Consider the following 57,671-nt stretch of genomic DNA (forward strand, 5'->3'; position numbering starts at 1 on the left):
AAACAAATAGAGCCAAAGGTTATGATAACTGTTGATGGCTATCAATATGGTGGAAAGGTGTTTGATCGTTTTAACGTAGTAAAGGAAATTCAATCTGAGTTAGATACCCTAGAAGCAACAATAGTCATTCCGTATATAAATGGAGCACACCCATTTACTGGCTTAAAAAATGTTATCCAGTGGAAAAACGCTACATCCTATACGAATCAAGAATTGTGTTTTGAGCTTGTTGAATTTAATGACCCATTATGGATCCTATTCTCTTCTGGAACGACCGGAAAACCTAAACCTATTGTACATAGTCAAGGTGGCATATTGTTGGAGCATTTAAAAGCTCTAACCTTTCACACCGATTTACATGAGGATGATCGCTTCTTCTGGTTTACAACAACAGGCTGGATGATGTGGAATTATCTAGTAGGCGGCTTACTTACTGGTAGTTCAATTATTTTATATGATGGAAATCCAGCTTATCCAGATCTAACTATGCTTTGGAGGTTGGCAGAGAAATCAAAAATGACTGTCTTTGGTACATCTGCTAGCTATATCACATCTTGTATGAAAGAAGGACTTGATCCTAGTTCAAGGTTTGATTTAACCCAGCTCAAAAGCATTAGTTCAACCGGGTCGCCACTTCCACCAGAAGGATTTAAGTGGTGCTATGACCATGTAAAAAAGGATCTATCCATAGCATCTATTAGTGGTGGAACAGACGTCTGTACTGCTTTTATCTTAGGAGTTCCTACCTTACCGGTTTATGCTGGAGAGTTACAATGCCGTGGACTAGGTGCTAAAGTGGAGAGCTTTGATGAAAGTGGGCATTCCATCATAAATGAAGTTGGAGAGTTAGTTTTAACAGAACCATTCCCATCCATGCCGATTTATTTTTGGAATGATGACGACGGAACCCGTATGCAGGATAGTTACTTTGATATGTACAAGGGAATATGGCGTCATGGCGATTATATCAAAATTACAGAGCGCGGATCCTGTGTCATCTACGGACGATCGGATGCAACAATTAATCGAGGTGGCATCCGAATTGGTACTAGTGAAATCTATCGAGCAGTTGATCATGTTAAAGAAATAGCGGACAGTCTAATAGTGGATATTCCATTAGAAAACGGGGAATCTTATGTACCGCTATTTGTTGTCATGAATGATGGAAAAGAGCTGACAGAGGAAATTATAGACATTGTTAAAAATCAAATTCGAACACAATGTTCACCACGACATGTACCGACTGAAATAATTTCCGTAGAAGATTTACCTAAAACATTAAATGGAAAAAAGATAGAGATACCTGTTAAGAAAATTTTAATGGGTAAGCCAATCGAACAGGTTGCCAATAAGGGTTCATTAAGTAATCCCAAATCACTTCATTATTTTGAACAATTTGCCAAAGAAAAGTTGAGAAAATAAAAAGTATAAAATCCCAATCCTGACACTTTCTAGTATATAAATTCAAGGATTAAACAAAAGGAAGAGGTCCTTCGCCCCTTCCTTTTTGTTCTCAGTTAGTCTTAATTATTATTTGTTAATCGAAACATTTCCAGAACCGGTGCGGAGACGAACGACGTTTTTACCATTTCCTACTTTTCCATATAAATGGTTTCTATCCTTCTGCTCCGTATTCATAGCAATATTTGTTTGTATACCACCTGACCCTGTACGAATATCAAAAAGAATATCTAACTCAAAGTCTTGATAATCTAAGTGAATATTTCCGCTTCCAGTCCTTAAATCCAACGCTGAATTATCTGACATCACTAGATTAATATTACCAGAGTTTGCATCCCCTTTTACAGCCCCTCTGATATCACGTAATTCTATTCTTCCCGAGCCTACATTAGCCTCCGTGGTTTCTGACCAGAAATGCTCAGCAGTAATTGTCCCAGAGTTTGCACGGATAGTTGCATTTTTCATATATATCTCATTCAAAATAACTCTACCTGATCCATCCCTTATATCCAATTCCTCTCCCTTTACTTCAGCCATACGAACACTCCCAGAGCCGACTTTTCCAGTAATGTCCCCATAGGAGGAATTGATTTCTACCTTTCCAGAATTAGCTAAAAATTGTAGCTTATCCGCTCGGAGCTTATCAATTATTATTTTCCCTGACGTAGTATCTGTAAACATCTTTCCAGCTGTAATGTCGGTAGCCTGAATGACCCCAGATGTAGCAGATATTCGAAATGTCTCGGCAATTAATTGTTTCATAGCTATCTTTCCTGATGTTACTCGGATATCCCAATTGTCAGCTATATCCCTTGGCACATATAGTTGAAGAATACTTTTTGGTAATGTACCAAAAAAGAATGTAGATCCTTTTCTTTCTTTCTCCGCTATTATCATTAATGCTTCTTCTGTCTTCTCTGTTTTTAACACAGGACCACCTTCATAAGACTCGAATTGGATGTCAACTCGAGGAAGCTCATGTGTTAATACCTTCACCGTTGCAATATCAGAAGAAACCGTTATGCTTTTTAACCTGTCAACCTCTATGGACTCTTCCTGTCTTATTGTATTTATTGGCGTACCAATTAGCTTATTTAATAGACCACCTACCATAATTACATCTCCTATCATTTGTATTCTTTATCTTATTTTACAAGATTACTTCTGATAAACAACGTACTCTTGAAGTAGATGAACTCCGTCCAAAGGCTGATATTATTCTAGAAATCGCTGCCTGTCTAATTGAGAAGGTATCATACACGACTCCCGTTTACCAAACCAGCTATAACGGTTCTTAGCAAAGAGATTATAAAAGATATTACGGATAGGTTTAGGCACAACAATAAACACATAGCAAAGCTTCCACAGTCCCTTTAGCTCTTTGGAAACCTTTAGGGCAGCAGTTGATTTAACATAAACCTCTTCCCCTTCCAAATAAATAAAGCTATCTATATCTTTAGGAATTTGGTAGTCATTAAGTAATTGTTGCCCAATTTCACTTTGAAGAGAGGCAAAGTGAAATTTTGCCGTTGGATCTCGTTTAATAATAAATTGAACAGATGAATTACAAAAATTACAAACGCCATCAAACAAAATAACACGCCTCATAGTAAGCCCCCTTATCCATTTGGTACCTCTATTATTATTTTACCTTATTTCCGAGCTAGAGTAATACTTATTACTCAGTTAACCTGTACAAAAAACTATTCTACTTTATAGTAGAAAATAGAACGAAATCTGTCATAAGAAAAGCAAAAATGATTATTTTCAATAATTTTTTGGTAAAATGCAATTTAATTTTTATAAATACGTCTAATTAAGTGAATACCAGGGGGTGATGGTCGTGTCACATAATAAAGTAATAGCAGATTGGTTTGAACGCTTTGGGAATGATATTTATCATTTTTTAATATATCGAGTTGGACCAACTGATGCAGAAGACTTACTGCAGGAAGTCTTCATTAAGGCGTTAAAAGGATTTAATAGTTTTAAAGAAAATGCATCACCAAAAACATGGCTGTTTAGTATCGCGCGAAACTTAGCCATTGATGAGTCACGAAAGAAAAAAACGAAAAAGTGGGCGGAAACAGTTCCACTAGATGTCATGAATGAACCTAAAACGAATAGTTCTCCTGAAACAATATTAGATTTTAATGAGGACACAAAGGCTATCTATGAATGTATTCATCAGCTAAAGCCTACGTATCAGGATGTCATCATATTAAGAGGAATCAAAGAGCTTTCAGTGGAAGAAACCGCCAATATACTGAAATGGAGTGAAAGTAAAGTAAAATCGACACATCATCGTGCAAAACTAGCACTGCAAGAAGAACTAAGGAGGTGTATCTCTTATGAAGAGGTTAAATCACCTAGAGCCGCTAGATGAAAGTCTACGTCTAATGCCAAAGCCAACTTTAAGTAAAGATAAACATATACAAATTAAAAATGCCATTTTAAACACAAGAGCAGCTCCATTCAAACAAAAGAAAAAACGTAATTACAAGGGGATTATGACAACAGTTGGCGCCCTTGCTGCTGCCCTTATGTTCGCAGTTTTAATTTATAGTTATCTTGACCAAGATTCAGAACCAACCACAATGGTATTAGCAAGCTTGATCGATGAGGATATTCACAAGATAAGCGGTTCTGCTAATGGCAAGTCCTATCAAACTGAGGATGAAGAATTGATAAAGCAATTCTATCAGGATATTGGGAATATGGAATTTGCTGAAACAGAGGAGAAAAACACCGATCAGAAAGATATTATCATGCTATACAATGCAAATGGGGAAATACTCACAACCTTTCATTTTGGAGCAAAGGACATCGTTACCATTGATGACCATCAGTATAAGTTTGATACGACAAAATGGCAGGACTTTAAAGAGCTTTTCTTTACAGAGGAAAATCTTGTAACAGAGAACGATGTGGACTCCCCTAATGAACAACCAGAAAACAATGAGGATGTATCCCTATTAATGCAGCAGGAGCTAGCCAAATCACCAAGTCAACGGGATTGGAGCAAAGTACTTGAATATGTAAAGCAAGGTGCCGATCCGAATAATGCATTACTACTTGCAGCAAAGGAAAACAATGTAGCAATTGTTCCTGAACTCTTGGACCTAAAGGCGGACGCCAACACAACAGATGGAAATAGTAATACGCCGATAATGCTTACAACTAGTGTTGACGTCGCATCTTCATTAATTCAACATGGTGCAGACTTAGTGGTTAGAAATAAACGGGGACACAATGCCCTCGTTATTGCAGTCTATGGGCATCAAACAGAAATGGTAAAGCTATTATTAGAGGCTGGAGCAGAACCAAATACAATTGTTCATCCTGATAGTACTGTGCCAGTTTTATGGATGTCTGAAAAATTTAATGATCAGGAAATTAGCGAATTACTCCTTCAACATGGTGCGACTAAGTTAGAGGAATATGATCAGGAACCGTGGTGGGTTAATGACAAGGAATCATGGTGGATTTCTCAAATACCATCCTTATCGGAAATGCTAAAACGGAAGGAAGAGTTATTATCCGCTGCTTCAATTGGAAGACTACCAGGTGTACCTGATATACAAGTACCGGCTGATATTAATCATTTCGGTTACCCATTTGAAAACCTTCCAGCCAATGGAGGAATGATAGATGTTTATGGTGATCATATTTTCTATATTCCAAAGGAACAAAGATTTTATAGAGCTTACCGATATGAATTAAACCCAGGGGACCATGTTACAGTTGCTGATATTGAGGATGAACTAGGTGTGCCTAGTTCAACTACAACAGGTGATAATGGTAGTATTGCAATGGTATACAGCTTAGATCATTACGATCTAAAGTTTTACTATGATGGAACGTTGAGCTACCCTAAAAATGAGTTGGATATTTTATCACTGGAATTAGCATATAAAGAACCAGGTATTATTGAACATGCAGATTCTACATTTAAATTACTAGTTGATCAACGTTTGAATGACCTCGCAAATCAGGTTCATCCAGAAAAAGGAGTACTATTTGCGCCATACCTACAATTAACATCGACACCGATGACAAATAAACATAGCCCTGTAACGTTTTCTGCTGAGGAAATACCTAATATTTTAGAGGATAAGAATCAGTATCTTTGGGGGTATGGTAGTGGAAGCGGATTACCAATCAATATCACACCAGCAGAGTATTTGGAAGACTATGTATATACAAAGGATATTCCTAATGTAATCTATGTTAATGAACAGCACCTTACAGCACCAGAATTTTTTACAGAAACAATTAGAAGCATCTTCCCTAACGCCCATATGGTGCAATATTCCTTCAATGAGACAGTGGAAGGCGATGACCTAAGCTGGGTAGACTTATCATTAGTCTTTGAAGAATACAAAGGGGAATGGAAACTAGTTGGCATACTCCATAATGCCTGGACACCGTAAGTTAATAATTTAGGAAAGTCGTAGGGCTTTCCTGTCAATACATTGATAGTGGAAATTTACGCACCAACGTATAAAATTACATGAAAGCCAAATAAAAACATTCCTACTGTTGGAATGTTTTTATTTATAACTACGAGAGGTTTCTATAGAATTTAAAATAGTAAAAGGCAACGCGACTAATAAAAAGTCTGCGTTGCTTTTTAAACTAGTGAAACCCTTAGGTTCGAATGACATCACATAAAAACTCAAATGTCTAACTAGAATCTTATAAACTAGCTGTTTTGAGCTTGCATTAGCTCATATATCTTGCGAGTGGTATTGACATTTCTTACTGTAGCTTGTTTGTATACCTTTGTTCCAATCAATTTTGACTTCCCACTTTTGGTTATATTTTTCTTTTCAACCGACCAAATGATTGCGGCAGGAATATATTTAACCTTGTCAATATTCGGTTTTATAACCAGGTTTTCAAGTACAGATTCATCATCAATTTCATCCCATAAAAAAATAACATCACATGACATTTCTTTGTCATTCTTCCATGTGTTCGGAATAGCGTTAATGACTCCACTAACATCATCGATACTTCGTACTAATACTTTAATTTGTAATCCAAAATCATTAGATATCGCTTCTTCCAAAATGCTTGAGAGCTCTACCTTTGATACATCCTTGTTTGAAAAAATAATATTACCTGTATTGATGTATGTTACCACATCATTCATACCGACTCGTTCAAACGTCTTTTTTAGCAACTTCATATCAATTTTATTTTTTCCACCTACATTAATCCCCCGAAGAAGAGCAACATAAATCATAAGCATTCTCCTTTCAACCTTTTATCTTACCTTAGCAATATTGTGATACTAGTCATTACCTTGGTATAGCAGGTGCTCTTCTTCAACACTCGCACCCTTTGTAACACCAAATGATAAGTTATATGTTTGCTTTATCTATAGAATGAGCTAGTTTTGTGCTTAACAATCGATACATCTTCTTTCTAGCATAAAATAGAAAAGCAAATTGTAAGACGAAATAACTCCCCCCTACAATTAAGAAATGCAATATGATTTCAGGATTTGCAATAACTCCCCCTATATCTGTAGCCATAGCTAAAATGTACAACAAGGCCAAAGTTGTACCAAGTAGGGTAGGTATCATAAATATCGTCGTAATCTCCTGTGAAATCATTCTCTTTATCTCCTTACTTGTTATCCCGATACGGTACAGTTTACGAATTCTTTCTAATTCCTTATCCACTTCAGAAAATAATTGAATATACAAAAGGAAAAATGACCCTATGAAGAATAATACGCTTAAAAATATAGTTACGAAAAAAAGTATTCCATTTGAATTTTTATTCTTTTCATATCCCTCAATACGAGAACTGATTTGAAATAATTCATCCTCAGGGACGATATGTTCAACATTTATTGCAGGCGTACTAGCATGAAGGCTTTCAAACGTTTGTTTTAACTTTTTCACTTCTGTTTTTGAATTCTGCCAATCCTCAAGATTAATTAAATGAACTACTGCAGCTAATCCGTCTACACTTCTTTTTAGTCTCGACAATTCTGTATCGTTAATCACAAATATTTCACTAAGATTGCTTAATGTATTCATCCTCTTCTCAGCAATTACTTCCTTTACATCATATATGATCTCATCACTGCCACTTGGTATACGAAGTCCTTGGTCATAGGGTATGCTCTCGGGAGTTTCCGTATTTTCATTTAAAAAATAAATAAACTCATTGTTTTTTAGTTCAAATTGGCTGGAAGTTAACTCATTAAATGCATCTAATGACATAAACGTATATGCATGAACAACTTCATAATAGTCCTTTTGAAAATAGGAGTATATTGGAACTGAAACGTGTCTTTGTACACGATTTCCATTCTGTTCAAAAATAGCTTTTACCGCATCTATTCCCACATTATTCGTACTATCTGTTTGAATAAACGCTACATCGAACGGGGTTTCTTCTATCGCTTCTCTCTCCGTTGTTATATATGTAAATAAGATAATTGTACTATACAAAAGTGTAACCATAATCATTACTGTAACGAGCATCATAACCGACGTAAGCCGCTTATACTTATAATTAATATTCGTTAAATAGAGTAAACGCCGATAATAATATCCTTTATTCTTTTTAATCAGCTCTATCAAAAGGCTCGTAAAATGATACAATACGATATACAATCCAATGAATGTAGCTAGTGACCAAAGTAGTAGAAAATCGCCACCCCGGTGTCCTGTATACGTAAAATAAAGTCCGATAATCGAGCCAATCACAATTAAAAGTCCAATTCCACCTAACCTTGCATGTTTATCAGAGACATTTTCTGTTATTTTTTCGTTTTTTAAATTTGTGATGATATTTTTTTTAAATGTTAAATAAAGGGATTGTCCTACTGCTACAAAAAACATTACCAAAAATACAATAACCGTATAGAGAAACATTTTTGCATGAAGTTGAAAGAGGATCTCCTGTATACCTACAAATTTTAACAATAGCCAAAAGAAGAACTTAGAAAGGGTTGCTCCAATTAAAACACCAATTATTAGAGAGATAAGGGCAATAATACTATTTTCTAAGACTATTAATTTACTAATCTCACGCCTCGTCATACCTAATGTCATGAATAACCCAAATTCACTACGCCTTTTCTTCATAAAAATATGATGTGCATAACTCATGAAAAATATAGTAAAAGTAAAAAGTGCAACCCCAGGAATCGACAAAACATATTGAATCCCTTCTGACTGCTCCATTTCAACAAGTTGTTTATTCAAATAGACGGTTGTAAACATAAAGAAAAACGTCACTGCCAAGCTATTGCAAACAAGATAAAAAATATACTTTTTATAATGATGCTTAGCCATCTTCCATACAATTTTATTAAAGGTCATGTTACCTTCCTCCTAAGAGGGTAAGGTTATCCATAATTTCAGTTAAAAATGCATTTCTATTGGTCGTTTTTGAAATACTAGAATGAACTGCTCCATCCCTTATAAAGATTACCTTTTGGCAATAACTTGCAGCAAAGACATCATGCGTTACAAGTAATACAGTAGTTGACATTTTATCTACAATTCTTTCGAAACACTCCATTATCGCAGTCGATGATTTAGAATCCAAATTTCCTGTAGGCTCATCAGCAAAAATAATCTGAGGCTCATTTACTAATGCACGACTCACCGCTGTTCTTTGCTGTTGTCCACCTGATATATGATAAGGATACTTATTTAAAATTGATTTTATTTCAAAGAGACTAGCAAGCTCATGTATTTTTTCTTCCATCTCTGTTAGGTTTTTCTTTTCCAGTATCATAGGTAACATGATATTTTCCTTCACGGTTAAGCTATCTAGTAGATTAAAATCCTGAAATACAAAGCCGAGTTGTTTACGACGAAAATGTGCTAGAGCATCACTCTTCATTTCATTTAAATTTTCTCCGCCAATTGTAACTTCACCGGAAGTTGGCTGATCGATTCCACTTAATATATTTAATAGGGTCGTTTTTCCACTACCAGAGGGACCCATAATGGCAACAAAATCTCCTCTATTTATCAATAGATTAATGTTATTTAATGCCACTGTTTCCCTTTCTCCATTAAATTCTCCATAAACCTTAAAGATGTTATTCGCCTCTAAAATTGTCATCCCTTTTCCCCTTGCTCTATTGTTACTTATTCTATTGATTTATTATGCAGTATTAAAATTCGCTTTCCACCCTTCCAAAGTCATATGCTGTTAATAATCTACATCGCCCTAACTAGTTTCCCACTTGATTAATTATCCTAAACTACTATTTTAAGTAAATGATTTCATAATCTCTCTGTTATTTCAATATAAATATGCAAATAAACTGATAATTTATTTTTATAAAGTAAATGAAAGGGATAGAGTAACTCTACTCCATCCCTTGAAACACTTACTATCCATTTATTGTACTTCTTCACTATTTGTAGCTACTAGCCATATTGTCGTTTTATTCTTCAAGATCAACCTTTAAAATTCTTTCTCTTACTTTTGTCATTTCAAATGTTTTGCTTGTTGTTCCGTTAGTAACGGTTAAGGTTATTTCTTTTGCTTTCAAAATTTCAACCTGTTTTTTATTCAGTAAAAGTGATCGTGGTTTGCTTCGATTATAAATATTGATGACAACATGAACTCCATGTTCAAGGGCTTCTAAGTCTTCTGTATGAACTGTTGCGGTACCGTTATTTTTCTTCACTGGTACCTCAACCGTGACAGGCTCTTCTGGTTCTTCTCCTGGAACTTCGTCTGTTGTTGCAATTCTTCCATCAGCGATATAATCGATAGGGTTACCTTCCGAACTATTTAGGCTACGAATGAAATCTACTGCAGCATCGACATCAACAGGTCCCATGATTGGATTTTTCCCTAAATCTTTAATTGGGCCTTCAGAAGTTCCCATATAATTATTTACAGCTAATGTGTACACCGCATTCCTATCGATTGGCGTACCATCTGGTAGTGTAATAGCCACTACCTGCTGTAACTCGGGGTTAAAGGTATATCTGAATCCAGAAATGCTATAGTCCGCTCCATATTGTGAGAGCTGTTCATTTAAAATTGGATACAGATCCTCACCCTTAATTTCAACCGTCATTAACGTATTGCCAAATGGTAAAATATTATAGACCTCACCCCAAGTGATTGGGCCAGCAAGTAAGTCATCACGAATTCCCCCACCATTTTGCATTGCAAAATCACTGTCCATCGCCCATTTCATACCATCTGCAATCAGATTTCCAAGGGCATGATCTTTATCATTTGAATAGCTTCCCGTTAGATCATTTGCGTTATAACCAACTACTTCATTTATAATTGGTGCAATTGCATCCACATAGTATGCTAATGTATCAGCAACGATTGCATCTGGTGTGTAATCACTTTGTTTCACAAATACAATCTCCGCTTCCTTCGAGACAATATCACCAGTTGTGCGATCGATTTGTACATCGACATCTGCAAATGCCTTTCCATATTCATTTGCTTGGACAATCAACTTATTATCCACAACAGCATTGTTCACAACATGATTATGGGCAGCAAAGATAATATCTACTTCATCATCTACTGAATTTGCTAAGTCAGCCGCTGCACCAGTTGCACTTTCTCCCGATTGATAGGCTGGCATATGTGCAAGCACTACAATTGCTTTAACTCCTTGTGCTTTTAATTCTGCTGCTGCATTATTGACAGCATCAGCCTCATCGGTAAAGGCTATTCCCTCTAACGAAGATGGCATAACCATATTCACAGTTTCCACCGTGTTAACGCCTATAAAACCAATAGGTACCCCATCAACTTCTTTAATATAATATGGATCTAAAAATGTCTCGCCAGTATCTTCGTAAACACAATTCGCACAGAGCACTGGAAAATTCATACCATCATAGCCCGCCGTTCCCTTACCTTCAGGGTGTTCTCCTCCATTTACCATGCGGAGAAGTTCATCAACCCCTTCATCGAACTCATGGTTACCAACTGTTCCTACATCAAAGCCAATTTCCTCCATAATCTCGACTGTTGGCTCATCCTGTAAAAGACCGGAAACCGGTGAGCTACCACCAATCATATCACCAGCATGGACGATTAACGTATTTGGATTTTCAGCCTCACGTTCTTTAATCGCAGCAGCTGTATAATCCATTCGACCGTACATTTCTTTTGTACCATCACCATCTGGATCTATCATGTATTCTTGATCGATTTTCCCATGAAGGTCATTCATGCTTAAAAATTGTACCTCTACTATATTCGGGTCAACACTTCCAACAGGAATGTAGCCATAGGACTCTGCTTCCGCTGGACTACTAAAGAAAATACGTTTATCAACTGGCACATCTGCCCAATCCTCCGGTACTACATATTTCTTCGTATCGGAATTTCCCACATAACGAAGTAGCCCTTTCTTATCATCAAAAGCACGGAATACGAATGGTAATTCCAGTAGTGGATTTTCCGGATTCCAGATACCGAGCCCTGCATCTTTCGCCTCTTTTACTGCCGCTTGATAAATTGGATATGCCTCTTCATCGATTGGTGCAATAAAGTAGGTGGAAGCATAGCCCTGTGCTACCATTTCAAGGTTAATATTCAAATTATCCTCTTTACGAATAACCTCTGCTAAAATTCGGCCATAATCATCTGTTGGTTCATCACCAATCTTTAAATAAATCTCATCACCTGGATGTAAAAGCTCACTGATATAGGACTTAGCAAGTTCGCCATAATACTTTTGATTTTGATTAATCTCTGATCGAGCTGGATCATTATTATGGGCATCATATGTTTCCGCCGTATCCATATTCAGGAAACGCACCCTCGTTTGACCAAACACAGGTGTTTCAATTCGGATTGTGTCCCCATCAGTAATGCTAGCAACAGTAGTTTTATAGAGCCCTGCTGCAGATGGTGGACCTGGCTGTTCAGCTGCTAATTGAATATCCATCTGCTCCGTTGGAATTAATTGATAATCGTTGTACTGACTAACAATCGCGGTAATGTCGTACCACTTTTCCGGTTCAACTAATGAGATATCTAGTGCATTTTCCATCACTCGTAAAATCGTTCCATTAAAGTCATTATCTAATAGGGATACATTATATCCCCCACCAGCTGGACTACTAGGAATATTGCTAATAAATGCATGTACTTCTACCAATTCGCCCTCATAGGACTCAGCAATAGCAGGGTTTTGTAAATCCTCTAAAGTAATTGTTTGTATATCTGGTAAAGGCTGGCCTTGAGCTAAAACCTCAATGGAAGTAGGGATAATCTCCTTCAAGCCATTATAGGAATCTAGCTTTCCAACTACCTTTACGCGATCTCCTTTAACTAAATTAGGTAAACTCCCCTTTTGGTAAGCGTATAGATTAATACCAGCAGAATCATCCTGAATATAGGTTGTAAACTGCCCTGGAATACTAATTGCTTCACTATTTGCTGTTACAATACCTTCCACCGTAACTGTCGTACCATCTGCTAGGCTACGAGCCTTACTGATAGAAGATACTCCAGTACCTGGGTCATCTGGATCTTTAGGGTCTACACCATCCATTTCGTGATAACCAAGAAAAGTAAAATTATCTTTTCCTTGATTTGTCCATTCCGTGGAATCATAAATAGAATTCGGAGCTGTAACAGACGAATTCCTTACTAACGTTTTGTCTACACCATAATTTGGTCTTTCTCCAATGATACCAAGTAAATCTATTATTCTATCCTGGGATTTTAATGCTACCGCATCATCACCATTAAAATTAATGACTGCATTATTCGTCATATCGGCAACTTGAAGTATCTGTTCACTCGCACTAGAATGAGCGATAACCAACACATCACCATGTTCTAAGATACCTGACAATGGTAAGACCTGTGTTGGAGATGATGCACCGTTACTGTATAACTCTAGCTTATAGTTTTCTAGATTAACGGCATCTCCTGTACCATTAAAAATCTCAATTGCCTTATTGAATGAACTACCTTCTACATACTCAGAGATAAAGAGATCTTCCGCTAAATTTTCTTCATCACTAGTCGTTGATGCTGCAAAAACAGATGGCATATTCATAAAAACTAGTAAGAAAATAAGAAATACACTAACTACCTTTCTAAGCGATGCCTTTTTCATTTTAACCCTCCATTTTCATAGAATAATAGGACATAATTACAACCCTTACACTTCATTCATACCATAATTAAATTCCGGTTTCTATTTACTTTTTGTAAAGATTGCAATAATCAATACTATTAGACTACTGATTTTAGTAAAACAGTTATTTTTGCCCAAAATTATGGATAGTTAATTTTGCTTAAGAAACTAGTTAATAAAGTGCATAAAAAATAGGACTGTTATTTGACAGTCCTACTTTACAACATCCTTAATTTGATCATTAATTTTTTGAATATCCTGGTATTCAATTTGATGATGATTTATGTCATATTTATCCTTTAAGCTTAGGATTCTTTTTACACTATCATCAATACGTTCATTACTTATTTCCCCATTTTCAACCGCTGACTTTAAGGCCTTAATGGTACTAACAATATCCTCGTATTCTCCGCTAATCAAAATAATATCACTACCAGCTTTAACCGACTGAACAGCCGCTTCTCCAATCCCATAGTTCCCTGCTATAGCCTTCATCATCATATCATCAGTTATGACTACTCCATCAAAATTTAATTCCTTTCGAAGCAAATCAGTAATAATTGGTTTTGACATGGAGGACGGATATTTCGAATCAAGCTTATCGAATAGAATATGGGCGACCATAACCACATCAGCACCTTCCTCTATCGCGTCTATAAACGGGACAAGCTCTATTTCATGTAACTCCTTTAAGCTTTTATCAATACGTGGCAATTCTAGATGGGAATCCGCCTCCGTATCTCCATGACCAGGAAAATGTTTGATGACAGGGATAATATGTTCATCCTGCATTGCTTTCATCGTCTGAATTCCCAGCTTGCTAACAAGGGCTGGATTATCGCCAAAGGACCGGTCCCCAATGACAGGATTCTTTGGATTACTATTCACATCTACTACTGGAGCGTAGTTCATATTCAACCCATAGGCTTCCAGTTCTTGTGCTAGGATAGTACCTATTTGAGATGACAGCTCCACATTATTTTGGAGTCCGATATCTTTATTTGTAGGTAATTTTTCTAATCCTGGAAGCCTCGTGACACGTCCACCTTCCTGATCTACGGATAAAAGTAATGGAATTTTATTAATAGAATTGATTCGTTTTATACCATTTACTAAATCTATTGATTGCCGATAGCTAGTAAAATTCTTACTAAAAAATATAACCCCGCCTACCTTGTAGTCTTCAATCAAATTGGTCGTTTGCTTCGTAGGAATAGTGCCTTCCACGCCAGCCATTATCATCTGACCGATTTTTTCATCCAAGCTCATAGTAGCTAGAAAGCTTTCATAGTCAACCTTCAGTTTACTTGGATCTGTATAGACAGAGATATGATGAACTACTGGATTCGGGTTCTTTTTTGTAGGTCGTGGAAGAATCCACTTTAGCTGATAAGCATCATTTAGCTCGTAAACTAAAATAATTTGATCAATTTGGCTATCCTTGTAATAGCGCTGTTCACTAGGTTTTCCCAATGATTGTGTGATATCTTCAAAATGTATCAAATGCAAATCCTTACTGAAGGAACGAACATCGAAAATGGTATGATTGGTATGACCAAATGTTACTAGTTTCGTTGGATAATCGATGTATTTTCCGTCACCAGAAGGAGTTTCCTTTTCAGGCTCTCCCCATTCGGTCAATACGTCATCAAGCCTTGCTTCACCTGCAGTAAACGGCACCTTTGGGATTCGTCCTTCCGTGGCTTCGCGAAAAATATTTTGAATCAAGATATTCGGATCAAATAATTGTTTTTCCGTGGGGAATCGTTCTATTACTTTAGCTTTTTCAAAGGTAGTCTGAGATTCTATTAGATTTTTGCCGAAAATTACAGCGACCGATATCAGGAGGATGGTAATAATAGAAAGTGTTAGATATAGCTTTTTCACTGAACTCCCCTTCTCTCTTTTCATTGCTTAGATGAAAGTACTTTAATCTATGTTTCTTTCATTGAAATTATTATAAGAAATCACTATAATATTATTGTAACATATCGGGGCATTAGCTCAGCTGGGAGAGCGTTGCACTGGCAGTGCAGAGGTCAGGGGTTCGAGCCCCCTATGCTCCACTACCCGGAAACCCTTAATTATAAGGGTTTCTTTTATTTTCTGAAGGTTGATTATTGAGGGGAATTGAGGTAATTCCTATCTTGGTCATGGTTTGGTCATGACCTGTTTTTCTAAGTCTACATACCCATTACTTGCCTTAACTTATCAGCTACTTCAGTTTGCATCGTTGGTAATACATGGGAATATGTGTCCAAGGTGATTCTAATATTCGCATGTCCTAACCGTTCAGATACTACCTTTGGATTTATGTTCATTTGTAGCAACAGGGTTGTATGACTGTGCCGTAATCATGGAAGCGGATCTTCTTCAGATTGGCTTTTTTTATTTGCCTGTTAAAAGACCTACGTAAATTACTCGGGTTTACAGGGGTTCCGAGACTTGTACAAACTACCAAGTCCAAATCATTGTACAATTCCTTTCCTTCCTTTTTGTCACTTTGAATTTTTTTGATGTTTTAATAATTCATTTACCGTTTTAAGCATCAATTGAATTGGGAGGCTGCTCTTTCAGATATTTGGCAATATAATCCAATAGATGTAGGTTGCACCATGAAGGTAGTTAATGATTGTATTGTCGAAGTTTGACGAACGAAATCCTAAAATTGAATTTTGAAACAAAAGAGCCTCCTAAAATTGAATTTTTCACTCACAAAATTCAATTTTGACCCCTAAAAAACAAAAAAGGGGCAATACTTAAAGAAGGTGATCCAAGAAGGTCGCCTTTTCTTATGGTGAATTTTTTATTTTCGGAATATTATGTTAGTGTTTAGATAAAAGTTATTATGCTAACGGGGCAGGTTAGAAGAAGAGGAATTATTAGAAGTATATTTAAATAAACAAGTATTATTACCCAATTCAATTTTAGAGGGGGGATAATTTGAAGAAAGTAATTACTTTATTATTTACAATTGTACTTTTAACAGCTTGTTCAGAAACTACGACCTATAATTATAAATTTAGTGGAGAAAGTGAGTATTGGGAAGCTGAGTACTCAAATAAAGGAACAGAAAAATGGGGAGAAAAAGACGGACAAAGAACCTATTCGAACGAAAATAGCTATAAGTTCGTATTAAAATATAAAGGTTCATTAGAAGAGTTGTCTTCATTACAAAAACTTGAATACTCATTTGAGTTTAATGGGTTTAGTAGCAAAAGCATTGTAGAGTTTACGGATCCCCCATCATCAGCAACGTTTCCGGTCACAGGTAAAGATGAAGCAAAAGTAGGTAAAGATGAAGTTATAAAAGTATATGTAAAATGGGATGAGTTTGAAGAGTCATTTGAACTTCATAATAATAGTAAATAACCTTGTTGAACTAAAGGGTGCGTTAGATAAAGAAGGTGATCCAAGAAGGTCGCCTTTTCTTATGGTAAAATTTTTAATATCATTTTCAGAATATTGTGTTACTATTTAGATAATAGTTACTATGCTAACGGGGCAGAAGAGTTGAATAAGCTCTTTGCTTATGTTCACCAATCGGGCCAAATTGTTTAAGAAGTTGACCTTCTTTGTGGGTTCATATTTTTAAAATAGGGGGAATGAGAAATGAGTTCTATACAAGATTGAGCGAAAAAGATTGATTGGGAAAAGAGGATTAAAGCCGTTTGTAAACCATGTTGGGAACTTAAATATTGTCCATATGGACCGTTGGTTGAAGATTTTCCAATTAAGGAAGAAGCCGATGACCATAGATGTAGAATATTCGGTCATGAATGTCCGGTATTCTATGTAGCTGAACCTTTTACAGAAGCCAAAGAACTTAGAAATGTTAGCAGAAACATTTCTCGCCCTGTTCAATTTAGAGTAATGAAAAGGGATAATCAAATATGTAGAGTATGTGGACAAGCTGTCAAAGACGAAGATATAGAATTTGACCATGTTATTCCTTTTTCTAAAGGTGGCAGTTCAGATGAAAATAATGTAAGACTTCTCTGTAAAACGTGCAATAGAAAAAGAGGTAATAATTTTGAAGACGAATATCTTGTAAGGGATTCAAGGGACCATCTCATGAATCCAAGTAGTATAGAAATTGTAGAATTTTTATTGGAGGTTATAGATTTTCATCATGAATTTGTTCGTGATAATCATAGGGAACCAAGTTTTTTAGATTACAATGAATTTACAGAAGAGGATACAGAATTAACAAAGCAGAGTCTTGTACTCTCGGATTTTGGTTTCTGGCAGGGGTGGATATTATGAAAGACAAAATTCTATATAGTATTATCGCATTTCTTATGTTTTTTATTGTAGTTACGAATGTACTGGATAGAACTACTGCAGATGAAGTGAAGGCTGTTAAGGATAAAAATGCAGAACTTTTAGCTACAATCGTTAAAGAATGAAAGTGAAAAATAAAGAATGCACTAGCAAATGCCCAAGGGGAAAGTAAAAATTTATCACAAGACCTTACCAAGTTTGCAAATAGTGTTGCAGATTCCACTATTGGGCTTGTCGTATTAAACGATGTAACAATTGATGGGGTTCTTCTCAGACTAGATATCACCTATATCTATTTCGAAGATTGTACCGATTGTGAGTATGGCTATAGGATAGTGAAAGAAGGAGGAAATCACAATACTAGAACGATAACACCTTACAGTTACATCCCAATCTACATGTTGAATGATGCAAACATTCTAGAACAGGTAGATTGGGAATACATAGTTAACTTAGACTACGCCCCTATTCTAGAGATATTTGAGGACAGAGAAGGAGTGATATTAATGAGAGAACGTCACCGACCTCCTTCATTTGAACATGTCTTCATTGAAAATTAATTTTTGTTCTATTACACTCTGACTTTAGTTTTCTCTGTTACCCAGTCTATATTTTATTTCTTTTTCTAATACTTGCTTTTATCCTCACCAATACCGTCAAAGGATAATTTTTTTTGCCGTTATCGGAATAACCCAGTACATCATGGACATATTCGAATCTGAATGAAAAATGGTAGAATAATAGAAGAAGGATTGCTGGAGAAATCATATGCAAATCCTGAATATAAACTATTAAGGAATTTTGAGGCCGTGTTAAATAGGAGGTTCATCATGACAGAATTGACATCACAGGAATTAAATCAACAAATCGACAACCTAGTAGAGAAAATTTTTCCAAAGCTATTAAAGATTAGACGACATCTTCATATGTATCCTGAGCTTAGTCATCAAGAAGTAGAGACTACTAAACGGATAAATGAATGGTTAAAGGAAAACGGAATTACTCCACTTACCCATTCATTGAAAACTGGAACTGCGGCTGAAGTGTTTGGTAAGGAAACAGGGCCAATTGTGGCTATTCGTGCAGATATCGATGCTCTACCAATCCAAGAGGAATCGAATTTGCCATTTCGTTCAACCATCGATGGAATCAGTCATATGTGTGGACATGATGTTCATACTACCATTGCATTAGGAGCGGGTATCATTCTCCAAGAACTGAAAAACAATCTACCTGGTAGAGTTAGACTGCTTTTTCAACCTGCAGAAGAAACAGAAGGTGGAGCTATTTCTGTAATTGAAGCAGGATTACTAGATGGGGTTAGCTCCATTATAGGGCTTCATAATTTTCCCGATCTTCCCGTTGGCACTATCGGTATTAAAGAAGGATTCCTCATGGCTAGTGTGGATGATTTTACGATTACAATTAAGGGTAAAGGCGGACATGCAGCAATGCCAGAGAGGACGATTGATCCAATCGTAATCGGAAGTGCTGTTATTTCCCAGTTACAGACATTGGTCAGTCGTACCATTTCCGCTAAAGAAAGTGCTGTACTTAGTATCGGATCATTCCAAGGTGGCGCAACAAACAACGTAATCCCAGATACTGCCGTACTAAAAGGTACTGTAAGAACTTCTAATGATTCTGTTCGAAACAGCATCTATGAGCAGTTTAAAAAGCTCGTATCGAATACAGTTGAAGCAATGGGCGGTGAAGTTGACATAGATTATAAATTCCTTTTTCCAGCCGTATTTAATGATCAACAAGTAACCAATGTTGTTCGTTCAACAGCGATTCGTATTGTAGGTGAGGAAAACACTGTTGTTGCAGAGCCTACCATGGGTGGAGAGGATTTCTCCTACTATCAGCAGAAGGTTCCTGGCTGCTATGTATGGCTCGGTTCAGGAAATAAAGAAAAAAGAATTGTACATCCATGGCACCATCCGGAATTTATGGTTGATGAGGAAGCAATCAAAATTGGGGTAAAATGGATGGTTCAATCTGCGGTCAGGTTATTAGAAAACTAACAAAATAAAGAGAAAAGGCGTTCAAGTAATGATACCTGAACGTCTTCTTTCGCTTACTGTTTAATAAACTGGATTGCTAAAGGTATTTGCCATCTGTCTCCTTGATAAGCTTTCACAGCTGCAATAATCGTTAGAACGAAAACGGTAATACCAACCAGAGGTACTAATACGAAGCCAATTAGCACAATAACTAAAATCCAGCTGCCAACCAGATAAATAGTAAACGATATTAGGAAATTAAAATATTGTTTTCCATGGTAATCTACAAACGCTGATGAATCTCGCTTAATAAGCCAGATAAGTAACGGCCCTAGAATTGGGAATGGTATGCTTAATAAATATAATAGCATTGCAAACAAACGATCATCCTCTGTTGTTGCCATCATATCCCCTCCTCATACTTTTTCATTATTATTGTATTCTTATTTATTTATTACGTCTATAGGCCATTAAAAGTTTCTATTAATATTTCCCATTTTCCCAAGATATTATCAAGATAAAAATTCCCACAGTTTTATTTATATAATACTATTATTTTTAAAATTCAAAAGGGATTTAGAGGATGTATCTCGAATACTATTTATAAGACTTTTCAAAGGGGGATGCATCATTGATTACCATTAAGAAAGATAATATCATTGACGATTATCACGGAACAAAGGTAAGTGACCCATATCGTTGGCTTGAGGATCCCGATTCAGAGCACTCGATTAACTGGAGTAACTGGATGGGGGAAAGATGTGAGGCTTACTTTTCCAAAGCTTCCACACGGGATGCTGACCGTAAAAGACTAGAAGAGCTTTGGAATTATCCGAAAAACTTTGTCCCAAAAAAGGTAAACGATACGCTTTATTACCAAAAGAATGATGGGCTACAAAATCAAGCAATTCTTTACCGTAAAGATGGTGATAAGGACGTCGTTGTAATTGATCCAAATACCTTAAGTGAAGATGGTACAGTTGCAATGACAAATTATTCCTTTAGTAAGGATGGAAAATATCTAGCATTTGCAACTTCTACACATGGAAGTGATTGGCAGGAAGTTCGAGTTCGAGATTTGACTACGGGAGTAGATTTAGAGGATCATATCCAGCACGTTAAATTCACCAGTCTTACTTGGGCCCCAGATAATTCTGGATTTTTCTACAGCAGATTCCCAGAACCAGGTAGTGTGGCACCTGAGGATGAAAGCAATTTCAATAAAGTATTCTTCCATAAGCTAGGTGATCTTCAAGTAAATGATCAATTAGTTCATGAACAGCCAGAAGATAAAGAGTTAATGTTTTCATCTTTTTTAAGTGATGATGACCGCTATCTTTGTCTCTATGTTTATTTAGGAACGGCAACGGAGAACCGCTTTTACCTTAAGACTATAGATAAGGATGAGAAGTTCACTAGGGTTTTAGATCAAGCAGATGCCGAGTATATGTATGTAACCAATAGAGAAAATATTTTTTATTTCAAAACAGACTTACATACACCAAACGGCAAAATCATAGCTGTAGATATAGATAATCCTGAGTCATCCAACTGGAAGGAGATAATTCCGGAGCAAGAAGATGTGATGGATTTTGTCATTGCTATACAGGATAAATTTGTTGTTGGATTGTTACATGATGCGCACCATCAATTGAAGGTATTTAACCTAGATGGAACCTTTTCTCACGATATTGAACTACCTATCCTTGGTTCACTAACTGATATCACTCGCAGTAAGGAAGATAATGAAATTTATTTCGGGATAACTTCTTTCTTAAGTCCAACTGTTGTTTACAATTACAGCATGGACAAAAGGGAACTTAACGTATTTTTCGAAGCTGAACTGCCAATTGATATCTCAATTTTTGAAACTGAGCAGGTCTTCTATACTTCTAAGGATGGTACTCGAGTACCGATGTTCCTGACCCACCGAAAGGGTCTTAAATTAAACGGTGATAATCCTGTTATTCTGTATGGTTATGGTGGCTTTAATATCAACATGACGCCAACCTTTAGCCCTTCTATTCTTCGTTGGCTTGAAAAAGGCGGCATTTATGCTGTAGCAAACCTTCGTGGTGGGACAGAGTATGGAGAAGAATGGCACCGTGAAGGGATGCTTGAGAATAAACAAAATGTGTTTGACGACTTCATTTCTGCAGGTGAATGGCTTATTGAGAAAAACTATACGAAGAAGGAAAAGCTGTCCATAATGGGTGGATCTAATGGTGGTTTACTAGTTGCTGCTTGCATGGTGCAACGACCAGATTTATTTGGAGCGGTCATCTGTCGGGTACCTGTAATCGATATGCTTCGATATCATAAGTTTACAATTGGTCGTTATTGGATTCCTGAATATGGAAGTGCCGATAATCCGGAGCAGTTCCCATTCCTCTATGCATATTCACCGCTTCATAATATTAAAGAAGGGGTGAAGTATCCACCAGTTCTTATTGCAACTGCGGAGAGTGACGACCGAGTAGTACCAGCACATGCCAAGAAGTTCGCAGCAACCTTAATGGAAAAAGCGGATAAAGCGTCTACCATCGTGTTAAGACTGGAAGCAAAAGCAGGTCACGGCCTCGGTAAACCAACTTCCAAAATAATAGATGAATGGGTAGATTTCTATGCGTTTTTAGATAAGGAATTAGCACTATAATAGAAAAGAGTGTCCTCGGACACTCTTTTGACTTTTTATTTATCTATCTCTCGCTTCTTATACACTACAGCTGCTAGAATAATTGTTACTACTCCCCAAGCAAGTAGAATAGCTAAGTGACTCCATAATTCTCCAAACCCTGCGCCCTCTTCCACCTTATAAGCGAAATCAACTAATTGTATATTTGGCAAATACTCAATAAAAGAAAGTACAGGATACTTATCCACTAACATCATTAGCATCGATCCAAAACCAAATAAAAAGATAACTGGTAAAAAGATAACAGATGCTTCGACAACGGTACGAGTTAACAGTCCAAAAACAGTACCAAGCGCTAAATAAAATAGCATTGAAATAAAAATGGCAATCGAAACATACACAATATTAGCTGGTTCATACCCCGTAATCATAGCACATAATACAATAGTGACGACTGACAAAATGAAACTAACTAAACTCTTTCCAGTTAAAATATCCGCAACCGAAGCTGGTGAAAGCATTAACCCTCTTAATGTATGCTTTTCCTTCTCTTCCGCAATAACCGCACATTGGATAAATGCAGTTACAGAAGCTAAGGTTAGATTAATGATGATATAATGGATTTCTAAGTTAGCATCATACATTTTTCCATATAGGAAAGCCATTAAAAATGGCAATATAAAAATTGAAGTAACATACAAGTTTTTGGATAAGTCCTTTAAATCCTTCTGAAAAATAGCGTAAATCCGCTTCCATGATAGTGTCATACTAATTCCCTCCCTGTAATCTCAACGAAAATATCCCCTAAAGTAGGTTCATTCGAATGAATAGAAACTACTTGATTACTAGACATATAGTTATAGACCTCTTCTGCCCCTTCTTTTCCACCAGGAAGGTTAACCACTTTTCCATCCCTTAGCTCAACAGTTACACTTCCGTCTGAGAATTGTCGGCGTAATGCCATTGGTTCATCAAGCAACTGGATTTTCCCTTTATGAAGAAAGGCAACCCGATTACATAAGGTTTCTGCTTCACTCATATCATGCGTAGTTAAGAAAATCGTCGTTCCTTTTTCATTTAATCGACGTAACCCTTCATGAATTTGCTTCGAGTTAGCCGGGTCAAGCGCTGATGTTGGCTCATCCAAAAATAATAGCTCTGGTTCATGAAGCAAAGTTCTAGCGAGCAATACCCGCTGAAGCATACCCTTTGAGAGCTTCGATACAATTTTCTTCTTTTCGTCAGCAAGGTTCACTAATTCCAGAACCTCATCCATCCGCTTTCTCGGCACATCATATAGATCACAATACAGCTTTAAATTGTCTTCAATAGAAAGACGCTGATAAAGACCACTATTATCGGAAAGCACTCCAATTCTCCGACGATAGGAACCAGAATTTAAGGAAGAATTTTTAACACCAAATACTTCAGCCTCTCCTGCGGTTTGCATTAATTGACCAGTTAAAATTTTGATGGTCGTCGTTTTCCCCGATCCACTTGGTCCTAAAAATCCAAAAGTTTCCCCTTTTTTTACACTAAAGTTTACATCTTCTAGTGCTGTTTGATTTCCAAAAACCTTTGCAAGATTTTTCACTTCAATAATATTTTCCATTTTACTCCCCCGTGATGGTTGTTTTTTGTTTACATCCTTAGATTAATAGATATCAAGGGTTTTGACAGCATTTTATCCGTGAAAAGAGTAATATTTGGGTTGAATGGAGCTTATTTTAGTCCCAATAACTCCTTTAATTGGGTCATTTTTGTCTTTGATAGTGGTATCGTCGATTTCGGTTTATCATCTAATACCAAACTGAAACTGTTTCTTGTCCAAGTAATCACTTCTCGAACCTTTTGCAGATTTACAATATAAGACCGATGACAACGGAAAAATCCAAATGGCTTTAATCGTTCTTCTAATTCATTCATCGTAAAGACACTTGGAAAGGATTCCCCTTTTGTGAAAACAGATGATACACCATCATTACTTTCAATATAATCAATTTCTGTTGGATCAAATAAGATAATCTTGTCGTTTACCTTTGTCGGAACCTTATTTAAGTTAAATGTAATTGGCGAATCTTCTTTTTTCTCTTCTTCCCCTACTTCTTCTACATCACTTTCAACTTCTACAGCTTCTTCAACCTGATGGAGACCGTTTTCATCTAACCGAAAGATATGACCTGCTAGGGTAATTGCACTTTCCATGATTCCAGTTAATATTAGTACTGCTTTTCCTTCTTTTTTTAAGGCTTGCAATATATTTAATAAGACACGCTTAGACTCCATATCAATGTTTAAATCTGGTTCTTCAAATATGTATAAGGCAGGGTCTTGTAATAACAGAAGTGCAATTTGTAATCTTTTCTTTTCAGAGAAGCTTAGTTTACTAACTTTTTTATTTTTAATTGACCCTAATTGGGTGATATTTATAATGTCATCGATAATTTGCTTAGAATCATATAATCGTTTAACAAATCTTATATTGTCTAATATGGTTAATCGTTCATAGAAGTGCTGTTCAAAGAAACAAAAGCCCACCCTATGTCGGTATAATGGTTTATCTTTCATTTTTTCTCCTAGTATTTCTATATCACCATTATAGATTTCTTCTTTTCCAAGGAACATGTTGAGTAAGGCCCTCCGAATATTGATATTCGAATATATTGCAGACACTTCCCCTTTTCCGACATGCAGGCTAAATGAAGGAAACAATAAAACATCCTTCTCTTGCTTTTCTAAATTTTGTATGGATAAGACGTTCATGAAATCACAATCCCCTGTTTTTTAAGATCTAAAATTTTTTTAACACTCACTTATATAAGTTATCCTATAAATAGTAACCTTCTTATCCAATTTTTTCTAGAATAAATTTAAAGATTAATACTTTATGAACTAGTTTTTTACCATATTAAAAGGCTCGAGCTCAGTAAACTACTGAATTCAAGCCAGGTAATTGGAATAGCTAACAAATCCTTTGTGTTCCGAATTATATAATTCATTCTTATGGCTATTAAGCCAATTGTACATATTATTACTTTTTATTATAGAAAAATAAATCGATAAATTTTCTTATTAAAAACCGTTAAAAACCATTTAGTCACTATTTTTCACAGCAATCCCATCCGATAATATCTGAATCATTCTTTCGATTTCCGCTTCCTCATCCCAATCCACTTCAGGAAATACTACGTATTTGGCTAGTATATAGGATAAGGTGGATGCAGCAGCAACCCGAATAATTGTGTCAGGATGCATCTCAATAATTTGACCCTTCCCTTGATAATGCCGAATTACCTCACGAAGTCTTTCCAATACATCTTTTCCAATTTGTTCAATTACTTGCTTCTTTAGCTCCTCATGAAAAGGTAGTTCTTGAATAAAAATGCGTAACAATGAAGTATTCTTTTTCACGAACGTTATTCGATTTGCTATCATAGCTCGTAAAAAGTCCTGAAAGGTATCATATTCCTTATCCAATACTTTGTTAATATCCTTCTTAACCATTGGACTAATGACCTTAATCATCGTTGGTGAAACAATTGTCAAAAGCAAATCCTTCTTCGATTTATAATGACGGAATATCGTACCCTCAGCCACCCCTGCCTTCTTAGCAATTTCACTGGTAGAAGTTGCAGCATAACCCTTTTCAGCAAATAATTCGGTGGCTGCTGCCAGGATTCCCTTTTGTTTTTCTGTTAAATGTTGATCATCTTTAAACACGTTCTATCTCCTCTAATCTTCCGTTGTACATACACTATACCTTCATGATACGATATTACAGACCTTAGATACAACTTGATACGTTGTTTATATTTTTCTGTACTTTCTTAATGCTAGTATGTTTAACACAATGAAAAGTATGGAGAATCCGAACAAAACGATTAGATCCATATAAATATCCGGGAATCCATAACCACGAACCATGACATCGCGTAGTGCTGCTGCTGCATAATAAAGTGGCGTAATTGGACCAATCCAGCTCAACCAATTTGAAATTGTCTCCAAGTTAAATAATCCTGAAAAAAATATTTGTGGTACAACAATAATTGGAATAAATTGAATCATTTGCAATTCATTATTAGCAAATGATGAGACAAGAATCCCCAAGGTTAATGCCGTGAAGGATAGCGCTAAAATAATGAGAAGTAAATAGATGAAAGATCCTTCCATCATCATTCCCAGAACATATATTGCATAGGACGCAATAAGGGCTGATTGAACCATGGTTATAATACCAAATCCAAGGACATACCCAACTACAATCTCCCATTTACGAATTGGTGTTGAGAGAAGACGCTCTAACGTCCCGGTGGTACGCTCTCGAATAAAGGAAACTCCTGCAATAATAAAAACAAAAAAGAATACAAAGAAACCTAATAATACAGGTCCAAAATAATCGAACTGCCCCATGTCACTTGAGCCGTGAAGATAATGAACATCTAAGGGTGATTGTGCCCCATCAGTCAAATTGCTAAAGGTCGACTGTATCCATTTTATGGTTGCCCCGTTTACTGTGGGATCACTCCCTTCCAAATGAACGGATAACTCTTGATTCGAAAAATTAATATACCCGTCAAGCTGTCCCTCTGTTAAATCACGCTTGGCGGCCAAAAGATCATCATATTCCGTTATACTAGCATCAGATAAATCTAACGTATCTATCATTACATCTGGAATTCCAACAAAGCCAATTTTAGGTTCATAATTGTCCCCATTAAAAACAAGATACAGCATAGACAAGACGAGGATGGGAGCTAATAATAGCATTCCGATGGTTCGTTTATCGCGAATAATTTGGCGTAGTATCCTTATCGTTAATGCTTTCACTCTCATATTCCTTCACCCCCGTATGCTAAAAAGGCTTCTTCTATTGAAGCAGTTCTCGTTCGTTGCTTCAACTCCTGAGGTGTACCTACAGCAATGATAGAACCATCACGCATTAAACCAAGTCGATCACATTTTTCTGCCTCATCCATCACATGTGTAGTTACAATAATAGTTGTTCCTTTTTTATTCAAATGAAAAAACGCATCCCAAATTCGCTTGCGTAGGACGGGGTCAATACCAACAGTCGGCTCATCCAGTATCAGTAGCTCAGGCTCATGCAAAAGCGCAATAGCTAATGACAATCTTCGCATCATTCCACCCGAGTAATCAGAAACTAGTTTATATAAGTGATCCGTTAAATCTACTAGTTGCATTACTTCTTGGATTCTTTCTTGCTGTCTTTTTCCTTTTATTCCATACAAATTAGAAAAGAATTGGAGATTTTCTTTAGCTGACAAATCCTCATAAAGTGCATCGGACTGTGCCATATAGCCAATACGATTAATAATTTTTAGATCTGGCATTCTTTGATTTAAAACGATGTTAGTACCTGAGGTTGGAATATCTAAGCCCGATAGCTCCTTAACTAATGTGGTCTTTCCAGCTCCCGATGGACCTAATAGACCAAAAACCTCTCCCTCTTTAATATTCAAATCAAGATTTCTCAGCACAATATGTTTTCCAAATTGCTTTGTTACATGTTGAACAGAAACACAAATTTTCTCCATCATATCATCCCCTCGGTAGTGAGTGATTACTCACATTAAATATACCTCCATTTCCTCAGTTTGTAAAGTGAGTAATCACTCATAAAAATTTTAGAGCCCATTCTTGCCTAATAAACTCCCAATCTAGTCATATTTCCCATATATTAAATCGAATACGTTTTGAGGAGGAGTACGAGTGAATTATTTTGAATCACAATATGAGGATGAGAGGCAATTTAATATGCCTGGGCAATTCCCAGGCGGTGGTCAAACTGGAGGATTTTTCCCAGGAGGACAATTTCCAGGATTTCCTGGCGGGGGGCAAACAGGAGGAACTTTCCCAGGAGGACAATTCCCGGGATTTCCTGGGGGAGGTGGGCAGACACAAGTTCCTACTTCACCACCACCTTCCTTTACACCACAGCAGCCACAATTCCAGACATTTGCTGTTGACCCAGGAGCTATTAGAGGATGCCTATTTCGGTATACATTCATATGGTTGGAGAATGGAACAGGATTCTGGTTCTTCCCAACCTTTGTAGGAAGAACCTCTGTAGCTGGATTTAGATGGCGGTTCAATCATTGGTCTTACTTTGGCATTGATTTGAATCGTATTGCTTCGTTCCAATGCTTCTAAGCTAGGAGCCTATTTCACTAGTTTTATAATGGTATAAAAAACAGATACCCCTTCTTCTGCATAAGCTATAGTGGAAGGAGGGATATCTGTGTTGGATAGAATAGTTAGCTTATATATCGCAGCTATTTTGGCTGGATTTGCATTAGCTTTTGTACCAGTATCGGCACTTATAACCGCTCAATTTAAAAGCATCCTAATACTTGTTGGTGGCATTATCATTGTTATATTTGCAATTGCAATTATACTTCTAGCATTAAAAGCACTCTTAGAAAAGCTTTTTAAATAACTGAATTACTTATTATCTCCATAGAGACCCGATGTGGTCTCTCTTTTTATGATAAATTGGTTATAGACTGTTCCCTAAGCTGGAGGGCTCCCTGTAAATCTTTTATTTCTTTGACAACATGTGGAAACCCATCAATCTGTGGTATTTCTCTAATGGTTATCTCCTGATTAAACTCTGCCGACTTTGCCATCATTTCAAATACTAATAATAGCTGGGCTAAATCTGCATCGGTAAGGCATACTCTTTGGTCGACCTTCATAGCGGATACTAACAGATTACCCAATTGCTCAACAGAGAATATTACTGGCCATATATATTCCAGTGACCGTTTATCAGCGGACACCTCTCCTAAGGCCGTTGTAAATAAGATAAGTAAATTATTTAGGTTTGTTTGCATCTTCCTTAATTCACTACTGTCCTTCAGTGCTAATCCTTTTGGTTTCTCAGAAAAAAGTAATACCATAAATTGTATTTGACTGCGAATTGTCTTCGCCATTGTATGTGCTAGCCTACTGGATGCAGATTGTCTCCCAATAATATACATACCAATTAATCCAATCATACAGCCTATGAGAATATCTGTAATCCGTATCATAGCAAAATGTCCCACATCGAATATTTGCGTGGAGTTCTCTGTCATAAATATAGCTGTCGAGGTTACGAATAATACAGCAAGTGCATAATTTATCGGTATTAACAGCTCTGTTAAGAAGGTTAGCATTAAAATATATAATGCAATTAATAACCCATCCGGTTGAAAATGCAAAAGAGCAGTGGCAAGAAAGACTCCGATAATTGTTCCAGTTGCACGTTGAATAGAACGGTGAAACGTGGAAATGACCGTTGAACCGAGCATAACAGCTGCACAGGATAAAGGAATCCAATAGGAACGTTCAAACCCTAATGTAAAGGCAATTAATAGCGCTATGAAAAGAATAACACCGTATCGTATAGAAGACAGAAAAATGATAGAATTTTGATGGACTGATCCTTTGAATAGCCTTCTAATGGGAGGTATCATTATTTTGTTTTTTTCTGGTATCTTTTTGGAGGTGCCATTTATAATTTTTTTTACTTCTTTTACGTTATTGGCAACCTCTGAATCTCCCACATCGTCTAAACTATCTTCCAGATCATTATACTTATCTAGCTTATCAATTCGAGTCGCACACGTTCTTAAGGTATGAGCTATTTGTGGCGAAAATCTCTTTTCACCAGCAGCACAGGTTTTTAAGACATTCACGTACATAATATTTGCTTCCTCATAAAGTAAGTACAGCTTCTTATACAATGCCGATTTGTCCCAAGAGATGTACCCTGCATGAATGATTGACCCTGCTTCTTTAATTCGCATTAATGTTAGATGTCTTGCCTTTGAAAAGTCATTGGTATCAACAGCTTCTATAAAATCAGCCAGTTGCATATACAACCGCTTTAAAGCAAGCGTTTCAGGACCTCTAGGCTTAAAAAACCACCCAACCATTGCAACGGCCAACGATAATAATCCTCCCAGTAGCACAAACCAAGACCGTAATAATGCCTGTGATGGATCAATTGGCATCGAGGTCGTAATCGTAAAGGCTAGAACAAAGAAAATTGCCGCTGGCCCCGGTAGCCTTAACACTCCAAATACAAACGTTACGAAAGCCCCGGCTAGTGCTACAACGATGGCTAAAATATATGGATAGGGTGCTAGCAGTGTTCCTATCCCAACCGTAAAGGATAGACCTAATAAGACAAAGAAAAGCTTCTTTGCACGTAATGCATATGGCTCATTAAACATATAAAGATATGTAAAGCTTCCTAGACTTGCTAATAACCCATAAGAGAACTCCCCAGCTAAAACTGCAATAAATATTGGGATAGAAGCACATAAACCTGCACTAAAGGCCTTCACCCATGGTATAGGATTTTTCTTAAGTTCAAATGCTTGTTTAATGGAATGTAATAAACCCGTCGAAGGCTTCGAGAATCCATTGTGCCTTTTTGTACTCAACTATATTTCCCCTCTTTCAGGCAGTGTATCGTATTTAGACTTCCCCTCTGTATACGAAGACATGTATAGTAAACGAATGGTTAAGTTACATTTTTGTAGAAAGAAAGTTTTCATATTCGCCTTTTTCCCCAAAAGAAATAACACAGCAATAGGCCGTGTTATCTATTCATCATTATTTAAGATTTCATTAACGGTCATTTCTACTTCTTGGCGAGACATTTTTTCGTTGCCACTTTTTAGCGCATGGAGTGTACGGTAGGCTAGTGCCAGAGGAATCCTACAAAAGAGAATAATATTCTTCGTCTTAATCGATTTCATGTATTCATCTGCTTTAGCTAGATTCGCTTCTGCATATTGGAACATATCCTCCCGGCTCCAATTATTGGGAAAGAACCTTACCCCTCGGTCTAAGTCCTCTTCCTGATTTCTGAGGACATTAACAGCTTGTAAACCTCGTCCGTATCCAATTGCCAATTCGGGCACAGTTTCGGTATTATCATACCATTTCCAGATGTCCGATAACATAACTCCTACAAGACCAGCAACATAATACGTATAATCATCTAGATCTTCTTTCGTTCTAATCTGCCAATTCTTTTCTACCCAATCTGCCATCCCATTTGCCATAATACTTGTAGATTCCAGAACCTTATCAACAATACCTTCTGGGCAAAAGGCAATCCAATCACCTAAGCGCTTTGTTACCTCTGGTAATTCATTTTCATATGGTTTAATAATTTCCCCATAGGCCACCGAACTAAATTTACCTTTCAGTAATTCGCCTGTGGATCGTAATAGATATTGTTTTGCTTCTGGATCCAGCTGCTCATGATCTTCTATTTCATCTATTGCTCGCATACAAAGATAAGCAGAACCAACTGTTTTTCGTAATTTGGGTTTAAGAATTTTAATTGGGATATAAAATGTTCTGCTAGTCTCTTTTAGCATCTGCATTGCTTCTTTTTCTAACCTCGTAACGTCATTCAAGCTGGTATATCCTCCTTAAAACTAATACATAGGGAAAATAACGTGTATGAAAGGGATTCCTAGAAAGATAGCTCTCCTTAGAATCCCTTGATATTATCAAAACCTGCTTCATTATTTATATATTATTCGTTAACATACATTAAGTATAACAAACTTTTTTGAGGATTGCTTGAAATAACTCACTTATCCGTTTTCTAATCAATGCTTATGGTTACTTTTTGACTAATTGCTTTACCATCATCTTTCTTATAAACAAGGTCCCCTGACAACCTTTCTCCATTTTCACCATAGGCTTCGATTACATGTTTACCATTATTTCCGTCTGCAGGATCAACCTCAATCTTAATATCATACTTAGAAACACCCTTTATTCTACTATCCTTTTCTGGATCCTTGATGTAAATTGTTGCAGTTCCATCAGGGTTGATGTATGTAGAACCACTAAATCCAGAAGTAATATAATTTGGAATATCTGCAGTTCCGCGAATAAAGGTATCCTCTATTAAATTACTTTCAATTTTAACTACCACATAATCTTCAAACTTTTCCACAGTTGGTTTCATCCAAACAGTTGGATTTCCTAAATCATCCGGTTTATTCCATTCTGGTTCTATAATTGAAAAGGATTGTGATTGACCATCAAATACAATGGTGTTACGAAAGGCTGCTTTGCTATACATTTCATCCTCATAGGAGTCATAATAAATCCTAGCAAATCCCCCTTTAATACCTTCTGAATAATGCTCCTTTATTTTGTCATCAGATTGATCACCCGTTTTGAAAGAGAGTTCCACATGTAATAATCCCTCAAACCCATCAGGAACACCCGCTTCTATTTCAAAGGTCCCATTACTATCAACATTTCCGGATCCATCGCCCCCGATAAAGGTCCCTTCTTCAGGACTAATATCTAGTGTTAGCCGCGATTCCGGTAATAAATTAGTTACTCCTTTAGCAATAACTTTATTTCCCTCTAATTCAATATTGCCCTCAAACCAAACCTGTAAATCTCCTTGGTCCTTTGGGGCATTTGTTCCCTCTACTTCAAAGGAAACTTCTTCCGATTCCTCTTTCTCTTCACTTTTATTTTGATTGTTCGATTTTTGTTCCGTATTGTTTTCCTTTTTATCTGGTGAATCTACCTCATTTTTTCCACAGGCTGTCATTAAGAACAATACGCATAATAATATGATTAATTTTTTACTTTTCATTTTTTAAAATAACCTCCGCCATAGTTATGATTATTCCAACTATTATCATAGGCATAGGTCCAATCTATCAGCAACAGGTCTTTTTTCTCAATTTTCCAACCAATCATCCTACATTTTGACTAAATATCAGTTATAATACTCCTATGGAGATGGAATAAATCTACTTCTTCTACTATAATGAAAAATAAAAAGGAGTCCCAACTTGATGAATTCTGAAAATCGATTTATTAAATTCCTTGGGGGGAAAAGTGTCGTTTTTGCATTGTTGTTACTAATTTTAATAGGATTTACGATTTTCCTTTATGAAAAGATATCCTATATTTTTAACCCATTACTTGTTATTCTATCAACGATTACTCCCCCAATTATTCTAGCGTTTATTGCTTATTATCTATTGAATCCTATCGTGGACTTACTAGAGCGTGTTAAGATTAAACGAATCTGGGGAATTGTAATTATTATTATCGGGATAAGTGGTCTGCTAACAGGTTTAATTCTACTTATTGCACCTGCTATTGAAGCCCAAGTCACCGATCTAGTAAAGACTTTACCAAAATATGTACAGCGCCTGTGGCTTGATATAAATGACTGGCTAGAAAGTTCCTTTGTTGCCGCATATTACGATGAGGCCTATAATTGGGTCGTTTCAAATTTCAGCAATATTCCTGGCATCATTGGTTCTTATTTAGGAAATGCGTTTGCCGGAGTAAAAAGCTTCGCCAGTACCGTAACGAACTTTGTCGTGGCAATTGTAACCTTTCCAATTATTCTTTTCTTCTTACTTAAGGATGGAGATCGATTTAAAGCATATTCTTTACGTTTATTGCCACCAAGGTTTCGTGATGATGTAAATCAGATCTTGAAAAATATGGACGCACAGGTGGGTTCCTATATTCAAGGTCAGATTATTGTTGCTTCTTGTATTGGTATTCTGTTGTATATTGGGTATTTAATTATTGGATTAGATTATGCCATTACACTCGCAATTGTTGCAGCATTACTTAGTGTCGTTCCATATCTTGGACCGACCATGTCAATAATTCCTGCTGTTATTATTGCTATTGTGGATTCCCCATTAATGCTACTAAAGCTTGCAGTCGTATGGGTAGTAGTACAATTTTTAGAGGGTAACTTCATATCACCAAATATTATGGGGAAAACAATGAAAATTCATCCATTAACCATTATTATCGTTCTTCTTGTTGCAGGGAATTTGTTCGGATTAATTGGGGTAATCCTTGGTATTCCAGGATATGCCATTCTTAAGGTGCTAGTAACCTATGTGTTTCAGAAATTTAAAGAACGCTATAATCGATTTTATGGCAAGGATTACGGTGCCTATCAGGAACAAGAAAAATAAATTAAAAGGTTGTTTCTACGGGAAATCCCAAACGAAACAGCCTTTTGTTTTCCTACGTCAATGCATTAATAAATACTTGGGGTTCACTATTTTTCACTTCTTATATTGCTCCGATTCTACCATGCTAAACTGGTTCCGTTTTAATTTAATCATCCTTTCGCAATACCAATATCGACAAAATCCCAAGGCCAAAACCTACTGCACCACCTGCTTCAGTATTATGAAAAAACATCCCGATACCTGTACCTGCAATTAAAAATCCCAAAAATGCTAAACCACTTCTTACATAGTTCATATTTAGAACCCCCAATATATAATGTCATAATTACTATATTCAAAGGATTCTATTTTGGTTAATCATTCATAAATTAAATTTTTATTGATACATTGACCTTTCAATAGCCTTGTTAGCTGAATAAGGCTAGTAACAGAGATATTTTCGTCTAATCGACACCTACTATACTACTTCTCCGTTCTAGTAACACAACATCACGCCACTTATTATTTAGCTTTCCCACTCTTTTTCTCGTTCCTACAATTTCAAAGCCATTTCGGATATGCAGGCTCATACTAGCAGTATTCTCTGGAAAAATTAATGCCTGCAGCGTCCATAGCCCTTCTTCTTCACTTGCTATTATTAATTCTTTAAGCAATAAAGAGCCTACTCCCTTACCGGAACTATTGGCCGAAACATAGATACTCACTTCTGCAACCCCACGGTAAGCTTCCTTATGAGCTGATTGACTTAGAGCCGCCCAGCCTATGACCTGTTCACCATAGCAAGCTACTAAACGACAGCCTTCGAGATGACCATTGTCCCACTCTTCCCATGAGGGTGGTTCCGTATCAAATGTTGCGTTACCAGTCTCGATTCCCTGTCTATAAATTTCTTTGACACAAGACCAATCCTTCTTCTTCATCTGCTGTACAAATACTGGTTGATTTTCCATAATAATCTCACCTTAGCTGTTGGTAATTTTTATCCAAAATCTTCTTTTAACTATTCCATCTATGTCTGTTTCCGATTGATCCTCTATACCACCATTATTTAAAATAACCTTTGCAGAACCAATATTATCCTCATCACAGGTGACTAAACAATCATTGATCCCTATATCCTTACATTTAGCTAATGCTAATTTTAAAATTAATGTGGCATAGCCCTTTCTTCTTTCTGATGGTCGAACACTATAGCCGATATGGCCACCAAAACGAAATAAAAAATCATTTAATTCATGGCGAATATCTACCATCCCAAGTATTCTATGATTCTCATTTACAAGAAAATAGTTCGTACATGGAAGCCATTTACCATGACCATTTTCTCTCTTAGTTAATGCTTATAAATACATTTCATAGCTTTCAAATCCAGCTAAATCAAAGCTACTCGGTACCATTCTAGCTGGTCCCCACTCTTCCACATATTCACGATGCTCTTTCTCCCACTCTATAGAAGGTCTAACGAATTCCATTATCTTCCCTCCCAATAAAAACAACGAATTGATTATTTTCTATCATAATCAATTCGTTGTTTATTGGAAAGAAAAAATTTAATCTTTTCGTGCTTTTATGAACCCATCTACGATATCCCATACAAGCCCTATTAAAAATAAAGCTACAATGATTTTAGTGCTGTTTACCCAAATAGATTCTACTACTCTAAAGCCCTCCGAACCTTCCGTAACGAGTCCAGCCTGGACTAATTCCATCATAAAATTAGGATTCCAAAACGCCGGACCAGTAATTATAAAGAAGACAACGACTAATGAGAAAATGTTAATTACTGCCGTATAGGCGACTAATTTCATCGTCCATTTACCCGAAATTAGCTTTAAACACTCTTTCACTATAAAAATAGCCAATAACAGTATTACAAATGGCATGTATTGCGAAAAGCTTTCCTCATTTAAAAACGGCATCACTTGTTGGAACCCTGCATCACTAAATCGATATATTCCAAAAAAGTTACTAGAGAAAGCAAATAAAACGATAATTATTACATAGAATACAATACCTGTTATTGGCTCATATCTCTTAATCTGTTTTTTAGGATGTGGAATAGGCTGTAATTTAGTAGGATCCCACTTCTCAAGCTTTAATTCATCTGCCTTCAATCCCCCACCAAAATGGATAAGCATAAATGTAAATGTCACCCAACCAAGCGCTTGTGGAAAACCTGTTACAATGGTAACGATAAAGCTTACAAAATGATCTAAAATATTTGCCGGGTCTAAAACTGACTCAATGACAAATACAATTCCTAATCCAACTGACATTGATATTAATACGATCTTTAAGACAATTAAAAAGGGATCGTATAACTCAGGACCAATTATATACTTCTTTGTTCCACGATATTTTTGTGCCATTTCTCTTGGACTACCTAGTTCCAGTAGAACCTCATTAACCATTTCATCAGAAATATCACCTGCTCCTGCCCGTTCCTCCAACATATCCTCAATTAAACTCCTTAGTTCAGCTGCAATATCCTCTCGTTGTGATTGCGGCAATTTCTGAGTTACCGCATAAATATACCGATTAACCATCTCCATTTTTATCTACTCCTTTATTCGTTATTAATCCTTCCAAACTCTGGACAATACTCTCCCACTCCACACATAATTTTTCAAATACCTTTTGCCCTACTTCACTAAGCACGTAATATTTTCTTGGTCGAGCCTCATTCGTATCCCATTTGCTTTCCAGTAAGCCTTGTTTTTCTAACCTTCTTAATAATGGATACAATGTACCTGGCTCCACATGAACCCCCTTTTCCTCCAGCAATGATACTAGTGAGTAACCGTACTTCGGACTTGATAGCTGGCTTAAAACCCCGATTGTAATGGTCCCACGTCGTAATTCAAGCATTAATTTATCAATATGCTCTTTCTCGTTCATCCTCATCAACTCCTATTGTCATTATAGTGTATGACGTACACTATTGTAAAGTGAATAATATTAATAAAAAAATCATAATTGGTTTAACATACCTATTATGACCTTAATGTGTTCTGGCAATGGCGTTTTTGATTACCGATTTTGGATCCTCCTACCATTATTCGGGTCGCAATGGTGCTTTTGATTACCGATTTTGGATCCTCGACCATTTTTCGGGCCGCAATGGTGCTTTTGATTACCGATTTTGGATCCTCGACCATTTTTCGGGCCGCAATGGTGCTTTTGATTACCGTTTTCGGACCCTCGACCATTTTTCGGGTCGCAATGGCGATTTTGATTACCGTTTTCGGACCCTCGACCATTTTTCGGGCCGCAATGGTGCTTTTGATTACCGATTTTGGATCCTCGACCATTTTTCGGGCCGCAATGGTGCTTTTGATTACCGTTTTCGGATCCTCGACCATTTTTCGGGTCGCAATGGTGCTTTTGATTACCGTTTTCGGACCCTCGACCATTATTCGGGCCGCAATGGTGCTTTTGATTACCGTTTTCGGACCCTCGACCATTTTTCGGGTCGCAATGTCTCCCTTGCTTACCGGTTTCAGATTCTCCTACTATTATTTGGGATTCAATGGCTCCTTTGCTTACTGGTTTTAGCTATTCACTGTTTCAATACTAATTTATTTATTTCGTGTTTTGTAGCTCGTAACCTTTGATCTTATAATTACCATAACTGCGGAAAAGGAATAACGTTAACAAATTTGGCACCTGCCACTCGTTACCTCGTTTAGATAGATTGACAAATCCGTTAAAATCTAATTACATGAAAGTAGTCTATTTGAAACGGAGATATCATTATGAAAATATATGTTGACGCAGATGCAAGTCCAGTGAAAGAAGTCGTTATCTCAGTTGCTAAAAAATTCGATTTACAGGTAGTATTAGTCAAAAGCTTTAGCCATTTTTCTAATGAGGAAACAATGGAGGGAGTGGAAATAATCTATGTTGATACAGGTGCAGATGCTGCTGACTATCGTATTATGCAATTAGCTAAAAGAGGGGATTTAATTATCACACAAGATTACGGGCTCGCTTCGCTTGGGTTGGGAAAGGGTTGCTTCGTCTTACATCACATGGGATTTGCTTATACGAATAAAAATATCGATCAGTTACTTGAAACTCGCCACCTCAGTGCAAAGGCGAGAAGAAGTGGGCTAAAAACAAAGGGTCCTAAGCCATTTACTGATGAGGATAGGAATAAGTTTCGCTTCCTATTAGAGAATACTATTCGTGAAAAATTAACAAACGAAAAGAATCTAGAATAATCCGTTATTTATTCGGAGTCCCAAAGCGAGTACAATATAATTATTCTAGGAAATTATTGGAGAGGGGAACCACGATGTATGAACATAAATTTGTAAAAATAAATCTATCTACGTTTAAACTCAACCCTGAAGAGGATTATCATGAGGTTGTTTATGAACATGAAAAAAATGGTTGGGAGCTCGTACAAATATTTGCACCAGGTATCAAAGGATATGGAGTACCTTCTTTTTTCGAGCTTATCTTTAAACGGAAGATTGATTAATTCGTACTTTAACATTCCGCGGGAAGGAGGAAACCCCGCGGAAGGAGGTTTACTTTATCGCTTTTTTACCTGACTTATAACAAATCTACTCTGGGGAAGGCTTGGGAATCGTAGCATACTATATCGCAGATCCTGCTTTGGTACTTGGTATTCCATCTTATTAACGAATAAATCAAGTGCCACCTTCATTACTTCAATTGTCATCCACTCTCCGGGACAACGATGTCCTCGATAATAATCTCCTCCTCCCTGAGGGATAAAATCATAGAAGCTTTCCTCTCGATCTTTGAATCGTTCTGGAAAAAATGTATTCGGGTGCTCCCAAATATCCGGATGACGATTTGTTCCGTAAATATCTAGTAGAACCAGATTTCCTTTCTTAAAATCATGTCCATTCCAAAGAAAATCCTCCCGTACCCGCGCGGTTAATAACGGAAAGAACGGGTAGTATCGTCTGACCTCTTGTATAAAGAGTTCGGCATATTCTCCATCACCATTAATTAGCTTCTCTTTTTCTGATGGATGTTCATATAAGGCCAAGGCGACGAAGGTAATATATACAGAAATGGCAACAATCGGCCTTAGTATATTTAATAGCTCTACAGCAACGATTCTTTCATTTAATAATTCTCCATTCATATCCTGATACCAAGCCATTTTATAAAGGGCTGTATCCTTACTACCTTCCACTATACCTTTACGAGTTTGCTGGACGAGCTGTTGTAACCAGCTCTCTGCCATATTCCGCGACACCCTTCCCTTCCAATGCCTTACTCCGATAGCACCGGCACTATCAAACATTGCCTCTAATTCATTGGCTACTTTCCCTAACTCATCTTGCTTAACAGGAATACCTGCCCATTCACAGGCTGCCGAGGTTAATAGCAGAACCATTTCATTATAGAGAACTACTTCTTCATCATTTGACCAGCGGTCTACAGCATTGACAAGTTCTCTTTCTATCAATCGATTCATGTCCTCCAGTCTTTCTTTTGTCATCAAGGACATGAATAATTCCTTGCGGTGCCTATGCTTTTCATCATCTGTAGTTTGTATACTGTTCTCACCGAATAAGGTTTGGCGTAGCCTTTTTGGTGCTGCACCATTTCGAACGAACTTCTCTTCATCATAAAATACCTTTACAGCTTCCTCCCCAGCAATACAAATTGCCTTTTGTCCACCAAGCAGCCTTGTTTCAAAAATATCCCTTCCAAATTTATTTCTACGATTGGTTATGTAGTTATAGCCCTCTATAAGTAATTTAGCTGTATTATCAATTCCTTTATCAACTGGTATTTGTTCTCGGTATGGCATTCATATCCACTCACTTCTGCAAATAGTTTTATTTCATGTATAGTCTGTTTTCTGTTCGCAGCTTTATACACAAATACAATTATTTTACTCTTTTACGAAGTTCTTTATAATAAAGTAGAGGTGAGAACATGGCACGTGAACGTAAAATTTCTACAGAAGAACTTTATCAAACAACAAAACAATTACTATTAGATCGTGGTTATGATGGCTACACCTTTACTTTACTTGCTAATCGATTAGATGTATCAAGAGCAGCCATATATAAATATTATGAGAACAAGGAAGAACTATTAAGTGAATACATGGTGTATGAATTACAGACCTTCATATATAATCTTAAAATAGTAAATCAAGAAAAATCCTTTTTTGATCAGTTTCATGCATTATTCAACTATATCTTCAATGATATGAGCATATATAGAATTAGGGAAATTGGGATGCAGATTCCTACAGTCAACCAAAAGGTAGCTGAGAACAAGCAGAAATTAGAAAAAATGCATATTCAGTTGTATACTTTGCTTCAGAAGTTCATAGAATTTGGTAAAAGTGAAAATGTACTGAAAAAGGATCTTCCATCCAGCTTAGTTTTGGGACTTATTTTCCAGACGGTTAACATTCCAAATCTAGAAAGAATCCCCCATTCGGAGTGGGTGGAAAAAATGAAAGAAATCATGTGTCACGGAATGTTCAACAAAGAATAATTGACACTGGTGTAACTTTAATCAATAATAAAATAGCGGTAATACCGTTATTTTTCGCTCCAAAGTTACACATGTGTCACTTTATATAGAAAGGACTTTTAACCATGAGAAAATTGTTACAAGCTATAACAGATAAGGTTTCTACGAAGAGAGGAATGTGGATTACCTTCACTATTTGGATACTTGTTACGGTAATATTGACTGTCTCGATGCCAAGTGTACGGGATTATCAGGTTTCCAGTATTGAAAGGCTACCAAATGACATGCAATCCGTCGTTGCCAATGAAAAAATGTCTACCTATTTTGGGGATAGTGAATTATTACCAGCAATCATCGTACTGCAATCAGAGGGTAAGATTACAGTAAAGGATCTGGCTGCCATCTCAAATCAAGTAATCGAAGAAGTGCTTCATGGTGTAAAAGAGATTGTTCCATTCGGGATGTTACCTGAACAAGCAACTAATTCATTCTTCTCAAAGGACCGGAAGACAGCGATTATTCCTGTCAATCTAGACTCCAATTTAGATACACCTGAAATAAAGGTTACTTTAGAAAAAATTAAAACTATTATTAAGGAACATACTGATTTATCAGCCTCAATTACAGGACCTGCAGGGATTGCTGTCGATACAACTGACCTATTTACTCGGGCTGATATTGTTTTAATCATGTCGACAGTAGGAATTATCTTAGTTCTACTTATGGTTATTTATCGTTCACCATTAATTGCTCTTATTCCTTTAGTAGCTGCTGTATTTGTGTACCAAATAGTTACACAGCTTCTCGGATTATTTGGTAAGGCTGGACTTTTAATGAGTACACAGTCTGTATCGATTATGTCTGTCTTACTTTTTGCAGCTGTAATCGATTATTCCTTATTCGTATTTTCTCGTTTTAGGGAAGAATTGAAACAACACGAGGATAAAAATACCGCAATGAAACTAGCAATGCGCGGAACTGGATTACCAGTTTTTTATTCCGGTGGGACAGTATTCCTTGCGATGATAATTTTAATCTTTGCAGAGCTTGGGGATTATAAAAACTTTGCACCTATTTTCGGTACAGCATTAATCGTTATTATGATTGCATCGGTTACCCTCGTTCCTGCTTTATTTGCTATCTTTGGAAGAAAGTCCTTTTGGCCAGTCATTCCACGAGTTGGAGATACAACGGTAAAGCCTAGCTCCATTTGGAGTAAGGTGGGGGGCTTTGTTACCAGGAAACCAATTGTGTCTATTGTAGCCGTTGGCGTGTTTATCTTCGTTAGTGCTTTATATAATTTTAACCTTAAATATGAGTTCGATTTAATAAAATCCTTTCCAGATGATATGCCATCTAGAGTGGGTTATGAGATCTTAGAAGAAAAATTTGCAGCTGGGGATCTTGCACCAACTACGGTTATCGTTAAAGCAAACACCCCGATACCTGAAGAGAGTCAGCAAGTACTATTAGATAAGCTCTCTAAACAAGACCATGTCAGTAATGTAAGATTAGAAAGCATAACGGAGGACCAAAAGGTTGTATCGTACAGTTTAACCTTTCAGAATAGCCCATACTCCTTAGAGTCCATTGATGCATTAGAGACCATCCAAGGAAATACAGAGAAGTTACTCAACGCTAGTAATCTAGAGGGAGAGATATATTTTGCTGGTGAGACAGCAGCCTCTCTAGATGATCGTAACACCAATAATCATGACTTAGTCCTCATTGTATTACTAGAAACCATATTAATCTTTGTCATGCTCATTTTCTTAACAAAGTCATTTAAAATGCCGCTGTATATGATGGGTACGATATTAGTATCGTTCTTTGCAGCATTAGGTCTAGGATTGTTTTTAACGAATCTACTCTTTGGCATTGATACAATTAGTGACCGTGTGCCAGTTTATGCATTTATTTTCTTAGTGGCGCTTGGTATTGATTACAACATCATATTAGTTTCAAGATATATGGAAGAACGACAAAGACATTCTATAAAAGAGGCTACGCAAATTGCCGTAGCAAACACGGGCGGTGTAATATCCTCAGCAGGAATTATTCTAGCTGCAACCTTTGCAGTGCTCATGACACAGCCAATTCAACTACTGTTTGTGTTTGGATTTATTGTCGCTGTCGGAATACTAATTGATACCTTCCTGATTCGGGGAGTATTATTACCAAGTTTGATTGTGTTATTTGAGCGAGATGAAAAGAGAGAGAAAGCGAAGTAAAAAAGAATTTCCAACATGAAATTACTAGCTAAATAATGGATAGACTACTCCCCCTTTGATAGAATGAACCGTAACAAACGATATTCTAAGGGGGATTTTTCATGAAAATAGTTTCCATCGAACCAACACCAAGCCCATATTCAATGAAGATAAATGTAAATGTAGAAATGCCAGACGGAAAAACAGAGAATTATAAGCTTGGTGATGATTTATCACAAGCCCCATCGTATATACAAGCTCTTTTTTCTATCAATGGTGTGAAGGGAATTTACCGTGTAATTGACTTTATTGCCTTGGAGAGGGATGCACGCACCCCATGGGAGGAAATTCTACCAGAAGTTGAGCGTACACTTGGTTCCGTAGAAGCAGAAAGTAGCCAGCTAGTTAACACAAATTCATCTGTAGATGAGCATTATGGTGAGATAAAAGTTTTCGTGCAAATGTTCCGGTACATTCCAATACAGGTTAAGCTTGAAGAAGGTGACCATGAATATCGATTTGGCCTTCCAGATCGGTTTATGAATGCCGCAATTGAAGCATCTACCGCTTCCGACAACATGCTTGCCGAACGAAAATGGGTAGAGCATGGACCTAGATATGGTGAGGTAGAAGAAATCGGAAGAGAGGTAGTAGAAGAAACTTCTGCTGCTTATGATGAGGAGCGCTTACAAGAACTTGTTCAATTTGCATTAGATAATAAAGCAGCCCCTCCTCGTTGGATAAAAGTTACACCAGAAATGTTAGACCATCCCGACTGGCGGGAACGCTATGCCGCTCTTGATAAAATGGATCCAACGATAGAATATTTAATCGTGTTGGATAAAGCGCTTGATGATGAGAAGTCCTCCATACGTAGACTTGCAACAGCATACCTTGGCATGATTGGTGATAAGGCGGTACTTCCTCTACTGTATAAGGCATTAAGAGATAAAGCGGTCAATGTAAGACGTACAGCTGGTGACTGCTTGTCCGATTTAAGCTATACGGAAGCAATCCCCGAAATGATAAAGACATTAAAGGATAAGAGCAGATTAGTTCGCTGGCGTGCTGCCATGTTCTTATATGAAATAGGAGATGAGTCGGCAATTCCAGCACTACTAGAAGCTCAGAACGATCCGGAATTTGAAGTTAGAATGCAGGTGAAGATGGCTTTAGACCGAATTCAAGGTGGAGAAGAAGCTAAAGGCTCGATTTGGCACCAAATGTCCAAGCTGATTCAAAGGGGGAATGAAAATGAAGGTTAGAGAAGCAGGGCCTGCCGATGCTGGTAAACTTGCACAACTAATTCAGCAGGTGGAAAAGACCTCACAGTATATGCTATGGGAACCAGAGGAACGTGAAATTCAACCAGAAAACCAACGAAAAATGATTGAGAGGTTCCAGTTGGAAGAAAACTCTACCATTCTAATTGCGGAAAATAACAGCATGTTAGTTGGTTATTTATTTGCTATCGGTGGTGATGCACAACGTAAAAAGCATTCTGCCTATCTGGTAATCGGCATTCATGAGCAGTATAGAGGTAAAGGTGTGGGCACTCTATTGTTTAACGAATTAGACAAGTGGGCAATTAAGAATAACATGCATCGTTTAGAATTAACCGTGGTCACACGAAATAAGGCTGGACTTTCACTTTATCAAAAGGTTGGCTTTGAGATTGAGGGAACAAAAAGAGACTCTTTATCGATAAATGGGGAATTTTTTGATGAATACTATATGGCAAAGTTATTCTGAAGTTATCGTAATGCTGTTGATTTATAGTGGACTCATGACTTACTTTCTAGTGCCGTTTCAAAAGAAAACACAAGCACAAAATGACCAACTGAATCAGAAATCCTTTAAGTCTGTTTTTAAAGATAGTTTAAGGGAATTGGTTTTTCACAAAAAAGCTATTTTTGCTCTTGCTTTATTAGGGTTTTCACTACTTTGTATTTGGTTAGTATATGATGCCAATGAATCCCATTATAATGAGCACAGCGGTTACCCGCCAATTAGCACCAATTTAGAAGCGATTTATTCGATATGTGGTTTAATTATCTATACCGTTATTCTTTTATTCGTTCTCGGTTATAGGAGGACATTAAACGTTTTAAAGGTCCTGAAAAAGTAAGTATTTTTTCCAAGATAGATATTTACCTCAAAGCTTGTCGTTCAAAAAGAATCATCCACCAATCTAGTAAGTGGTGGATGATTCTTTTTTTATATAACTAACGGTACTCGTCTTAAACAGCTTTTTTCTTTTGTGTGACAACAAGTAAATTTGCCTGTAGCAACCTTCTCCTAACAACAATCCCTGCCCAGCTTGCTAAGAAAGCTTTAATTACTCCTACCACTAGGAAAGGATAAACCCCGGCTACAAGCGCTGCGTTCCAATTTAAGTCTAATACAAATTTTAATTGGATGGTTCCAAACGCAAGTGTGATAAGCATCCCAATAATATTGGCTACAAATGCTAACGGAATAGTAAATTTAGTTTTTTCTAATATAAACCCTGTAATAAAAGCAGCCACAATAAATCCAAAAACATATCCCCCTGAAGGTCCAACCAAAACTTGTAATCCAGCAGCAAATCCAGCAAACACAGGAACACCAATTGCCCCAATGGCCGCATAGCAGATCATCGCCAATGCCCCTTGGCGACTTCCAAGAACAACCGCAGCAATACCTACAGCAAGTGTTTGTCCACTTATTGGAATTAGTGGCAGTGGAATCTCAATTTGCGCTAATATCCCCGTAATAGCAGCAAATATTGCAACATTCATCATAACCCTTAATTTCCTACTTTGTTCATGCATATGTACATCCCCCTTTAACGATGTCGACAGCAATTGCTAATTTGGCTAGCTACCAGATTATAATATGGGTTTCTTTCATTTGTCAACCTTATAAATTTTAGGTTAACAATACATCGATTTAATATCCATGCAAAAAAGACCACGTTTTATCGGTGAGGTTGAAAGTAATTGTTCATAAGATTATTTTTTAAGAATTTCCTTAGCTCTATTAGCCTCTTCCTCTTTATTTAAATACTCAAACAAACCAATATAATTCCCCCAAGGATCTGAAAATGTACACCACTTAACAGGTACTCCCTCCCTCGAGTGTACCTCAACGTCTTCTATTTCAAGATCCCTTAATTTATCTCTCATATCCTCAATACTAGTAACGGCCAATCGAAGCGGACCACTTCCTACACTTGGTTTTCCCTCTGCTACTTGTAGCCAACTACCAGGAATTAGCTCCCATTCTGCAAATCCTTCATGTGGTATAAAGTCAGGTTCTTTTCCCAATAATAGTTGATACCAGTGTAATCCTTTTTGAAAGTTAGCTACACGTATTTGTATCGTTATTTCAAATACCATTACCTTCACTCCATTTATTTTATTAAGCGAGGTTGTAACAATGAAACAATTAATAAAATTACTACTATCTACTTGCATATGCTTTGGAATTTTTGCCATGGAACATACAATTGACCATGTTTATTCCCAAAAGGAAGTGCCTAGCTACGCCAAATGGGGTCGTATCGCCATGGAAAAGACAAAGGAAAGGTTTCCAAATGCTGAAATTGTAGATTACCTTCATATCGGTAGAGAAAAAGGGGTGAATACATCAACAGAAACCTTTAAGCTTTGGCTGGAAGAACCAAAAAAGGAATTTGGCGTTTTTGTTGATATTACCTTTAACAACCTTACAGAAGAAATAATTCGTATTAAATTTCGTGAGGTCTCTAGTTAAATATTAAATTATTCATTTTCGTCTTTTTTCTTTTAGGTTGCTATTATGGTTAATCTAATAGCCATATTATTAAATTCTGACGGTGTTTCTGTCTATTAGAGGACAGCTATTAGACAGTTTTCCTCATTTTTATTTATTTTTGTCTTATAGAAGGAGTCTAATAGACAAATTCACTCTTTTCAACATCGTTTTGTCTATTAGAACTGCTCTATAAGACATTTTTACCAATTTTAGACTTTTACTGTCCATTAGAATCCTTCTATAAGCCCTATTCATTATTTTAGTTCAATTTTTGTCCATTAGACAGGCCTGTCACACGAAATCTCTCTAAACTAGAACCTTACTAAAATTCTTCTCACCCAGCCCATTCATCAGCACAATTCATCCTTCGTTTATTCACATCATGAATTGCTTTTATTAACATTTCCCTTGTAAAGTCTGGGAAGAGAACGTCCACAAAGTATAAGTCTGACATAGAGGACTGCCATAATAAGAAATTACTTACTCGTTTTTCCCCACCGGTTCGAATAACGATATCGGGATCAGGTAAATTCTTAGTATATAGGTATTTCTGAAACGCATTCTCATCCATATCCTCAAGTGAAATGAGGTTGTTTTCCGCATCTTGTATAACATGACAGATTGCTTGAAGAATCTCTTTTCGACTACTATAGTTCAAGGCAAAATTTACAATTAGCCCAGTATTATTTTTCGTTTTCTCCATCGCCTTTACTACCGCATCACGAGTTCCTTTAGGTAAATTATCTACATCGCCCGAAATATGAATTTTAATATTGCGTCTCATAAATTCAGGTAGCTTTTGATTAAAGAATTTAATCGGTAAGTTCATTAAATAATTTACTTCATCCTTTGGTCGTTTCCAGTTTTCTGTAGAAAACGCATATAATGTCAAAATCTTTATACCTAGCTCAGCACTTGCATCAATGATTTTTTCCATTGTTTGTGATCCAGCATAATGACCCTCACTTCTTGTAAGACCTCGACTTTTTCCCCATCGTCCATTTCCATCCATGATAATTGCTACATGATTTGGAATTCCATTCATTCGTATACCTCCTCCTTTACTTTAATTCAAGTCCTCGGAGTCTCTCCATTACTTGCTGCCTTTTGAAATTATAAGACTGCCATGTATTTGACTCAATTTCATGGAGTATTTCCTTCTGTTCTCGTAACAACATCCTTAATTCAGGATAATATGGATCCTTTTCATATAAGGTGATTAATCCGTCTATTCCAGAGAATGACAATCCGTTTAAATAATAAATATCAATTTTCCCAGTTTGTTCATATCTCTCAAGGTTATTTTCCACAATCATTTCTTCCAAATTAATGGCATTCAAGCCAGTGTAAAAAATTAGGCCGGCAATCATATAAAAATGTAGTAACGAGATTCCCTCGAGCCATACTCGAATGAGTGTATAAGCAAAAATGACCAGCAAAAATAGCATAAAGGTGTGCGCTAAAATTCGGTCGATTGTAAAGCCGTAAGCCTCTTCATACAGGGTTAATCTCATATAGGCAGAAGCAAGCATGATCCCGCTTGAAACTATTAGTAGAGAATACATAGCCTTTATAAAATATGCCAATGCTTTTTTTGCAGGCTTAACGAATTTCAAGAAACATAAGAGTAAGGTCCAGTTTATTAATGTAACTAATATGAGCTCAAAGAAGCCTCTTCTAGCATATTCGGCATATGTGAAGTTCTCCTGTATTGCATTCCCAAAAAAATATTTAAATTGAATCACGACAAATAGAAGATAAACACTATTTAATAAAACTAAAATAGTGGCTGCCGTTATCCCGTCCCAGCTTGCTTGTTTTTTGTCTAAAATCGGTTTCACTATAATTGGGGCATATCTTTTTTTAAGAACCTGAAATGCTCCAAAGAATAATAGTGTTGCTATAACAACTACAAGGAAACGGAAAAAGCCTTCTAGAAAATTAAATTTAGTAATAAAGTTAGGTACCGTCATTACCACATTGCCAAACTTCTCATCTGCTAACATGAGTAAAGCAGTAATAAACAGTAATAAAGGAATACCAATTAATAATCCATAGATAATCCGTTTAATTGCTTGGGTCGTTTCTTTTTTCATTTGCTTAAACAAGGTACGCTTCCCCATCAGCTTGATATAACGCTTTACATAGCTAAACATCTGGGAGAACTTATTCATGACTTGGTTAAAAAAGGGAATTGAAATCCAGTCAACCTTATTTGGTGTTGTGATTAATACAATGTGTATGAACACCAGAATAGGAATTACGATAATGTTCAACAGATAAAAAGTTTCATTATCGTAGAACAAGTAGGATGCAGATAGCACCCAGATAACTACCATTAACAGTAGCCCGATACGACGATGATTAAACGTAAATCCAAATCGAAAATAGAACACTGCGTAAAATGCTGCTATAAAAATCGGATAGGAGATTCCAATCATTCCATGGAAAAAGCTTAATTCTGCTAGTATACCTAGCCCTAAACATACAATTAAAAATAACATATTTTTTTGGCGTTGCTTCATGTCACGTCACCATCCCCTTGTTTATCTATATACATAGAATATCTATGCATATAGATAAAAAAATTGTTCCATTTTGCTGATATCGGGGGGTAAGGTGTTTACACAGATGCTTTCCTTCCCCATCGATATCCAATCCAACTAATCGGATACAACACAATAGTTAATACCATACAGGCGATTATAAATGGGCCACTTAAAAGTGGTTGAAACCACTCATGTGGTATCAGTTTAAAGACAATCAGATACATTAGAATTAGATTGGGAATAATGGCATATGTAAATGTTTTACGAAGAATCTTTAGTCCACCACTACCAAATTCCTTACCAATTTCATAGCCAAGCAGACCCCAAAACACCATGTAAATCATAATAATGATGGTAGGTGCTGCTGTAAGCCTATCCCACATTACCTCTATCCATTCCAACTGAAAAACATTATATGCGATGGTTAGTGTTATTCCACCAAGAAAGATTAAGATATTTAACACAACAAATAAAATTTGCATCTTTTTTGGTGTTACCTTCGCTTCTTCTTTCCAGATTGCAGCAATTTCCTCTGGTGTACCCAGTCTCTTGACTATTTCTTCATAGGATTCATCACTTGAGATCTTCTCCTCCTGAAGAAATTCATACACATGTGATCGATACTCGAGAAGAATCTGGTCTTTATCGGGGTGTTTTCCAAGAACGTCACTTAGTTCCTGGAAAAACCGATCTTCACCAGCATTCACGACTCGCTTCTCCCAATAAGGTTATTCATTACTTGAACATAACGATGCCATTCATTTGTTTTGGCCTCAAGCATCTCCTTACCTTCCCCAGTTATTCGGTAATACTTCCTGGCAGGTCCTTTTTCTTGATTTTGCCAATAGCATTCGATATATTCTTGTTTTTCAAGCTTGTGAAGTGCAGGATATAATGTACCTTCCTTTATTTGCAGGTTATGTTCACTCCGACGCTCCATTTCCTTAGCAAGCTCGTAGCCATACATATCACGTTCATTTAAAAGCTGTAGGACAAGAAGTGATGTACTCCCCTTAACAAGTTCCCGATCAAACATATTCTCACCTACCTAGAATTATTAGGTATCTATACTATATAGAATACCGAGGTATTTGTAAAGCCCTATCTCAAATTTTAGGATTCTCTAACCTTGGCATACACACATGTATCCCGAAGCTCTTTCCCATAAACATCTAAGCTGTCTTTCCGTAATATCCCCTCTAGCTCAAATCCAATACGCTCAGCCACAGCTCGACTCTTTACATTTTTAACATCGCAGCGAATTTCTACCCGATTTGCATGAAGCTCGGTGAATGCAAAATCCGCGATTGCTTGAACCGCTTCCGTCATATACCCTTTTCCACTATGACGACTATCAATCCAGTAACCAATCTCGAATTTTCGTACATCCCAGTCAATCCGATGGAGTCCAGAATTAGCTATTAATTCCCCAGTGTCTTTATGAAAGACTAGTAATCTTAAATCTTCTCTAGTAAGGAATTTCACATAAGCTTCACGAATTCTAATTTCCGCATCTTCTTCCCTATCTTCTACATGTGCCCAAGGCATCCACGGTAAAAGCTCATTAATGGAAGCTTCTTTAGACTCATATACTGCCTTTCCATCACCAGGCTTAGGCATTCTTATCAGTAGTCGCTCTGTTTCAAATTCACTTGGAAAATCAATTAAAATCGGATTCATCATTAGTCCCCCTAAATATTGTAATATGGTTGATTAATAGTCTTAAGTGCTTGCTTAAGATAAATACGTAACCTCTCATGCTTATCCAATACTTCAAGATGCAAGACAAGGCTTTTTAAAAATTGCTTGATATTAGTACGCTGCATATAAAGTGTCTTCATATTTTTGGAATAATTCTGCTGTAATTCTTTTGTTATTTTATCGATTTTATCATACAAAATAGATTGATCAATCCCTCTATCAAGAATGGTTACCATTGGAACAACCATTCGTTCGTCCTCTTCAAATAGTAAATAATCCTTATCAAAGTACATTTTCCCCAAAATGGATAAAGCAATTTCCATTAATCTATCTTCTTCTAATTGCGGTTGCTTCGCTAACTCATCAAGTGCATCAGCAATATGTGCAATACTATGTGCCCAGCCTTTTTCCTCTACAAACCCACGAACATCCTCTTCTTGCTTCACATACTCCAATAATTTCACTGCAACTTCATCTACTTCGTCATCAGTTAAAAAAGAATTTTTGACGTTTACATGCAACAATACCGCTATAATCAAAGAAGAAAAAGATCTAGTAAAAACTGCATCCTCGCCGACTTCATCTACTTTAAAGAATAGGTGATTATCATCCAGACATATTTTCATCAACTGATTTAAGTTTGGTCTTGTATAGCGTCCATTGATGATTAAATGTGCAAAACTAGGATAAATCAAAGAATCTCTTAACTCTGGATCTGTGCTTCCGATATGTGTTAGCATTGCATTTGTTAATACCCCTAAATCAACTGTGCCAATAGATTGAAAATCTGTATTTTTGAATTCAGTTAGTATGTTTTTTAGTTCATTTCCGTTCAATTCATCACCCCTGTATGTATTAATATTCTAGCTTTATGGTAAAAACCCCTACTTTCTAACAATTTTATCAGTTAAAGTAGGAGTTCTTCATTATCTAACGGTTGGTAACTATTTCGTCTAACTCTTTTTTGTTCTGTCAAAATCTTGCTTCAACAGGGAATACACATATAAATCATCAAATTTACCATCTGTAAATTCATAACTTCTTAATAACCCTTCTCTAACAAAACCCAACTTCTCTACTAACTTTTGTGATGCTTGATTAGGTGGTTCTATCAATGCCTCTATTCGTTGAAAATTCATATGCTGGTATCCGTGGCTTATAATCGCTTCTACTGCCTCAAAAGCAATACCTTTCCCCCAATGATCTTTACTCAATTCAAAACCAATTTCAGTACGGAAATGCTGAGAAACGCCATTATGAAAACCACAGCTACCGATAACAGCACCTTGCTCTTTTAACGTAATTCCCCATCTCATACCTGTTTTGTTGTTTTGAATGGATTGATACCATGAAATTTCATCCAATGCATCGTTAATGCTTTTAAAAGGGTTTAATCCATAATACTTCATAACTTCTTCATCAGACAGATACCTCAGAATGTCATTTGCATCCTCTTTAGTAATCTGTCTTAATACTAATCTCTTAGTCTCTATTACGGGAAAATCATTCATATTTATCGTCATCGTAACTTCACCTATTTTTTTATTTTACATTTTAGTATTCTTGTTTGACTTTAGAATAATATCTTCTTTCCTATTGCTTCTTGTCAGCTGTTCCCAATTTTACAATCCAATTAACAGCTTCTAATAAATTTTCAGCAATATAATCCGGTTCAATACCTACCCATGTATCTCTGTATTTATCTAGTGAACTTTGTCCCCATCCGGTTCGTACTAATATTTTCATCGCTCCAACTGAATGAGCGGCCAACATATCTGTGGAGCCAACATCACCAATAAAAACCGTATTAGATAAGTCTAAATTATACTTTTTAGCTGCTTCTAACAATAATCCTGGTTTTGGTTTACGACAATCACAATCATCATTTGGACTGTGGGGACAAATGAAAGCATCATCAAATCCATATGCGATAAATTCATTATAAAAATCATCAATAGTTGCTTGACCTCTACTAATTCGATTTTGATTCGTACAGGCAAACGTTTTAATATTGTTATCCTTTAGAACTTCTAATGCAGTTTTACTAAACGGATATAGGTTAAAATCTTTCGGATGAATAAAATGCCCAGTACCACCAATTGTTCCATCACGATCAATAAATACTGCCTCAACATTCATCGAATATCCCCCTTTATACTACTTCTAAATTCTTTAAAATACGTATTGCCTCTTCCATATCAACATCCTTATATATATGCTCTGGTGACCACGGAATATAGATATCGGGTTTTATACCCGGATTAGACAAAGATCCCCGATGATCTAATGACTTTAACCTTGATGTAGGATAGTATAATTCAAATACATCATGCCACTTTTTAATAGCTAAGTTGGAATAATCATTGAGTCCCATTGTTGGTCTTCCCACGACTATTACCTTTGGTGACTTCTTGCATAAGTAAACGAAAATATCCCCAGCACTGCCACAATAGTTATCAATTAATAGAATAATATTTTCAGGACTCCTTAGCCCCTTCATGTCTACCTCAACAAATTTTCCTTCAAAGGAAACAAATCCTTTTCCTTTATTCTTTACCCATGTTTCTTTCCATTGTTCGAGACTTTTACGATGCTCTTCATTGTCAATTTTATCGAGTCCATCATTGATTGATTCAATCATTAATTCTGCATTTCGGTCTGTACAATTAAATTCCATTTCATAATCAAGAAAATCAATTTTCATCGAACCACTTGGGAAAATATATTTTTCCAGGCTGGCATAAGCTAATGTACTACCACCATAATTAACTCTGACATCAATAATAAGATTCTTCTTTTGCTTAAGTTCACTCTTATATTGATTTACTAATTCTTCTATTGGATCGGCACTAAAAAAGTCTGTTATTTTCAGACATAATGTATCTGAATCGACTTTTGTTATGGAATGTTCTGGGACGTACTCCGCTTTTTCATACCTTTTCAATTCCATTAACTGTTTTTTTCCTTTGGTATCCAGCACCTCAGCTATACTGTACTTTTGAATTATTTTTCTCCAATCCTCTCGTTCGGCCTTAGTTTCCATTAACTCACGTTGATGTCTTTCTACTAAATCTTGAATGGGGATATTATTAAGCGAAATAATTGCATCCCCAAGCTTTAAACGCTGTTCTTTACTTACAGAAGTTATGTACAATTTATCCTTAAACCTTCTAACTCTAAACCCATAATCGATTTCCTTCTGTTCATCAGATTTACTAATTTGAAAGAACAAATGAGGATCCTTAAAATCGATTAGGTAGTCTTCAACGATTTCAGCAAACAAATTGGTATTTAGTTCTCCACTGTATTCCAAATTCATGATCTTCTTTTCAAATTCCTGTGGATTGTCCCATCCTTTTTTATCAATATAACCCGCATAATCGTTATGCATCATGTGAACTATCTCTTGAAAGATTTCCAAATACAAAGAACACCCTCCAATTTCAATGGAATATAAGTTTAAACCATAGTAAGCTTGACCAGATTCTTTAAATCGTTAACTTATTATCCTTTTCTCGTTATCGTATATTAACTAAACTTTCCAGTAAGTACTAAATCCCTTAAGCTGAATATTAGCATAATATTCAGTATATATGTTTGAAAAATAAAGACCATCTATATGATGATCCTTTCCCAATCTCTTGCACGTGTTTGATTAAGAGGATAAATTTTTTCCTCTCCTACTTCTTACAATAAAACTAGCAAGAAATAAACATCCAAAACCTAATATTTTCATTATTATATGACCGATTTCTCCCATATCACCAATGGTTAGTGAAAACAAAACTGCTCCAATCAAAATAAGCAGAATAGCAAGAACCCATTTCAAACTATCAATCTCCCTTATTTACACCATTTTAGTCCACCCATTTTGCTCATAATGAGCTAAGAAATTGCTTTAATCTTTGTCAGATCTCCACTACATAGGGCCTCAAGATTATCAAAAATCTTACGAGCAGGCCAATCCCACCATTTCATGGTAAGGAGAAAATCAATAAGCTCGTCATCAAATCTTTTTTTAATAATTTTGCAAGGATTTCCGCCTGCAATATGATATGGAGGAACATCTTTTACAACGACAGAATTGGCTGCAATGATAGCTCCATCACCAATATGTACTCCTGGCATAACCGTGACATTTTGACCGATCCACACATCGTTTCCAACTATCGTGTCACCTTTAAAGGGTAATTCAGCAAGTGTTGGAGTTGATTTCTCCCAGCCATTGCCCATAATGTTAAATGGATACGTTGTGACACTGCACATTCTATGGTTTGCACCATTCATTACAAATTCAATTCCCTTTGCTATTGCGCAAAATTTTCCGATAATCAGTTTATCTCCAATAAATTCATAGTGATGTGTAACATGCTCTTCAAACTTTTCAGCACCATTTATATCGTCATAGTATGTGTAGTCACCAACAGTAATATTGGGGCGGGTTATCACGTTTTTAATAAAGCATATACTTTTAATATTCTCATTTGGGTAGATTGAATTCGGATCAGGTCCAAATTGCATATTTAAATTCCCCCTTTACGCTTCAGCTAGCATACTATTTAAATTTTGTTAACCAGAGTAAACTAATGAAATAACTGTATTCTTACTCTCAATACATCCATTATCGATCATTATTTTTCGCATCGGATTATTGTTAATTTCCGTTGCACCGAGGTAAGAGACTGCGTTGAAATCATTTCGCAGCCTATATAGCCCTATTAGGTGTAGATCCTTACCAAGTCCCCTCCCTTGAAATTTAGGGTGAATACCTATCCAAAAAATACGTCCTTCCTTGTCCCTATCTGGTTCAAGGTGAGGAAATACCACTCCAACAGGCTCATTTTCAACTACATAAACAGTGAACATTCTCTGGACTTGTGAAGGCAATTCCGTTTTCATACTCATCAAAAATTTTGCTGTATCATCTATATTCCTATCCATTACTTCAGATAGAAATAAAACTGATTTCCTCTCATTGATTGGCCATACCTCGTAATCTAATTTCCTAATATTTATTGGGTGTCTTAGCGAACTTCTATAAATAACCCTTTCACCTTTAATCTTCATCTTAGCCTTCGTGCAATTTAATCGTTGCAAATGAAGTCTAGGACATTCTAACAACACTTTTTTAAAATTCCTGTTCTCCATTTTGTTTAAGAGATCATTAATAAGACCATCGATTTGGTTGGCTTCACTGATGATGTCTTCTAATATTTCCAAAATAATTTGTTCATCACTAATAATACTATGCACGCCAAATTCTTTTAGTTGGTTTAGTATTGTAATCATCATTAGTACTCCTTTTTGTCCTCTTGTTGTTCTATTTCTGCTTGTTAGCTGAGTAGAAAACACCACAATATGAAGCAGGTTTTATCTCTCTTTTTTCACAAAATACCCTAATAAAAAATAAATAATGCCCATAAAAAGAATCCAAACTTCATATTTAGTTCCTAGAGACCCTATCGAAATAAAATAAATAACAAGAAATGCAATTCCCATTATCAAGCAGAATCCAAGGTACGCCATTCTCAAACCTTTAAATTTCAAGCCAAAACAACCTATTCCTGTTAATATACCTAAAATACAAACACATAATATAATCCCAATAGAAAGTATGTCTGTACCTGTTCTATCAACAATAGAGCCGAGTGCATTTCCTAAAGATGTTCCAACTACATATAAAAAGCCATAACCAAAGGATGTTACTACCATTAAAGTCCCTAAAACAATTCCTATGGTTTTTGATAAATTATATTTCTTCATTTTTTCTCCTTCTTCTTTAAATGTTATTCTCAATTCAAATAGCTAAAAGTATCAATTTAAGAAATTTAAAATTTGTATAACTGCTCTTTCGTTTTTATACACGTATCCACAAATCCTTATCGTAATCATAACATGGTTGCCAATAAATTCTAAATTATCTTTTAAATACTTAATATTATATACCAAATAACAGAACATGGATTACATTGAAAGTAACAAAAATACACTATTATTTATAAAGTTACTTTAGAGATATTGGTAATCCTATCAAATTCGGGGTTATTGTAAGGGACTTTGAGTTAAGAATTGAATCTTTATGTTAAAATAAACTTAACATTTAGAATAATAAGTACTTCGACTAAGGGGCAATTTAATTCAAGAAGGGAAATGGTAGAAAAATTAGAAAGATGGGAAAGGAAGTGTACTAAATATGAACAATACTGTAAGATGTCCTGAATGTAGTAATGAGGTAAAGCAGGGGTATATTTTTTCTCCTCGCAGAATTTGTTGGTCAGAATCGGCTGATTCAATCATTTACGATTCTGGAAGTGAAGTATTAATGGGTGATTCAATTTTTAAAATAAAGAAAATCCCTGCATTAAGATGTAAAAAATGTAATTTAGTTATTTTTAAATACCAACAAAACAAGATAAAAAAGTAGTATTTT

The 57,671-nt window shown here is 36.3% G+C and carries 60 protein-coding genes, 1 tRNA gene and 1 pseudogene (1 of these 62 only partly in view); 22 read left to right on the forward strand and 40 right to left on the reverse strand.

Features of this window, described 5'->3' with window-relative positions:
• Window positions 1–1,422, forward strand: the 3' portion of a protein-coding gene (locus KI338_RS09245; RefSeq protein WP_212920726.1) for an acetoacetate--CoA ligase. It extends 564 nt beyond the left edge of the window; the window shows 1,422 of its 1,986 coding nt (coding positions 565–1,986); its start codon lies beyond the left edge, outside the window; its stop codon occupies window positions 1,420–1,422.
• 108 nt (window positions 1,423–1,530) lie between these two features.
• Here the strand turns inward: KI338_RS09245 and KI338_RS09250 are convergent, their stop codons facing one another.
• The gene (locus KI338_RS09250) at window positions 1,531–2,574 is read right to left on the reverse strand and encodes a DUF4097 family beta strand repeat-containing protein (protein ID WP_212920727.1); all 1,044 of its coding nucleotides are present in this window, start codon (window positions 2,572–2,574) and stop codon (window positions 1,531–1,533) included.
• A 102-nt stretch (window positions 2,575–2,676) separates the two neighbouring features.
• Window positions 2,677–3,069, reverse strand: coding sequence for a thiol-disulfide oxidoreductase DCC family protein (locus KI338_RS09255; protein ID WP_212920728.1), 393 nt, complete (start codon window positions 3,067–3,069; stop codon window positions 2,677–2,679).
• Window positions 3,070–3,298: 229 nt separating this feature from the next.
• On the opposite strand from KI338_RS09255, the gene KI338_RS09260 reads away from it, so the two are divergent.
• Window positions 3,299–3,847 (forward strand): RNA polymerase sigma factor, encoded by a 549-nt coding sequence (locus KI338_RS09260; protein ID WP_306345306.1) that lies wholly within the window; start codon window positions 3,299–3,301, stop codon window positions 3,845–3,847.
• Complete coding sequence (locus tag KI338_RS09265; RefSeq protein WP_212920730.1) at window positions 3,813–5,894, forward strand: ankyrin repeat domain-containing protein; 2,082 nt, start codon at window positions 3,813–3,815, stop codon at window positions 5,892–5,894. The genes KI338_RS09260 and KI338_RS09265 overlap by 35 nt, the downstream gene beginning before the upstream one ends.
• A 272-nt stretch (window positions 5,895–6,166) precedes the next feature.
• On the opposite strand, the gene KI338_RS09270 is transcribed toward KI338_RS09265, so the two are convergent.
• The 5 genes from KI338_RS09270 to nagZ all read right to left on the reverse strand — a co-directional run bounded on the left by KI338_RS09270 (window position 6,167) and on the right by nagZ (window position 15,475).
• A complete protein-coding gene (locus KI338_RS09270; protein ID WP_212920731.1) occupies window positions 6,167–6,712 on the reverse strand; it encodes a DUF1697 domain-containing protein in 546 nt (181 codons plus the stop codon).
• A 118-nt stretch (window positions 6,713–6,830) separates the two neighbouring features.
• The gene (locus KI338_RS09275; RefSeq protein WP_212920732.1) at window positions 6,831–8,810 is read right to left on the reverse strand and encodes an FtsX-like permease family protein; all 1,980 of its coding nucleotides are present in this window, start codon (window positions 8,808–8,810) and stop codon (window positions 6,831–6,833) included.
• 1 nt (window position 8,811) lies between these two features.
• Complete coding sequence (locus KI338_RS09280; RefSeq protein WP_212920733.1) at window positions 8,812–9,564, reverse strand: ABC transporter ATP-binding protein; 753 nt, start codon at window positions 9,562–9,564, stop codon at window positions 8,812–8,814.
• A 328-nt stretch (window positions 9,565–9,892) separates the two neighbouring features.
• Window positions 9,893–13,567: a 5'-nucleotidase C-terminal domain-containing protein gene (locus KI338_RS09285; RefSeq protein WP_212920734.1), complete on the reverse strand. Its 3,675-nt coding sequence runs from the start codon at window positions 13,565–13,567 to the stop codon at window positions 9,893–9,895.
• Between the two features lie 234 nt (window positions 13,568–13,801).
• A complete protein-coding gene (nagZ, locus tag KI338_RS09290; protein ID WP_212920735.1) occupies window positions 13,802–15,475 on the reverse strand; it encodes a beta-N-acetylhexosaminidase in 1,674 nt (557 codons plus the stop codon).
• Window positions 15,476–15,581: 106 nt separating this feature from the next.
• Here nagZ and KI338_RS09295 point away from each other — a divergent pair.
• Window positions 15,582–15,654: transfer RNA gene (locus KI338_RS09295), tRNA-Ala, on the forward strand.
• A 117-nt stretch (window positions 15,655–15,771) separates the two neighbouring features.
• On the opposite strand, the gene KI338_RS17750 is transcribed toward KI338_RS09295, so the two are convergent.
• A complete protein-coding gene (locus KI338_RS17750; RefSeq protein ID WP_244853519.1) occupies window positions 15,772–15,909 on the reverse strand; it encodes a hypothetical protein in 138 nt (45 codons plus the stop codon).
• Window positions 15,910–16,531: 622 nt separating this feature from the next.
• On the opposite strand from KI338_RS17750, the gene KI338_RS09305 reads away from it, so the two are divergent.
• From KI338_RS09305 to KI338_RS09320, 4 genes are all read left to right on the forward strand, one after another.
• Window positions 16,532–16,960, forward strand: coding sequence for a hypothetical protein (locus KI338_RS09305; RefSeq protein WP_244853522.1), 429 nt, complete (start codon window positions 16,532–16,534; stop codon window positions 16,958–16,960).
• 342 nt (window positions 16,961–17,302) lie between these two features.
• Complete coding sequence (locus tag KI338_RS09310; protein ID WP_212920736.1) at window positions 17,303–17,854, forward strand: HNH endonuclease; 552 nt, start codon at window positions 17,303–17,305, stop codon at window positions 17,852–17,854.
• Window positions 17,851–17,997, forward strand: coding sequence for a hypothetical protein (locus KI338_RS09315; protein ID WP_212920737.1), 147 nt, complete (start codon window positions 17,851–17,853; stop codon window positions 17,995–17,997). Before KI338_RS09310 ends, KI338_RS09315 begins: the two co-directional genes overlap by 4 nt.
• A gap of 705 nt (window positions 17,998–18,702) precedes the next feature.
• Window positions 18,703–19,899 (forward strand): M20 metallopeptidase family protein, encoded by a 1,197-nt coding sequence (locus KI338_RS09320; RefSeq protein WP_212920738.1) that lies wholly within the window; start codon window positions 18,703–18,705, stop codon window positions 19,897–19,899.
• Window positions 19,900–19,952: 53 nt separating this feature from the next.
• Here the strand turns inward: KI338_RS09320 and KI338_RS09325 are convergent, their stop codons facing one another.
• Window positions 19,953–20,285, reverse strand: coding sequence for a DUF4870 domain-containing protein (locus KI338_RS09325; RefSeq protein ID WP_306345307.1), 333 nt, complete (start codon window positions 20,283–20,285; stop codon window positions 19,953–19,955).
• 224 nt (window positions 20,286–20,509) lie between these two features.
• Here KI338_RS09325 and KI338_RS09330 point away from each other — a divergent pair, with 224 nt between their 5' ends.
• Entirely contained in the window at window positions 20,510–22,534 is a 2,025-nt protein-coding gene (locus KI338_RS09330; RefSeq protein WP_212920739.1) for a prolyl oligopeptidase family serine peptidase, read from the forward strand.
• Window positions 22,535–22,569: 35 nt separating this feature from the next.
• On the opposite strand, the gene KI338_RS09335 is transcribed toward KI338_RS09330, so the two are convergent.
• The 6 genes from KI338_RS09335 to KI338_RS09360 all read right to left on the reverse strand — a co-directional run bounded on the left by KI338_RS09335 (window position 22,570) and on the right by KI338_RS09360 (window position 28,071).
• The gene (locus KI338_RS09335; RefSeq protein ID WP_212920740.1) at window positions 22,570–23,280 is read right to left on the reverse strand and encodes an ABC transporter permease; all 711 of its coding nucleotides are present in this window, start codon (window positions 23,278–23,280) and stop codon (window positions 22,570–22,572) included.
• Entirely contained in the window at window positions 23,277–24,125 is an 849-nt protein-coding gene (locus tag KI338_RS09340) for an ABC transporter ATP-binding protein (RefSeq protein WP_212920741.1), read from the reverse strand. The genes KI338_RS09335 and KI338_RS09340 overlap by 4 nt, the downstream gene beginning before the upstream one ends.
• A 110-nt stretch (window positions 24,126–24,235) precedes the next feature.
• Window positions 24,236–25,276: a LytTR family transcriptional regulator DNA-binding domain-containing protein gene (locus KI338_RS09345; protein WP_212920742.1), complete on the reverse strand. Its 1,041-nt coding sequence runs from the start codon at window positions 25,274–25,276 to the stop codon at window positions 24,236–24,238.
• A gap of 330 nt (window positions 25,277–25,606) precedes the next feature.
• Window positions 25,607–26,233, reverse strand: a complete 627-nt coding sequence (locus KI338_RS09350) for a TetR/AcrR family transcriptional regulator (RefSeq protein ID WP_212920743.1) — start codon at window positions 26,231–26,233, stop codon at window positions 25,607–25,609.
• Window positions 26,234–26,320: 87 nt separating this feature from the next.
• On the reverse strand, window positions 26,321–27,346 hold the full coding sequence (locus KI338_RS09355; protein ID WP_212920744.1) for an ABC transporter permease: 1,026 nt from the start codon (window positions 27,344–27,346) through the stop codon (window positions 26,321–26,323).
• Window positions 27,343–28,071, reverse strand: a complete 729-nt coding sequence (locus tag KI338_RS09360; protein ID WP_373306336.1) for an ABC transporter ATP-binding protein — start codon at window positions 28,069–28,071, stop codon at window positions 27,343–27,345. Before KI338_RS09360 ends, KI338_RS09355 begins: the two co-directional genes overlap by 4 nt.
• Before the next feature lie 172 nt (window positions 28,072–28,243).
• On the opposite strand from KI338_RS09360, the gene KI338_RS09365 reads away from it, so the two are divergent.
• Both KI338_RS09365 and KI338_RS09370 read left to right on the forward strand, forming a co-directional pair.
• Complete coding sequence (locus tag KI338_RS09365) at window positions 28,244–28,684, forward strand: hypothetical protein (protein ID WP_212920745.1); 441 nt, start codon at window positions 28,244–28,246, stop codon at window positions 28,682–28,684.
• A gap of 88 nt (window positions 28,685–28,772) precedes the next feature.
• Window positions 28,773–28,970 carry a hypothetical protein gene (locus KI338_RS09370; protein ID WP_212920746.1) on the forward strand — a complete coding sequence of 66 codons (198 nt, stop codon included), beginning with the start codon at window positions 28,773–28,775 and terminating at the stop codon, window positions 28,968–28,970.
• 46 nt (window positions 28,971–29,016) lie between these two features.
• Here the strand turns inward: KI338_RS09370 and KI338_RS09375 are convergent, their stop codons facing one another.
• From KI338_RS09375 to KI338_RS09385, 3 genes are all read right to left on the reverse strand, one after another.
• Complete coding sequence (locus KI338_RS09375) at window positions 29,017–30,966, reverse strand: FUSC family protein (protein WP_212920747.1); 1,950 nt, start codon at window positions 30,964–30,966, stop codon at window positions 29,017–29,019.
• A gap of 162 nt (window positions 30,967–31,128) precedes the next feature.
• A complete protein-coding gene (locus KI338_RS09380) occupies window positions 31,129–31,953 on the reverse strand; it encodes a squalene/phytoene synthase family protein (protein ID WP_212920748.1) in 825 nt (274 codons plus the stop codon).
• Window positions 31,954–32,147: 194 nt separating this feature from the next.
• Window positions 32,148–33,164 (reverse strand): hypothetical protein, encoded by a 1,017-nt coding sequence (locus KI338_RS09385; protein WP_212920749.1) that lies wholly within the window; start codon window positions 33,162–33,164, stop codon window positions 32,148–32,150.
• A gap of 205 nt (window positions 33,165–33,369) precedes the next feature.
• Here KI338_RS09385 and KI338_RS09390 point away from each other — a divergent pair, with 205 nt between their 5' ends.
• Window positions 33,370–34,524, forward strand: a complete 1,155-nt coding sequence (locus KI338_RS09390; RefSeq protein ID WP_212920965.1) for an AI-2E family transporter — start codon at window positions 33,370–33,372, stop codon at window positions 34,522–34,524.
• A gap of 145 nt (window positions 34,525–34,669) precedes the next feature.
• On the opposite strand, the gene KI338_RS09395 is transcribed toward KI338_RS09390, so the two are convergent.
• The 6 genes and pseudogenes from KI338_RS09395 to KI338_RS09415 form a co-directional block, all read right to left on the reverse strand.
• Window positions 34,670–34,819 (reverse strand): hypothetical protein, encoded by a 150-nt coding sequence (locus KI338_RS09395; RefSeq protein WP_212920750.1) that lies wholly within the window; start codon window positions 34,817–34,819, stop codon window positions 34,670–34,672.
• A gap of 148 nt (window positions 34,820–34,967) precedes the next feature.
• Window positions 34,968–35,474: a GNAT family N-acetyltransferase gene (locus KI338_RS09400; protein ID WP_212920751.1), complete on the reverse strand. Its 507-nt coding sequence runs from the start codon at window positions 35,472–35,474 to the stop codon at window positions 34,968–34,970.
• 12 nt (window positions 35,475–35,486) lie between these two features.
• A pseudogene (locus KI338_RS17755) lies at window positions 35,487–35,804 on the reverse strand (GNAT family N-acetyltransferase); the annotation flags it as partial.
• A gap of 60 nt (window positions 35,805–35,864) precedes the next feature.
• The gene (locus KI338_RS17845) at window positions 35,865–35,996 is read right to left on the reverse strand and encodes a hypothetical protein (RefSeq protein WP_280530744.1); all 132 of its coding nucleotides are present in this window, start codon (window positions 35,994–35,996) and stop codon (window positions 35,865–35,867) included.
• Between the two features lie 78 nt (window positions 35,997–36,074).
• The gene (locus KI338_RS09410) at window positions 36,075–37,076 is read right to left on the reverse strand and encodes an HAAS signaling domain-containing protein (RefSeq protein WP_212920752.1); all 1,002 of its coding nucleotides are present in this window, start codon (window positions 37,074–37,076) and stop codon (window positions 36,075–36,077) included.
• Complete coding sequence (locus tag KI338_RS09415) at window positions 37,063–37,422, reverse strand: PadR family transcriptional regulator (protein WP_212920753.1); 360 nt, start codon at window positions 37,420–37,422, stop codon at window positions 37,063–37,065. Before KI338_RS09415 ends, KI338_RS09410 begins: the two co-directional genes overlap by 14 nt.
• A 119-nt stretch (window positions 37,423–37,541) precedes the next feature.
• Here KI338_RS09415 and KI338_RS09420 point away from each other — a divergent pair, with 119 nt between their 5' ends.
• From KI338_RS09420 to KI338_RS09430, 3 genes are all read left to right on the forward strand, one after another.
• Window positions 37,542–38,138: a hypothetical protein gene (locus tag KI338_RS09420; RefSeq protein WP_212920754.1), complete on the forward strand. Its 597-nt coding sequence runs from the start codon at window positions 37,542–37,544 to the stop codon at window positions 38,136–38,138.
• 141 nt (window positions 38,139–38,279) lie between these two features.
• A complete protein-coding gene (locus KI338_RS09425) occupies window positions 38,280–38,747 on the forward strand; it encodes a YaiI/YqxD family protein (RefSeq protein WP_212920755.1) in 468 nt (155 codons plus the stop codon).
• Window positions 38,748–38,821: 74 nt separating this feature from the next.
• The gene (locus KI338_RS09430) at window positions 38,822–39,010 is read left to right on the forward strand and encodes a DUF4177 domain-containing protein (protein WP_212920756.1); all 189 of its coding nucleotides are present in this window, start codon (window positions 38,822–38,824) and stop codon (window positions 39,008–39,010) included.
• Window positions 39,011–39,064: 54 nt separating this feature from the next.
• Here KI338_RS09430 and cypC read toward each other — a convergent pair whose 3' ends face one another.
• Window positions 39,065–40,324 carry a CYP152 family fatty-acid peroxygenase CypC gene (gene cypC, locus KI338_RS09435; protein WP_212920757.1) on the reverse strand — a complete coding sequence of 420 codons (1,260 nt, stop codon included), beginning with the start codon at window positions 40,322–40,324 and terminating at the stop codon, window positions 39,065–39,067.
• A 128-nt stretch (window positions 40,325–40,452) separates the two neighbouring features.
• Here cypC and KI338_RS09440 point away from each other — a divergent pair, with 128 nt between their 5' ends.
• The 5 genes from KI338_RS09440 (at window position 40,453) to KI338_RS09460 (ending at window position 45,342) form a co-directional block, all read left to right on the forward strand.
• On the forward strand, window positions 40,453–41,025 hold the full coding sequence (locus KI338_RS09440) for a TetR/AcrR family transcriptional regulator (RefSeq protein ID WP_212920758.1): 573 nt from the start codon (window positions 40,453–40,455) through the stop codon (window positions 41,023–41,025).
• A 104-nt stretch (window positions 41,026–41,129) separates the two neighbouring features.
• Entirely contained in the window at window positions 41,130–43,235 is a 2,106-nt protein-coding gene (locus tag KI338_RS09445; RefSeq protein ID WP_212920759.1) for an MMPL family transporter, read from the forward strand.
• 101 nt (window positions 43,236–43,336) lie between these two features.
• Window positions 43,337–44,479, forward strand: coding sequence for a conserved virulence factor C family protein (locus KI338_RS09450; RefSeq protein ID WP_212920760.1), 1,143 nt, complete (start codon window positions 43,337–43,339; stop codon window positions 44,477–44,479).
• The gene (locus KI338_RS09455; protein ID WP_212920761.1) at window positions 44,469–44,966 is read left to right on the forward strand and encodes a GNAT family N-acetyltransferase; all 498 of its coding nucleotides are present in this window, start codon (window positions 44,469–44,471) and stop codon (window positions 44,964–44,966) included. The genes KI338_RS09450 and KI338_RS09455 overlap by 11 nt, the downstream gene beginning before the upstream one ends.
• Entirely contained in the window at window positions 44,938–45,342 is a 405-nt protein-coding gene (locus KI338_RS09460; protein ID WP_212920762.1) for a hypothetical protein, read from the forward strand. Before KI338_RS09455 ends, KI338_RS09460 begins: the two co-directional genes overlap by 29 nt.
• Window positions 45,343–45,454: 112 nt before the next feature.
• Here KI338_RS09460 and KI338_RS09465 read toward each other — a convergent pair whose 3' ends face one another.
• Complete coding sequence (locus KI338_RS09465; RefSeq protein WP_212920763.1) at window positions 45,455–46,027, reverse strand: biotin transporter BioY; 573 nt, start codon at window positions 46,025–46,027, stop codon at window positions 45,455–45,457.
• A 180-nt stretch (window positions 46,028–46,207) separates the two neighbouring features.
• Window positions 46,208–46,594, reverse strand: a complete 387-nt coding sequence (locus KI338_RS09470) for a VOC family protein (protein ID WP_212920764.1) — start codon at window positions 46,592–46,594, stop codon at window positions 46,208–46,210.
• Between the two features lie 40 nt (window positions 46,595–46,634).
• Between KI338_RS09470 and KI338_RS09475 the strand changes: the two genes are divergently transcribed.
• Window positions 46,635–46,970 carry a DUF3889 domain-containing protein gene (locus KI338_RS09475; RefSeq protein WP_212920765.1) on the forward strand — a complete coding sequence of 112 codons (336 nt, stop codon included), beginning with the start codon at window positions 46,635–46,637 and terminating at the stop codon, window positions 46,968–46,970.
• Between the two features lie 355 nt (window positions 46,971–47,325).
• On the opposite strand, the gene uppS is transcribed toward KI338_RS09475, so the two are convergent.
• The 13 genes from uppS to KI338_RS09540 form a co-directional block, all read right to left on the reverse strand.
• Entirely contained in the window at window positions 47,326–48,036 is a 711-nt protein-coding gene (gene uppS / locus KI338_RS09480) for an undecaprenyl pyrophosphate synthase (RefSeq protein WP_212920766.1), read from the reverse strand.
• A 16-nt stretch (window positions 48,037–48,052) separates the two neighbouring features.
• Entirely contained in the window at window positions 48,053–49,516 is a 1,464-nt protein-coding gene (locus tag KI338_RS09485; RefSeq protein WP_212920767.1) for a DUF4153 domain-containing protein, read from the reverse strand.
• 98 nt (window positions 49,517–49,614) lie between these two features.
• On the reverse strand, window positions 49,615–50,247 hold the full coding sequence (locus KI338_RS09490; RefSeq protein WP_212920768.1) for an HAAS signaling domain-containing protein: 633 nt from the start codon (window positions 50,245–50,247) through the stop codon (window positions 49,615–49,617).
• A complete protein-coding gene (locus tag KI338_RS09495; RefSeq protein ID WP_212920769.1) occupies window positions 50,244–50,576 on the reverse strand; it encodes a PadR family transcriptional regulator in 333 nt (110 codons plus the stop codon). The genes KI338_RS09490 and KI338_RS09495 overlap by 4 nt, the downstream gene beginning before the upstream one ends.
• A 77-nt stretch (window positions 50,577–50,653) precedes the next feature.
• On the reverse strand, window positions 50,654–51,220 hold the full coding sequence (locus tag KI338_RS09500; protein ID WP_212920966.1) for a GNAT family N-acetyltransferase: 567 nt from the start codon (window positions 51,218–51,220) through the stop codon (window positions 50,654–50,656).
• Window positions 51,221–51,231: 11 nt separating this feature from the next.
• Window positions 51,232–52,077, reverse strand: a complete 846-nt coding sequence (locus KI338_RS09505; RefSeq protein WP_212920770.1) for a DUF2785 domain-containing protein — start codon at window positions 52,075–52,077, stop codon at window positions 51,232–51,234.
• A gap of 117 nt (window positions 52,078–52,194) precedes the next feature.
• Window positions 52,195–52,764, reverse strand: a complete 570-nt coding sequence (locus tag KI338_RS09510; RefSeq protein WP_244853526.1) for a GNAT family N-acetyltransferase — start codon at window positions 52,762–52,764, stop codon at window positions 52,195–52,197.
• 70 nt (window positions 52,765–52,834) lie between these two features.
• The gene (locus tag KI338_RS09515; RefSeq protein WP_212920771.1) at window positions 52,835–53,380 is read right to left on the reverse strand and encodes an HAD-IIIA family hydrolase; all 546 of its coding nucleotides are present in this window, start codon (window positions 53,378–53,380) and stop codon (window positions 52,835–52,837) included.
• 13 nt (window positions 53,381–53,393) lie between these two features.
• The gene (locus KI338_RS09520) at window positions 53,394–54,668 is read right to left on the reverse strand and encodes a S41 family peptidase (RefSeq protein WP_212920772.1); all 1,275 of its coding nucleotides are present in this window, start codon (window positions 54,666–54,668) and stop codon (window positions 53,394–53,396) included.
• A gap of 228 nt (window positions 54,669–54,896) precedes the next feature.
• The gene (locus KI338_RS09525; protein WP_212920773.1) at window positions 54,897–55,070 is read right to left on the reverse strand and encodes a hypothetical protein; all 174 of its coding nucleotides are present in this window, start codon (window positions 55,068–55,070) and stop codon (window positions 54,897–54,899) included.
• Between the two features lie 56 nt (window positions 55,071–55,126).
• Window positions 55,127–55,762 carry a Vat family streptogramin A O-acetyltransferase gene (locus KI338_RS09530; protein ID WP_212920774.1) on the reverse strand — a complete coding sequence of 212 codons (636 nt, stop codon included), beginning with the start codon at window positions 55,760–55,762 and terminating at the stop codon, window positions 55,127–55,129.
• Window positions 55,763–55,810: 48 nt separating this feature from the next.
• Complete coding sequence (locus KI338_RS09535) at window positions 55,811–56,533, reverse strand: GNAT family N-acetyltransferase (protein ID WP_244853528.1); 723 nt, start codon at window positions 56,531–56,533, stop codon at window positions 55,811–55,813.
• Between the two features lie 78 nt (window positions 56,534–56,611).
• Entirely contained in the window at window positions 56,612–57,004 is a 393-nt protein-coding gene (locus KI338_RS09540) for a hypothetical protein (RefSeq protein ID WP_212920775.1), read from the reverse strand.
• Between the two features lie 430 nt (window positions 57,005–57,434).
• Here KI338_RS09540 and KI338_RS09545 point away from each other — a divergent pair, with 430 nt between their 5' ends.
• Window positions 57,435–57,665 carry a PF20097 family protein gene (locus KI338_RS09545; RefSeq protein ID WP_212920776.1) on the forward strand — a complete coding sequence of 77 codons (231 nt, stop codon included), beginning with the start codon at window positions 57,435–57,437 and terminating at the stop codon, window positions 57,663–57,665.
• Window positions 57,666–57,671 lie beyond the last annotated feature (6 nt).

Source organism: Ornithinibacillus bavariensis, assembly GCF_018333235.1.
In the GTDB taxonomy this organism is placed as follows: domain Bacteria; phylum Bacillota; class Bacilli; order Bacillales; family Amphibacillaceae; genus Ornithinibacillus; species Ornithinibacillus bavariensis.

What these genes read in the sequence shown, in the direction of transcription:
- KI338_RS09250 (WP_212920727.1), bottom strand. Translation starts at nt 2,574, where the DNA reads ATGGTAGGTGGTCTATTAAATAAGCTAATTGGTACGCCAATAAATACA.
- KI338_RS09255 (WP_212920728.1), bottom strand. Translation starts at nt 3,069, where the DNA reads ATGAGGCGTGTTATTTTGTTTGATGGCGTTTGTAATTTTTGTAATTCA.
- KI338_RS09260 (WP_306345306.1), top strand. Translation starts at nt 3,299, where the DNA reads ATGGTCGTGTCACATAATAAAGTAATAGCAGATTGGTTTGAACGCTTT.
- KI338_RS09265 (WP_212920730.1), top strand. Translation starts at nt 3,813, where the DNA reads ATGAAGAGGTTAAATCACCTAGAGCCGCTAGATGAAAGTCTACGTCTA.
- KI338_RS09270 (WP_212920731.1), bottom strand. Translation starts at nt 6,712, where the DNA reads ATGATTTATGTTGCTCTTCTTCGGGGGATTAATGTAGGTGGAAAAAAT.
- KI338_RS09275 (WP_212920732.1), bottom strand. Translation starts at nt 8,810, where the DNA reads ATGACCTTTAATAAAATTGTATGGAAGATGGCTAAGCATCATTATAAA.
- KI338_RS09280 (WP_212920733.1), bottom strand. Translation starts at nt 9,564, where the DNA reads ATGACAATTTTAGAGGCGAATAACATCTTTAAGGTTTATGGAGAATTT.
- KI338_RS09285 (WP_212920734.1), bottom strand. Translation starts at nt 13,567, where the DNA reads ATGAAAAAGGCATCGCTTAGAAAGGTAGTTAGTGTATTTCTTATTTTC.
- KI338_RS17750 (WP_244853519.1), bottom strand. Translation starts at nt 15,909, where the DNA reads ATGAACATAAATCCAAAGGTAGTATCTGAACGGTTAGGACATGCGAAT.
- KI338_RS09315 (WP_212920737.1), top strand. Translation starts at nt 17,851, where the DNA reads ATGAAAGACAAAATTCTATATAGTATTATCGCATTTCTTATGTTTTTT.
- KI338_RS09320 (WP_212920738.1), top strand. Translation starts at nt 18,703, where the DNA reads ATGACAGAATTGACATCACAGGAATTAAATCAACAAATCGACAACCTA.
- KI338_RS09325 (WP_306345307.1), bottom strand. Translation starts at nt 20,285, where the DNA reads ATGATGGCAACAACAGAGGATGATCGTTTGTTTGCAATGCTATTATAT.
- KI338_RS09335 (WP_212920740.1), bottom strand. Translation starts at nt 23,280, where the DNA reads ATGACACTATCATGGAAGCGGATTTACGCTATTTTTCAGAAGGATTTA.
- KI338_RS09340 (WP_212920741.1), bottom strand. Translation starts at nt 24,125, where the DNA reads ATGGAAAATATTATTGAAGTGAAAAATCTTGCAAAGGTTTTTGGAAAT.
- KI338_RS09345 (WP_212920742.1), bottom strand. Translation starts at nt 25,276, where the DNA reads ATGAACGTCTTATCCATACAAAATTTAGAAAAGCAAGAGAAGGATGTT.
- KI338_RS09355 (WP_212920744.1), bottom strand. Translation starts at nt 27,346, where the DNA reads ATGAGAGTGAAAGCATTAACGATAAGGATACTACGCCAAATTATTCGC.
- KI338_RS09360 (WP_373306336.1), bottom strand. Translation starts at nt 28,071, where the DNA reads ATGATGGAGAAAATTTGTGTTTCTGTTCAACATGTAACAAAGCAATTT.
- KI338_RS09385 (WP_212920749.1), bottom strand. Translation starts at nt 33,164, where the DNA reads ATGAAAAGTAAAAAATTAATCATATTATTATGCGTATTGTTCTTAATG.
- KI338_RS09390 (WP_212920965.1), top strand. Translation starts at nt 33,370, where the DNA reads ATGAATTCTGAAAATCGATTTATTAAATTCCTTGGGGGGAAAAGTGTC.
- KI338_RS09395 (WP_212920750.1), bottom strand. Translation starts at nt 34,819, where the DNA reads ATGAACTATGTAAGAAGTGGTTTAGCATTTTTGGGATTTTTAATTGCA.
- KI338_RS09400 (WP_212920751.1), bottom strand. Translation starts at nt 35,474, where the DNA reads ATGGAAAATCAACCAGTATTTGTACAGCAGATGAAGAAGAAGGATTGG.
- KI338_RS17845 (WP_280530744.1), bottom strand. Translation starts at nt 35,996, where the DNA reads ATGGAATTCGTTAGACCTTCTATAGAGTGGGAGAAAGAGCATCGTGAA.
- KI338_RS09410 (WP_212920752.1), bottom strand. Translation starts at nt 37,076, where the DNA reads ATGGAGATGGTTAATCGGTATATTTATGCGGTAACTCAGAAATTGCCG.
- KI338_RS09415 (WP_212920753.1), bottom strand. Translation starts at nt 37,422, where the DNA reads ATGAACGAGAAAGAGCATATTGATAAATTAATGCTTGAATTACGACGT.
- KI338_RS09420 (WP_212920754.1), top strand. Translation starts at nt 37,542, where the DNA reads ATGGCGTTTTTGATTACCGATTTTGGATCCTCCTACCATTATTCGGGT.
- KI338_RS09425 (WP_212920755.1), top strand. Translation starts at nt 38,280, where the DNA reads ATGAAAATATATGTTGACGCAGATGCAAGTCCAGTGAAAGAAGTCGTT.
- KI338_RS09430 (WP_212920756.1), top strand. Translation starts at nt 38,822, where the DNA reads ATGTATGAACATAAATTTGTAAAAATAAATCTATCTACGTTTAAACTC.
- cypC (WP_212920757.1), bottom strand. Translation starts at nt 40,324, where the DNA reads ATGCCATACCGAGAACAAATACCAGTTGATAAAGGAATTGATAATACA.
- KI338_RS09440 (WP_212920758.1), top strand. Translation starts at nt 40,453, where the DNA reads ATGGCACGTGAACGTAAAATTTCTACAGAAGAACTTTATCAAACAACA.
- KI338_RS09445 (WP_212920759.1), top strand. Translation starts at nt 41,130, where the DNA reads ATGAGAAAATTGTTACAAGCTATAACAGATAAGGTTTCTACGAAGAGA.
- KI338_RS09450 (WP_212920760.1), top strand. Translation starts at nt 43,337, where the DNA reads ATGAAAATAGTTTCCATCGAACCAACACCAAGCCCATATTCAATGAAG.
- KI338_RS09455 (WP_212920761.1), top strand. Translation starts at nt 44,469, where the DNA reads ATGAAGGTTAGAGAAGCAGGGCCTGCCGATGCTGGTAAACTTGCACAA.
- KI338_RS09460 (WP_212920762.1), top strand. Translation starts at nt 44,938, where the DNA reads ATGAATACTATATGGCAAAGTTATTCTGAAGTTATCGTAATGCTGTTG.
- KI338_RS09465 (WP_212920763.1), bottom strand. Translation starts at nt 46,027, where the DNA reads ATGCATGAACAAAGTAGGAAATTAAGGGTTATGATGAATGTTGCAATA.
- KI338_RS09470 (WP_212920764.1), bottom strand. Translation starts at nt 46,594, where the DNA reads ATGGTATTTGAAATAACGATACAAATACGTGTAGCTAACTTTCAAAAA.
- KI338_RS09475 (WP_212920765.1), top strand. Translation starts at nt 46,635, where the DNA reads ATGAAACAATTAATAAAATTACTACTATCTACTTGCATATGCTTTGGA.
- uppS (WP_212920766.1), bottom strand. Translation starts at nt 48,036, where the DNA reads ATGAATGGAATTCCAAATCATGTAGCAATTATCATGGATGGAAATGGA.
- KI338_RS09485 (WP_212920767.1), bottom strand. Translation starts at nt 49,516, where the DNA reads ATGAAGCAACGCCAAAAAAATATGTTATTTTTAATTGTATGTTTAGGG.
- KI338_RS09495 (WP_212920769.1), bottom strand. Translation starts at nt 50,576, where the DNA reads ATGTTTGATCGGGAACTTGTTAAGGGGAGTACATCACTTCTTGTCCTA.
- KI338_RS09500 (WP_212920966.1), bottom strand. Translation starts at nt 51,220, where the DNA reads ATGAATCCGATTTTAATTGATTTTCCAAGTGAATTTGAAACAGAGCGA.
- KI338_RS09510 (WP_244853526.1), bottom strand. Translation starts at nt 52,764, where the DNA reads ATGACGATAAATATGAATGATTTTCCCGTAATAGAGACTAAGAGATTA.
- KI338_RS09515 (WP_212920771.1), bottom strand. Translation starts at nt 53,380, where the DNA reads ATGAATGTTGAGGCAGTATTTATTGATCGTGATGGAACAATTGGTGGT.
- KI338_RS09530 (WP_212920774.1), bottom strand. Translation starts at nt 55,762, where the DNA reads ATGCAATTTGGACCTGATCCGAATTCAATCTACCCAAATGAGAATATT.
- KI338_RS09535 (WP_244853528.1), bottom strand. Translation starts at nt 56,533, where the DNA reads ATGATGATTACAATACTAAACCAACTAAAAGAATTTGGCGTGCATAGT.
- KI338_RS09540 (WP_212920775.1), bottom strand. Translation starts at nt 57,004, where the DNA reads ATGAAGAAATATAATTTATCAAAAACCATAGGAATTGTTTTAGGGACT.
- KI338_RS09545 (WP_212920776.1), top strand. Translation starts at nt 57,435, where the DNA reads ATGAACAATACTGTAAGATGTCCTGAATGTAGTAATGAGGTAAAGCAG.